The 57,671-nt window shown below is 59.8% G+C and carries 44 protein-coding genes; 22 read left to right on the top strand and 22 right to left on the bottom strand.

Annotated features, from left to right (window positions below; genetic code table 11):
* Positions 1-193: 193 nt before the first annotated feature.
* A complete protein-coding gene (locus RWL87_RS05510) occupies positions 194-793 on the bottom strand; it encodes a hypothetical protein (protein ID WP_313969183.1) in 600 nt (199 codons plus the stop codon).
* A 1,034-nt stretch (positions 794-1,827) separates the two neighbouring features.
* Positions 1,828-2,478 carry a peptidoglycan amidohydrolase family protein gene (locus RWL87_RS05505; RefSeq protein ID WP_294640038.1) on the bottom strand — a complete coding sequence of 217 codons (651 nt, stop codon included), beginning with the start codon at positions 2,476-2,478 and terminating at the stop codon, positions 1,828-1,830.
* A 425-nt stretch (positions 2,479-2,903) separates the two neighbouring features.
* Between RWL87_RS05505 and RWL87_RS05500 the strand changes: the two genes are divergently transcribed.
* Positions 2,904-4,196: an MFS transporter gene (locus RWL87_RS05500; protein WP_313969182.1), complete on the top strand. Its 1,293-nt coding sequence runs from the start codon at positions 2,904-2,906 to the stop codon at positions 4,194-4,196.
* A gap of 84 nt (positions 4,197-4,280) precedes the next feature.
* Here RWL87_RS05500 and RWL87_RS05495 read toward each other — a convergent pair whose 3' ends face one another.
* On the bottom strand, positions 4,281-5,195 hold the full coding sequence (locus tag RWL87_RS05495) for a shikimate dehydrogenase (RefSeq protein WP_313969181.1): 915 nt from the start codon (positions 5,193-5,195) through the stop codon (positions 4,281-4,283).
* 240 nt (positions 5,196-5,435) lie between these two features.
* On the opposite strand from RWL87_RS05495, the gene RWL87_RS05490 reads away from it, so the two are divergent.
* From RWL87_RS05490 to RWL87_RS05475, 4 genes are all read left to right on the top strand, one after another.
* A complete protein-coding gene (locus RWL87_RS05490) occupies positions 5,436-10,325 on the top strand; it encodes an NAD-glutamate dehydrogenase (RefSeq protein ID WP_313969180.1) in 4,890 nt (1,629 codons plus the stop codon).
* A 476-nt stretch (positions 10,326-10,801) separates the two neighbouring features.
* On the top strand, positions 10,802-12,157 hold the full coding sequence (locus RWL87_RS05485; protein ID WP_313969179.1) for a hypothetical protein: 1,356 nt from the start codon (positions 10,802-10,804) through the stop codon (positions 12,155-12,157).
* A gap of 33 nt (positions 12,158-12,190) precedes the next feature.
* Positions 12,191-13,906 (top strand): GT4 family glycosyltransferase PelF, encoded by a 1,716-nt coding sequence (gene pelF, locus RWL87_RS05480; protein ID WP_049357506.1) that lies wholly within the window; start codon positions 12,191-12,193, stop codon positions 13,904-13,906.
* Entirely contained in the window at positions 13,896-15,092 is a 1,197-nt protein-coding gene (locus RWL87_RS05475) for a putative glycoside hydrolase family 15 protein (protein WP_313969178.1), read from the top strand. Before pelF ends, RWL87_RS05475 begins: the two co-directional genes overlap by 11 nt.
* A 137-nt stretch (positions 15,093-15,229) precedes the next feature.
* Here the strand turns inward: RWL87_RS05475 and RWL87_RS05470 are convergent, their stop codons facing one another.
* Complete coding sequence (locus RWL87_RS05470) at positions 15,230-16,666, bottom strand: glyceraldehyde-3-phosphate dehydrogenase (RefSeq protein ID WP_313969177.1); 1,437 nt, start codon at positions 16,664-16,666, stop codon at positions 15,230-15,232.
* Positions 16,667-16,953: 287 nt separating this feature from the next.
* Here RWL87_RS05470 and RWL87_RS05465 point away from each other — a divergent pair, with 287 nt between their 5' ends.
* The 4 genes from RWL87_RS05465 to RWL87_RS05450 all read left to right on the top strand — a co-directional run bounded on the left by RWL87_RS05465 (position 16,954) and on the right by RWL87_RS05450 (position 21,106).
* Complete coding sequence (locus RWL87_RS05465; RefSeq protein WP_313969176.1) at positions 16,954-17,889, top strand: carbohydrate kinase; 936 nt, start codon at positions 16,954-16,956, stop codon at positions 17,887-17,889.
* A gap of 82 nt (positions 17,890-17,971) precedes the next feature.
* On the top strand, positions 17,972-18,517 hold the full coding sequence (locus RWL87_RS05460; RefSeq protein ID WP_294642412.1) for a YbhB/YbcL family Raf kinase inhibitor-like protein: 546 nt from the start codon (positions 17,972-17,974) through the stop codon (positions 18,515-18,517).
* Between the two features lie 69 nt (positions 18,518-18,586).
* A complete protein-coding gene (locus tag RWL87_RS05455) occupies positions 18,587-19,399 on the top strand; it encodes an HAD family hydrolase (RefSeq protein WP_313969175.1) in 813 nt (270 codons plus the stop codon).
* Positions 19,400-19,588: 189 nt separating this feature from the next.
* The gene (locus tag RWL87_RS05450; RefSeq protein ID WP_313969174.1) at positions 19,589-21,106 is read left to right on the top strand and encodes an ATP-binding protein; all 1,518 of its coding nucleotides are present in this window, start codon (positions 19,589-19,591) and stop codon (positions 21,104-21,106) included.
* 110 nt (positions 21,107-21,216) lie between these two features.
* Here the strand turns inward: RWL87_RS05450 and RWL87_RS05445 are convergent, their stop codons facing one another.
* From RWL87_RS05445 to RWL87_RS05425, 5 genes are all read right to left on the bottom strand, one after another.
* Positions 21,217-22,551 (bottom strand): solute carrier family 23 protein, encoded by a 1,335-nt coding sequence (locus tag RWL87_RS05445; protein ID WP_313969173.1) that lies wholly within the window; start codon positions 22,549-22,551, stop codon positions 21,217-21,219.
* A 255-nt stretch (positions 22,552-22,806) separates the two neighbouring features.
* On the bottom strand, positions 22,807-23,892 hold the full coding sequence (locus RWL87_RS05440; protein ID WP_313969172.1) for an acyl-CoA dehydrogenase family protein: 1,086 nt from the start codon (positions 23,890-23,892) through the stop codon (positions 22,807-22,809).
* 30 nt (positions 23,893-23,922) lie between these two features.
* On the bottom strand, positions 23,923-24,447 hold the full coding sequence (locus tag RWL87_RS05435) for a DUF4242 domain-containing protein (protein WP_005507939.1): 525 nt from the start codon (positions 24,445-24,447) through the stop codon (positions 23,923-23,925).
* A 261-nt stretch (positions 24,448-24,708) separates the two neighbouring features.
* Complete coding sequence (locus tag RWL87_RS05430) at positions 24,709-25,899, bottom strand: Fic family protein (RefSeq protein WP_313969171.1); 1,191 nt, start codon at positions 25,897-25,899, stop codon at positions 24,709-24,711.
* 316 nt (positions 25,900-26,215) lie between these two features.
* Positions 26,216-27,676, bottom strand: a complete 1,461-nt coding sequence (locus RWL87_RS05425; RefSeq protein ID WP_313969170.1) for an oligopeptide:H+ symporter — start codon at positions 27,674-27,676, stop codon at positions 26,216-26,218.
* Positions 27,677-27,985: 309 nt separating this feature from the next.
* Between RWL87_RS05425 and RWL87_RS05420 the strand changes: the two genes are divergently transcribed.
* The 5 genes from RWL87_RS05420 (at position 27,986) to RWL87_RS05400 (ending at position 32,944) form a co-directional block, all read left to right on the top strand.
* On the top strand, positions 27,986-28,318 hold the full coding sequence (locus tag RWL87_RS05420; protein WP_294632409.1) for a rhodanese-like domain-containing protein: 333 nt from the start codon (positions 27,986-27,988) through the stop codon (positions 28,316-28,318).
* A 27-nt stretch (positions 28,319-28,345) separates the two neighbouring features.
* Positions 28,346-29,902, top strand: coding sequence for an aminodeoxychorismate synthase component I (pabB, locus tag RWL87_RS05415; RefSeq protein ID WP_313969169.1), 1,557 nt, complete (start codon positions 28,346-28,348; stop codon positions 29,900-29,902).
* Between the two features lie 79 nt (positions 29,903-29,981).
* Positions 29,982-30,563: an orotate phosphoribosyltransferase gene (gene pyrE, locus RWL87_RS05410; protein WP_005504234.1), complete on the top strand. Its 582-nt coding sequence runs from the start codon at positions 29,982-29,984 to the stop codon at positions 30,561-30,563.
* 171 nt (positions 30,564-30,734) lie between these two features.
* Positions 30,735-31,442, top strand: a complete 708-nt coding sequence (locus RWL87_RS05405; RefSeq protein WP_313969168.1) for an RNA methyltransferase — start codon at positions 30,735-30,737, stop codon at positions 31,440-31,442.
* A gap of 686 nt (positions 31,443-32,128) precedes the next feature.
* Positions 32,129-32,944, top strand: a complete 816-nt coding sequence (locus tag RWL87_RS05400) for a hypothetical protein (protein ID WP_313969167.1) — start codon at positions 32,129-32,131, stop codon at positions 32,942-32,944.
* A 230-nt stretch (positions 32,945-33,174) separates the two neighbouring features.
* On the opposite strand, the gene RWL87_RS05395 is transcribed toward RWL87_RS05400, so the two are convergent.
* From RWL87_RS05395 to RWL87_RS05385, 3 genes are all read right to left on the bottom strand, one after another.
* Positions 33,175-34,227, bottom strand: a complete 1,053-nt coding sequence (locus RWL87_RS05395; RefSeq protein WP_005504242.1) for an ornithine cyclodeaminase — start codon at positions 34,225-34,227, stop codon at positions 33,175-33,177.
* Between the two features lie 304 nt (positions 34,228-34,531).
* Positions 34,532-36,133 (bottom strand): amino acid permease, encoded by a 1,602-nt coding sequence (locus RWL87_RS05390; RefSeq protein ID WP_313969166.1) that lies wholly within the window; start codon positions 36,131-36,133, stop codon positions 34,532-34,534.
* 306 nt (positions 36,134-36,439) lie between these two features.
* Entirely contained in the window at positions 36,440-36,826 is a 387-nt protein-coding gene (locus RWL87_RS05385) for a hypothetical protein (RefSeq protein WP_049342000.1), read from the bottom strand.
* A 263-nt stretch (positions 36,827-37,089) separates the two neighbouring features.
* On the opposite strand from RWL87_RS05385, the gene fbaA reads away from it, so the two are divergent.
* Positions 37,090-38,115 (top strand): class II fructose-bisphosphate aldolase, encoded by a 1,026-nt coding sequence (gene fbaA / locus RWL87_RS05380; RefSeq protein WP_012902702.1) that lies wholly within the window; start codon positions 37,090-37,092, stop codon positions 38,113-38,115.
* Between the two features lie 179 nt (positions 38,116-38,294).
* Here the strand turns inward: fbaA and RWL87_RS05375 are convergent, their stop codons facing one another.
* Positions 38,295-38,882, bottom strand: a complete 588-nt coding sequence (locus tag RWL87_RS05375) for an arsenic metallochaperone ArsD family protein (RefSeq protein ID WP_313969165.1) — start codon at positions 38,880-38,882, stop codon at positions 38,295-38,297.
* 338 nt (positions 38,883-39,220) lie between these two features.
* Here RWL87_RS05375 and RWL87_RS05370 point away from each other — a divergent pair, with 338 nt between their 5' ends.
* From RWL87_RS05370 to RWL87_RS05360, 3 genes are all read left to right on the top strand, one after another.
* The gene (locus RWL87_RS05370; RefSeq protein ID WP_049357482.1) at positions 39,221-39,733 is read left to right on the top strand and encodes a PTS glucose transporter subunit IIA; all 513 of its coding nucleotides are present in this window, start codon (positions 39,221-39,223) and stop codon (positions 39,731-39,733) included.
* A gap of 388 nt (positions 39,734-40,121) precedes the next feature.
* The gene (locus tag RWL87_RS05365) at positions 40,122-41,726 is read left to right on the top strand and encodes a glycerophosphodiester phosphodiesterase family protein (RefSeq protein ID WP_313969164.1); all 1,605 of its coding nucleotides are present in this window, start codon (positions 40,122-40,124) and stop codon (positions 41,724-41,726) included.
* Between the two features lie 361 nt (positions 41,727-42,087).
* Complete coding sequence (locus tag RWL87_RS05360; protein WP_313969163.1) at positions 42,088-43,755, top strand: NAD-dependent succinate-semialdehyde dehydrogenase; 1,668 nt, start codon at positions 42,088-42,090, stop codon at positions 43,753-43,755.
* 184 nt (positions 43,756-43,939) lie between these two features.
* Here the strand turns inward: RWL87_RS05360 and RWL87_RS05355 are convergent, their stop codons facing one another.
* Positions 43,940-45,100, bottom strand: coding sequence for a sucrase ferredoxin (locus RWL87_RS05355; RefSeq protein WP_313969162.1), 1,161 nt, complete (start codon positions 45,098-45,100; stop codon positions 43,940-43,942).
* 113 nt (positions 45,101-45,213) lie between these two features.
* Entirely contained in the window at positions 45,214-45,837 is a 624-nt protein-coding gene (locus RWL87_RS05350; RefSeq protein ID WP_313969161.1) for a TetR/AcrR family transcriptional regulator, read from the bottom strand.
* Between the two features lie 158 nt (positions 45,838-45,995).
* Here RWL87_RS05350 and RWL87_RS05345 point away from each other — a divergent pair, with 158 nt between their 5' ends.
* Positions 45,996-47,213 carry an ABC transporter permease gene (locus tag RWL87_RS05345; RefSeq protein WP_313969160.1) on the top strand — a complete coding sequence of 406 codons (1,218 nt, stop codon included), beginning with the start codon at positions 45,996-45,998 and terminating at the stop codon, positions 47,211-47,213.
* Positions 47,214-47,366: 153 nt separating this feature from the next.
* Here RWL87_RS05345 and RWL87_RS05340 read toward each other — a convergent pair whose 3' ends face one another.
* Entirely contained in the window at positions 47,367-48,194 is an 828-nt protein-coding gene (locus RWL87_RS05340) for a UDP pyrophosphate synthase (RefSeq protein WP_313969159.1), read from the bottom strand.
* A gap of 290 nt (positions 48,195-48,484) precedes the next feature.
* On the opposite strand from RWL87_RS05340, the gene RWL87_RS05335 reads away from it, so the two are divergent.
* The 3 genes from RWL87_RS05335 (at position 48,485) to RWL87_RS05325 (ending at position 51,220) form a co-directional block, all read left to right on the top strand.
* Positions 48,485-48,877, top strand: a complete 393-nt coding sequence (locus RWL87_RS05335; protein ID WP_005507918.1) for an RNA-binding S4 domain-containing protein — start codon at positions 48,485-48,487, stop codon at positions 48,875-48,877.
* Between the two features lie 88 nt (positions 48,878-48,965).
* On the top strand, positions 48,966-50,426 hold the full coding sequence (locus RWL87_RS05330; RefSeq protein WP_313969158.1) for an MATE family efflux transporter: 1,461 nt from the start codon (positions 48,966-48,968) through the stop codon (positions 50,424-50,426).
* Positions 50,427-50,563: 137 nt separating this feature from the next.
* Positions 50,564-51,220, top strand: a complete 657-nt coding sequence (locus RWL87_RS05325) for an NAD(P)H-dependent oxidoreductase (RefSeq protein ID WP_313969157.1) — start codon at positions 50,564-50,566, stop codon at positions 51,218-51,220.
* 258 nt (positions 51,221-51,478) lie between these two features.
* Here the strand turns inward: RWL87_RS05325 and RWL87_RS05320 are convergent, their stop codons facing one another.
* The 6 genes from RWL87_RS05320 to RWL87_RS05295 all read right to left on the bottom strand — a co-directional run bounded on the left by RWL87_RS05320 (position 51,479) and on the right by RWL87_RS05295 (position 57,489).
* Entirely contained in the window at positions 51,479-53,983 is a 2,505-nt protein-coding gene (locus tag RWL87_RS05320) for a heavy metal translocating P-type ATPase (RefSeq protein ID WP_313969156.1), read from the bottom strand.
* 207 nt (positions 53,984-54,190) lie between these two features.
* Entirely contained in the window at positions 54,191-54,577 is a 387-nt protein-coding gene (locus RWL87_RS05315) for a hypothetical protein (protein WP_049346209.1), read from the bottom strand.
* Between the two features lie 29 nt (positions 54,578-54,606).
* Positions 54,607-54,822 carry a heavy-metal-associated domain-containing protein gene (locus tag RWL87_RS05310; protein WP_044150011.1) on the bottom strand — a complete coding sequence of 72 codons (216 nt, stop codon included), beginning with the start codon at positions 54,820-54,822 and terminating at the stop codon, positions 54,607-54,609.
* 63 nt (positions 54,823-54,885) lie between these two features.
* Complete coding sequence (locus tag RWL87_RS05305) at positions 54,886-55,311, bottom strand: metal-sensitive transcriptional regulator (protein WP_070643672.1); 426 nt, start codon at positions 55,309-55,311, stop codon at positions 54,886-54,888.
* A gap of 292 nt (positions 55,312-55,603) precedes the next feature.
* Positions 55,604-56,500: a peptide ABC transporter ATPase gene (locus RWL87_RS05300; RefSeq protein ID WP_313969155.1), complete on the bottom strand. Its 897-nt coding sequence runs from the start codon at positions 56,498-56,500 to the stop codon at positions 55,604-55,606.
* Positions 56,501-56,778: 278 nt separating this feature from the next.
* Complete coding sequence (locus RWL87_RS05295; protein WP_313969154.1) at positions 56,779-57,489, bottom strand: DUF6318 family protein; 711 nt, start codon at positions 57,487-57,489, stop codon at positions 56,779-56,781.
* Positions 57,490-57,671: the final 182 nt, after the last annotated feature.

The following is a 57,671-nucleotide window of genomic DNA, read 5'->3' as shown; positions in this document are numbered from 1 at the left end:
AATCTCCTTGGCGGTTGGGCGGCTATGATAGCCGCGGTTTAACAGAAAACCCCGCCAGGATAAACCCGACGGGGTGAACTACAGCAGTGAAATAACAGCTTCATGCGGTAGTTTTATCTGCCCGGGAAAATGGTGTAATCCTACTTGGATTGGTTACCTATGTTCACAGGCAGAAGCATAATGGTGGACGATATTAGTCCTGGCTATGAAGTAGCAGGGCTAAGGCCTTCATGCCTTCTAACCCTTCCCACACAGCAGAGCATGAACGACAAGATGCTCGTTCAGCGGTGTAATACAGTGCAGATTTGCGTATTGATGTTGAGCCGTCGCAGCTTGTCTTCGTGACTTCCTGCTCCCCGCAGTTAGGGCAAAATCCCTGCAAGTCATGGCTGGGATGGCGCAACGCAACAATGGCCCGAATCCAACTAGTCGTTATTGCCAACGCCTCATCATGAAGTTCCTGATGTAAGTGATTGCGAATCCACGCAGAAACCTGATTTTTCAGCGATGCACCTGGGAATGAACCCATAACAACCGAACGAATAGACTCCTGAACTTGTAGCGCATTAGCAGAAATGGGCATACGACATCCAAAGCGGCTGGTGCTGGATGCTCCCCCGGTACGTGAACCGCCGGCTACATAATCTGCCAACTCATCCAATAACGCCTGATGGCGTGGAATACGGAACTTTGGGCGGTGCAGACATTGACGGTCTGAGTCCTTCACAGGCGTGCCCACGGTTAGAGCAATCAGATGCTGTTGTAGCTGATCGCTAGACGAAATGGTAGCCATAATGATGTAGCCTCTCTGCTAAATGAGTGAATTATTGATATCCGCTACAGTGCGGAAGGTGTGTGGACCATAGTGTTGGTCATACATGGATTTGCCCTGCTTCTGCTTCGTGGCAGCGAAGTTGAAGCATGCGACAGACGCTTTCTCCGTGCGTGTAGGAATGATGCTAGACCGGCATCATGGACGACCAATTCATCTTGTTCGCTCTTCTTACCGATTGGAGCTACTCCAGTGTCCTGGTGCTCGTTCTGTCGCTTCAATTGCCGGTAGTGCTTGCGGCACAAAGGATACCCAGCATGTCGAGAATCCTCATCTATTGGCTTCTCACAACGCGTGCAATGAGAAAGCGGAAGAAAAAGAACCGGATTTGCTCGCGAAGGGTAAATTCGCTGCTTTGAAGTTCGTCGAGCTCTAGGATTGACAGGAAGATAGACCCGCGGTGAATCAAGAGGAACGGTGCCTCGTGGAGCGTGAATACATGCACGACAGATGGAATAGATAGGATTCCACTGATTCTCTATTACGAGCGGTTGCCCGTAGTTCTCCGGGCGTACACTACTTGCCGGTAGGGAGAGACCTGCCGTACGCCAACACCGAGGGCATATTGAATGCCCCTGCATTAGATAGGGACTATCGTGCGTCTGTATAGCACGGCGCCGCGCCTGACAGGTTCGGCAATCCTCTCTATAGGAACTGGTTGGCTCCCTGCATCCTGCGCAGGGGCGGGGTAGGTGTTTCATGGTTTCTCCTGAATACTATGCCTAGTCAAAAGAGTAAACAGATACTTTTCAATGTTCTAAATCGCCCTTTAATATTTAGGTTAGGGGGGGGGGTGTACTTGAAGGTAGATGAGGCTATTTAATCCGTAAATCAACTTATATTGGTTTATTTATCGATAAATATTCATTAGGTGAAATTTTGTGATTTATTGAATGCGTTATATTTAAAGTTTTGTAGGTGTTTGGGGTAGGGCCTAGAGACCCTACCTCAAACACCCTGATGGTTATCTCTTTTGTTCCAGTAGATAAATCTAACTAGAGTGCACGCACAGCTTTTTCTGCCTCGTCGAGACGCTGCTGAAGGTACAACATGGAGTTGTCGAACCAGTGAATCACGCCGCGCAGGCCAGTGAGGCGGTTGCCGAATGCCTTTTCTGCGAGCTCTCCCTTGCGGATGAAACCTTCATCATAGATTGCATTCATCGCATTCTTAGCTGCGCGATAGATAACCTCTTCTTCGTTCACTTCTGCAGGAGGACGATAAATCGTGATTGCAGGAGAACCGTTATACACCCAAATCGTGTCGTGCGGATTGATGGAAATGCCATTGTGGCCAGCGTTGCAATGGATAATCGTGTCGTGGTCATCATAGAAAATGCCGGTGTGACCAGCTGCGCCGCTGGTGTATCCACGGCGACCCCAAATAAACACGTCGCCACGTCGTGCCGGGTAATTACCCGATGCATCCGGTCGAACCTGAGTCCAGCCGTTACTCTCCAAATCGTGGAAGAGCGTTTCGGTATTACCAATAGCAATATTCTGCGGGAGCAGGCCAGCATCTCGCAGTGCAAAGTAAACCGCAGATGAGCAGTCATAAGAATGCGGGCCAGTTCGATAATTCATCGAATAGGTCACCTTGCCCTTACGCTGCTCCATCCATGCAATCGCCTGATCAATCTTGGACATAATAAAATCCTTTCGGAAAGGCTGTAGCCCTACACTTTGACATTCCCGGGAAGTCAAAGTGCAGGGCTACAGCAAATGAATTGGACACTAAAAATGCCGACCAGCTTTATCCTGATCGGCATGATTCCTCAGCAGGCACACTCCTGCCGAGGTGATATTCACTTTACGAGGGTTGGGGTGCGAAAGTCCTGTCGCGCATTTTTGAAATTACAAATTTCTTGATTGCTTATGAACTGGCTGGGGTTGGAGGTGTCAGCCCGCTATCCCTACTTCACACTCTGTCTTCATACTTTGGGAACTTAGGTAACCCTATGGAAAAGGGGCGGTGTGCTCCCTACACTGGAAGGGCACATTGACAGACCGCGCGGGCCGCCCACACAGCCGCCCCGCCCCTCCCAACGGGTACACCACCGAAGGAGCCACCCATGAGCCGACGCACCGACGCGCCCGCCCGATCACCACGACGAGCCGCCCTCGCCAGCTGGATAGGCTCCGCCCTCGAATACTACGACTTCGCCGTCTACGGCACCGCCGCCGCAATCGTGCTCAACCGCATCTTCTTCCCCGAAGATACCGCCGCCATCGGCATCCTCAAGTCCATGGTGGTTGTGGGCGTCGCCTACGTTGTGCGACCCTTTGGCGCCATGATTGTTGGGCCCCTCGGTGACCGTTACGGCCGCCGCTTCGTCCTGATGCTCACGCTCTTCCTGATGGGCTTTGCAACCTTCGCGATTGGCTGCCTGCCGACCTACAGTGAGGCGGGTATCCTCGCTCCCACCCTGCTGGTCATCTGCCGCATGATTCAGGGCCTCTCCGCCGCCGGTGAGCAGGCAAGCTCCATCTCCATCTCCCTGGAGCACGCCAACGAGCACCAGCGCGCCTTCACGACCAGCTGGACCCTGCAGGGCACCCAGTTCGGCTCGCTGCTGGCGACCGCCGTGTTCATTCCCTTCGCCGCCCTACCGGATGAGCACCTGCTCACCTGGGGCTGGCGCGTGCCCTTCTGGCTCTCCGCATTCGTGGTGGTCACCGCCTGGCTGATTCGCCGCACCCTCTCCGAGCCGCCCGCCTACCTGCAGCGTGAGAAGCTCACCGAGTCCCCGCTCGTGCTGGTCTTCAAGCACCACAAGCGTGCCGTGCTCACCATCGCCGTGTGCGCCATGGTCAACACCGTGAACATGGTCTTCACGACCTTCGCGCTGTCCTTCGCCACCAAGGGTTACGGCCTCGACCGAAGCACCATGCTTCTGGTGCCGGTTGCCTCGAACACTCTCGGCCTGGTTGCTATTCCGCTCGCCGCCATGCTTGCCGATAAGATTGGCCGCAAGCCCGTGTTCATTACCGGTGCGGTTGCTTCCTCCCTTGTGATGTTCCCGTATCTCGGCGCGATTACCGAAGGTAACTGGGTGGGTATCTTCGCCTACGGCGTGCTCATGCACGGTGCGCTCTACTCCATGGCAAACGGCGTGTGGCCTGCCTTCTACGCGGAGATGTTCCCGACCCGCGTTCGCGTGACCGGTCTGGCGCTCGGTACTCAGATTGGTTTCGCAATTTCTGGAGGCGTCGCCCCCGCCGTGGCGACGAGCCTCGCCGGTGCCGACCTGCATAATGCGGTGCTGCCCGCCGTGTTTACGGTTGCCATGTGCGTGCTTGTGGCGTTGGGTGCGCTGACGGCTCGTGAGGGGTACAAGAAGTCCCTGGCTGAGCTGGATGTATAACCCGAACAATATATTCTGTATATAGAATAAATACAGGTGGGGCTGGATAGCTAGCTATCCAGCCCCACCTGCGTGTTTAACCTTCTAAACCCCCTGCTGTGCTGCAATCAGCGCCTCAAAATGAGTCGCCATGCGCTCTGCATTCGGTTCCAGCCCGGTGAAGAGGCGGAACGCATCCACCGCCTGACCGACCGCCATGTAGCCGCCCGTTAGCACCTCGCACCCGGCGGCACGCGCTGCCTGTACCAGCTGTGTTTCCTGCGGCAGGTAGATGACGTCCGCAACCCACAGACCCTCGCGAAGCACCCCGGCATCCAGCGCCGACTCGCTCAACGGCATACCCGGATGCACGTGCATACCCACCGGGGTTGCGTTCACCAAACCCTGAGCTTCCAGTAGAGCTTCAATCAACGGCTCATCCTCGGTTAGCACCTCGATTCGGGTCTGCGGGAAGAGCCCGCTCAGCTGCTCCGCCAGCCCCTGCGCCTTCGCCGCGTCACGCTCGAAGAGGCTCAGTCGGCGCACCCCCAGGCGGCACAGCGCGTACGCCGTGGCGCTACCGGCACCGCCGGCACCCAGCTGCACCACGTGCTCCAGGCGCGCCGGATCCTCCGCCACCTGCGGCAGGCCGCGCTTCAGCCCCGCAATGAACCCCGAATAGTCCGTGTTATCGCCGTAGAAGCTGCCGTCCTCGCCAATCACCACGCAATTGACCGCGCCCAGGGCGCGTGCCGCATCCGAGAGTTCGTGCAGGTGCTCCATGACAGACTGCTTGCACGGGTGCGTGATGTTGAAAGCGTTAAAACCGAGCAGTGCCGCCGCATCCAGAAGCGCTGGGGCGGAGGCGCCGTCCAGGTTCAGGGCGTCCAGGTCGACGGGGCGGTACAGGTAGCGCACGCCGTGCGCGTCCGCCTCTGCCTCGTGCATGGGAGGGGTCAGTGAGGAGGTGATGCCGTCACCAATGAGGCCCACCAGGAAAGATTCAGTACGCAAACTCATAGTTTCACTGTACGTGTCCACCCCTCAAGATGCACCTACTTTCTTGAACCCGTACCAAATGCGCGCTGGATTTGGGAAGAAGATAAAAATAATTTCTATGCCCACAAGAGCGATATGTCTGACAGAAACACCTCGAAGGTATAAGCTTGGTATAAGTGCTCGCGCGCCACGGCGCGCACATGAGACCACACAGACACCGTCACAGTGAAGTGATACCGATATTCGGAGGATAGATTGTCAATGACTGACAAGGCTATGGCACACTTCGCTGGCGCCGATGCATGGGTCGAGCAGTATTTCCTGAACAGCCCCGAAGATGAGCGTGAAGAGTTCACCCCGGCAGAGTTAGAGGATTTGGCTCGCACCCACCGTGCGCTGGCTCAAATCCGCCTGCCCAAGACCCCTGTCGTTGCTGCGCGCAACGACGAGTACAACACCACCCTGTACGTCGCGACTGACGACATGCCGCACATTGTCAGCTCCCTGACCGCATGCCTCGCCGCGCACTTTGGTGGTTTCGTTACGATTCTTCACCCCACTTTCCTTGCCGAACGCAGCCCGGATGGTAACCTCCTGAGCCTGCGTGGCACCGGCATGCGCGGCAACCTTGCCAGCGGCGATACCGCCACTCTTGGCGTGCCCTCCCTCAAGCTCAGCGATAACGCCCCCGAAGGCACCACGGTCGCTATTGAGTCCTGGATTGCGGTCCGCCTGACCCGCTACCTCACTGAGGAAGATCAGCGCCGCTGCGAGAAGGAAGTTGAGCGCGTGCTCGCTGACGTTCGCGCCTGCCACACCGACCTGGACGCCATGGTCACCCGCGTTTTCGACCTGGCGCAGTCCATGTACGACCTGCGTGGCGCAACCCTGGGCCACGGTGAAGAGTCCTACGCCGCTAACCCGCGCGGCGTGGAGCCTGCCTCCCGTGTGGAGGTGGCACAGGACTTCCTGCGCTGGCTCACCCGGGGCAACTTTGTGTTCATGGGCGTGAAGGAGCGCGTACTGGACGGCTCCTCCGGCGCTATTTCTCTGGTGGACCGCCCCGGTTCGGCGCTCGGTATTCTGCGCACCACGGAGGGTAAGAGCCGCATTCCGCTCTCGGGTGAGACCCTGGAGCGCGCTCTGTTCCCGCGCCCGCTGTACATCACGAAGGCGAACTCCCGCTCCACCGTCGCACGCAACGACTACCTGGACTACGTTGGTGTGCGCCGCTTCGACCTGAATGGCCGCGTGATTGGCGAGTACGTCATCCTGGGTCTGTTCACCCGCCAGGCGTATGCGCTGCCCGCTATTGAGACTCCGCTGGTGCGTGAGCGTATCGCGATGGTGCGCCGCCGCCTTGGCTACCACCCCGGTTCTTACTCTGACAAGGCGCTTCTGGGTGCCTTGGAGGATTACCCCCGCCTGGAACTGTTGCACGCTTCCGCCAATGATTTGACCGATACTTTCGGCGGCATTATGGGTCTGGAGGAGCGTCGCAAGACCCGCCTGTTCCTGCGCGCTGACCGGTTCAACCGGTTTATTTCCGCCGTGGTGTACCTGCCTCGGGATCGCTACAACACGAACGTGTGCTCCCGCATTCAGCAGGTGTTCCGACAGGAATTTGATTTGAGTGCCATCGACCATGAGGTGTACCTGTCCTCCTCATCGTTGGCGCGTCTATTTTTCCGCATTCGGCTCACGAACCCCAACGATGTGCCGAAGACGGATCATCAAGCTCTCGAAAAGCGACTGCAAGAAGCCGCCCGCTCCTGGGTGGAAGCAACCGCAGCTGCTATTGAGGCATGGAAACCCGGAGCGGAAGGCCGCCGACTCGCATCAGCCTGGGCAGATGCGACTAGTGCAGCCTACCGAGCCGATTACACAGTAGAACAAGCAATCGAGGATATCGTGATTCTTGAATCTCTCTCGGGCCAGAAGCCCGCCGCAATCAAGGTTGAAGCCGGCGAAGCCAACACCACCCGACTGAAGACCTACCTGTCCGCACCTCACACCCTCACCGAGCTTCTGCCGGTTATGCAGAATATGGGCCTGGTCGTTGTTGATCAGAAGCCCTACGAGTTCAAGCCTGAGGATGGCGAAGACTACGGTTACCTCTACGACTTCGGAGTTGAATTCCCCGAGGGCGTGGACGCAAACGCTGTGGCTTCCCTTTACGAGGACGCCCTGAACGCCTACCTGCTCGGTGAGCGCGAGTCCGATACCCTGGACCGCCTGATCCTGGCTGAGGGCCTGACCTGGCAGGAAGTACGTCTGTTCCGTGCCCTGAACCACTACCTGATTCAGCTGGGCCTGGGCTACACCCCGTCCTTCATGTCGAACACCCTGCTCGCAAACCCGGCCATCACCAAGCACCTGGTCGAGTTCTTCGAGGTCAGCTTCGACCCGAACAACGGTCTCAACGATGAGCAGCGCAACGCACGCCGTGACGAAATCGAAGCAGCCCTGGTTGAGGAACTGAACCAGATCCCCACCCTGGACGCTGACCGCTACCTGCGCTCCCTCGGCAAGGTTATCCGCGCTATCCTGCGCACCAACGCATACCTTGCTGACCGCCCCGCACTCGCGTTCAAGGTGGCACCGCAGGAGATCGACTTCGCACCCCTGCCCCGCCCCAAGTTCGAGATTTTCGTCTACTCCCCGCGCGTTGAGGGTGTTCACCTGCGCTTCGGTAGCGTTGCACGTGGTGGCCTGCGCTGGTCGGATCGCCGTGACGACTTCCGCACCGAGGTGCTCGGCCTGGTCAAGGCCCAGATGGTGAAGAACGCCGTCATTATCCCCACCGGCGCGAAGGGTGGCTTCTACCCCAAGCAGCTGCCCGACCCCGCAGTGGATCGTGACGCATGGATCACCGAGGGCCGCGAGTCCTACAAGGTCTTCATCGGCTCCCTGCTGGATGTCACCGACAACCTCGCAGTGGGCACCGACGGCTCCGAGACCGTTGTCCGCCCCGAAGGTGTTGTAGCACGCGACGCTGACGACTACTACCTGGTGGTTGCAGCGGATAAGGGCACCGCAGCATTCTCCGACACCGCAAACGCAATCAGCCTGGAGCGCGGCTTCTGGCTGGGCGACGCCTTCGCATCCGGCGGCTCCGTCGGTTACGACCACAAGGCTATGGGCATCACCGCACGCGGTGCATGGGAGTCCGTCAAGCGTCACTTCGCTGAGCTCGGCCACGACGCTCAGACCGAAGAGTTCACCGCAGTCGGCATTGGCGACATGTCCGGTGACGTGTTCGGTAACGGTCTGCTCCGCTCCAAGGCAACCCGCCTGGTCGCAGCATTCGACCACCGCGACATCTTCCTGGACCCGAACCCGAACGCGGCAGTGTCCTTCGACGAGCGTCAGCGCCTGTACAACCTGCCCCGTTCCTCCTGGCAGGACTACAACCGCGACCTGATTTCCGCCGGTGGTGGCGTGTACTCTCGCGGTCTGAAGTCCATCGAGATCACCCCCGAGGTGCGCGAGGTTCTGGGCCTGGATGAGTCCGTCACCGAGCTGGCACCGACCGAGCTGATTTCCGCAATCCTCAAGGCACCGGTCGACCTGATTTACAACGGCGGTATCGGTACCTACGTGAAGGCTTCCACCGAGACCAACGCACAGGTTGGCGACAAGGCTAACGACGCACTGCGCGTCAACGGCAAGGACCTGCGCGCCAAGATTGTTGGCGAGGGCGGTAACCTCGGCTTCACCCAGCTGGGTCGTATTGAGGCTGCGCTCAACGGCGTTATCCTCAACACCGACGCAATCGACAACTCCGCAGGTGTGGAAACCAGTGACCGTGAGGTCAACATCAAGATTCTGGTGGACCGCCTCGTGGCACGCGGCGAACTGCCCGTTGAAGAGCGTGCTTCCTTCATCGAGTCCCTGCAGGACGAGGTCGGCGGCAAGGTCCTCGAGACCAACGTTGAGCAGAACGTCCTGCTGCAGGGTGAGTTCCACGGCTCCTTCCTGGGTACCAACCTGTACAAGCGCCTCATGCACGACCTGGAAGAGCACGCCGGCCTGAACCGCGCCGTCGAGTTCCTGCCCACCGACGAGGAGCTGGACGAGCGTCTGGAGACCACCGGCGACCGCCTGACCCGCCCCGAGCTGTCCGTTCTGGCTGCGTACGTGAAGATTTACCTCACCCACGCACTGGAGCAGACCGACTTCGCGGACGACCCCTACCTGGAAGGCGTTCTGCGTAGCTACTTCCCGGCAGCACTGGTTGAGCGCTTCGGTCAGCACCTGGACTCGCACCCGCTGCGCAAGGAAATCATCTGCACCCGCGTCGCTAACGAGCTGGTCAACATCGGCGGTATCACCTTCGCATACCGCGTGATGGAGGAGTTCAACGTCGGTATCGATTCCGTCGCACGTGCCTTCATCGTCGCTCGTGAGCTCTTCGAGCTGGGCACCGCAGCTAAGCTGCACCGCGAACTGCCCCCGAAGACCCCGCTGGATGCATGGTTCACCGTTCTGCGCGACAACCAGCGCGTTCTGGATCGTGCTGTCCGCTGGTTCATCACCGAGCGTGGCGTGGTTGCTGGTACCACCATCTCTGAGCTGCTGGAAACCTTCGGTTCCGTCGTCGAGATGCGCCACAACCTGCCCGAGTACCTCTCCGGCACCTCCCGTGAGCGTGTTCGTGCAAAGCGCGATGCAGGCGAGGCATGGGGCCTGCCCGAGGAGCTCATCGTCATCTGGATTCGCGGCTTCGAGGGCTACGCCCTGATGGACGTTATCCGTTCGGCACGCGACCACGATTTCGAAGCAACCTCGCTGGCACCGGTCTACTTCGCAACCTACGACCGCTTCAAGGTGGACGAACTGCTCGGCCTCATCTCCGACCTGCCCCGCAGCGACCGCTGGGAGATCCTGGCACGTCAGGCACTGCGCGGCAGCCTCTACGAGACCGCTGCAGGTCTGGCACTGTCCGTGGCAGAGGGCGCGAAGGGTGACTTCTCCACCGTGGACGGTGCACAGAAGGCACTGGCTACCTGGATTGAAGAGCACCCGACCCGCGTGGGTAACATTGACCGCATCCTGAAGGAGATTGGTGAGGCCGCTCTGGACGTCACCGGTCACCCGCGTCTGGCTGTAGTGTCCGTGGCACTGCGTACTCTCTCGAGTGCATCCTAAATAGCTAAGGCCCGTTAGGGTCGCTTAGAGCATCCCGGTTCCCTCCCGGTTGGAGGGGCCGGGATGCTTTTGCGTAGGGACACATGGTGCGTGCACAGGTGGTGCGGGGGATCCTTGGTCGGGTGAATCTTTTGCCGGTGTACCAGCGCGTCAGCACCTAGCGTGGAGCACCCAAATCAAGATTGTTGCACCCTGCGCATATTGCACAGAATATTGCTCTCACTAGGTGTTTTACATTCTTGTGTGACGCACATTATGTGGATGTGTCCTAAATCCCCTCAAATATCAAGTAGAGGGTTAAAGAAACCAAAGGTTTTAGTTGATATATGCCGTATATTGATTCACGGCGGCATCAGCGCAAGCCACGGGGACCCGGCACTTCTCGGTACGACGACTCTTTCCCCTGGCACGTCACACGGTGCTGTTAAAACACACTGCCCCTAATCTTTACGATTATCGACTGAAAGTCTGCAAGATTGTCTACCAACCACGGTACTGAGGAAAAAAGCAACAGCGCATGGCGCCTCCTCATTAACTTTCTGCTTTACGTCTCTCCGGTCGCCCTGCTGACCACCATCTTCCCCATGGTCACCCCGACGATTAACCGGTACAACCTCGATGGTGTACCCCTGATCCAGGTGATTCTGGCAGCGTCCATTACCGTTCCTTGGCTCAGCCAGGCAGCCTGCCTGCCCCTTTACCGTGCTATCCAGATGGAGCACAAGAAGATTGCGGACGCCCGCGAAGGCCTGCGTATTCACGCTGAAACCCTTGAGCACCAGCTCAAGCGTGCCGAAGCACGAGCCGTACGCGCACGCATGTCCGAGCCGCAGTTCCAGGACATTACCGACCTGACCGCGTTCACCCGCAACTGGCTCTATCTCTTCTTCATGACCATGCCGCTGGTGCTGCTCTTCGCAATTCCGGTCGCCCTCGTTCTGCACTGGAGCCCGACTGCATTCGGTGCGTTCTTCGTCCTGGGCGTTCTCAACATTGCGTTCGCGCAGCTGCTGGTCATCCCGAACCTCGCGAAGAACCGCATCATCTGGTTCATCGCGTGGCTTGGCTACACTCTTGCCCTGTACTGCTATCCCATCATCTGGTTCCTGCCGCCGCTGGTTGGTTCGCTCATCCTGTTGGTGAGCCTCGGTAAGGACCTGGTGCACCTGCTGCACTTCGCGCGCATCCCGCTCAAGGACATTGCGCTCGACGCCCTGCGCGGCTTCTTCACCGGCTCCATCATCTGGGCTGATAAGTACATGCTCTTCCTGGTCACCGGCGGTGAAATCAACGTCGTGGCAATCTACCTGAGCCTGATCCCCTGCGTTATCGCCTACAACTACTTCTTCGTGGTGGAAGCAGACCGCGTCAACGCAAGCATCCAGCACCTGTGGACCATCTTCGACCGCCTGCCCTACAAGGGTGTTCAGGCGGAGTCTTCGAAGGCTCTGCGCACCTCCAACCACGCTATCCGTAACTCCCTGCTGATTTACATCGCCAGCGCTATCGTCACCGGCATCCTGATGTTCATCTTCCTGCCGCAGTCCTACCCGCTGGCGCTCTCCGGCCTGGTCGTGGCGTTCCTCTTCGTTGCAGTGGCACTGCTGGTTTACCAGATCGAGTACATGACCATGTACGTCACCGTGCAGCTGCTCTCCGCAGCGCACCTGGTGCTGCTCTTCATCTCCTTCATGATTCTGCCCAACGAGACCGGCTACCTGCCCATCATCGTGGGCGAGACAGTGCTCGCCTTCGCATGCTACCGCGTCTACCGTCAGGCGTGGGCTGCACCCGAGTACTCCCTCTTCTGGCGTCGAGCCCTCGCCTGGTAAGAACCGCACGGTCCGCGAAAGACACATACGACAATGACTGAACAGATGTACCGAAACCACTACGCGCCGCTGCAGCTTCCGGCTCCCGGCCCCCACTACAGCGACCCCGAATACCCGGACGTTGACGTCGCCATCATCATGGAATCCACCTACCCCTACCTCAAGGGTGGTGTGTCTGCGGTGGTGCACGATATCGTCTGCGAAAACCCGGATCTGACCTACGGCATTATTCACATCGCCTGGGATAAGAACTCCCCCCACGAAGACCTCTACGGCATGCCCGAGAACGTCAAGTGGGTCAAGGTGCTGTACCTGAGCCTGGAAGTTAACCGCGACGCCTTCGCGGAAGCCTGCGACCCCTCCGCACTGCGCATGAACTTTGCGGAGCGTCAGGCACTCACCCAGCGCCTCATGGACGGATTCAGCGCCCTCATCGCCGGCGACGTGAACCCCCTCTGGAAGCTCTACGACGAGGGCATCAACCCCGCAACCCGCAGCTACAACCTCTTCGGCCTCTTCGGAACCCGCGAGTTCATGCAGGCGATTGCGGGTCTGGGCTTCTTCTCCGAGGTGCCCTTCGGCGAGCTCTTCTGGAAGGTGCGCGACTTCGTCTCCATCCTCTTTGCAATCCTGCACGAGCGGATGCCGCACGCCCGCGTCTACCACGCCCACACCACCGGCTACGCGGCACTCATCGCCGCCGCAGCCGCACGTGACCACGGCACCAGCTTCCTGCTGACCGAGCACAACCTGTACATTCGCGACACCGTGAACACCAAGCTCGAACGCAACATGGCGAAGCCCGTCACCACCGACTACGCCTTCCTCAACGAGGAGCGTGAGCACCCCGGCCTGGGCCCGGTCACCCTCGATGAGCGTGCCTGGTCCGTCTGGTTCGTCGAAATGGGACGCTTCTGCTACCCCAGCGCCGACATGGCAACCTACCTGTACCCCAAGGCTCTGGAAGAGGCACGCGGTATTGGCGCGCCCATCGACCAGATGAACGAGGGTGAGAAGGACCGCGCAATCATTCTGCCCAACGGTATGCTCATCGAGTCCGTGGCGGAAGCCTACTACGCCCGCCAGTCGGCGCGTGCCCGCATCCTCGCTGAGGGCCGCGGCCACGTGTGGCGCTTCGTGTTCATCGCCCGCGTGGTGCCCATTAAGGGCCTGACCGACCTGATTCGCTCCCTCGCGGTGCTACGTGATCAGGGTCTGGTGAACTTCCACCTGGACGTGCTCGGCCCCAAGGACCACCTGCCCGAGTACTACGAACTGTGCCTGCGTACCATCGAAGAGCTCAACATGGGCGAGTACATCACCTTCCACGGCACCGTGAACGTGCGTGCGATGCTCGACCGCTTCGACCTGCTGCTCATGCCCAGCTACAATGAGGGTCAGCCGATTGTGGCGCTCGAGGCGATGGCTGCATCCATCCCGCTGGTCAGCACCGACGTGGGCGGTATGTCCCAGCTCATCGACGATGTGCTGGTCGCCCCCGATGGCCACGAAATCGGTAACTGCGGTATCTTGACCATCCCCGGCGATATTCACGGCTTCGCGGCGGCGCTGCGCACCCTCATGGAGGAGCCCAGCATCTACGAACGCTACTGTGTGAACGCCTACGACCGTATCGTCAGCTTCTTCCAGCTGCGACTGGTCATGGACCGCTACAACACGATCTACCGCGAGCTGGGCAAGCTGCCCCCTCGCGCCCCCGAATTCGACCCGGAGTACGATGGCGAATAAACTCACCCGCTTGGGCGGACCCGGCAAATTTGGTGCCTGGGTCCGCTACGGCGGTAAGCCCATTACCCAGCAGCAGCTTGATTTTGCGGTCAAGAACTACTCTGTCGCAATCCTGCAGCCCTGGGAACTGGACGCGGCACGCTATCTGAAGAAGCGTGCACCTCAAATGGTGGTGCTGGCGTACAAGTGCCTGTCCTCCACCCGCTCTTATGAGCCCGGCCCGATCTATTCTTCGGGTGTCTCTTACCCGCTGGCGCAGTCGATGGCGAACTCCGGTAAGGATTTCTTCGCCCACCGCCTCAACGGCGACCGTATCGAGTGGAAGGGCTACCCCAAGCACTTCCAGATGCAGGTGTGGAACGCCGACTATCGTTGGCACTGGGTGGACGCTGTGGTGCGCGAAATGCGCGACTCACCCTTCGACGGGGTCATGGCGGATAACGACATCGAGAACGACTACTACGGTCTGGACCTGCCCATCCAGGGTGTGGAGTCCATGACGAAGATCCGTGAGCACCTGGATTTTCTGGTTGCGTATGCTGGTATTGAGCTCAATAAGATCGGCAAGATTCTGGTGCCCAATATTGCTGAGTCTCGTCTGCGTTACGGCAAGTGGGAGCGTCACAGCGCCTACGGTGGCGGCTTTGAGGAGGTGTGGCTCGGCTGGGGTCCGAACGACTACCTGTCTTCGCCGTATGCCGTGATGCAGGGTCGTGAGATTGCGAACGGCTCGGCGGGCGACGTGAACCTGGGTGCTACTTTTGCGGGTCTGGGTGGCCGTAGCGCAGCCTCGCAGAAGAAGGTGACGATTCTGCGTACCCCGCTTAGCGACCGCAAGGCTGCTATTACCGGTACGGATGAGAATTTCCTGTACGGTTTGGCGGGCTTCTGGGTGTTTGGTGGAGGCGCCTTCACCGGCATCAGCGCAACCCACCACGACGCCTACGACGAGATTCCGCACGCCCCGGAGCTTTCCTACGATCTGGGGGATCCGGTCGGTGGCATTATTGCTCAGAAGACCGCTCAGACTCGTGCCTTTACGCGCGGTTGGGCTGCCCTGAACACCGGCTCGAAGGATGTGACCGTGAAGGTTCCCTCCGGTCTGGTGGATGCGGCAAATCGCCCGGTGCCCTCGAGCTTCACGCTGCGGGCGCATCAGGGTGTGTTGTACCGCCGTAAGGCGTAAATCGCCGCTCGCGCAGTACCGCCTGTGAGTGTACTGCCAGTCTGTATAACCTCATAAACAAACCCACCGGCAATATAGCCAAATGGCTATATGTACCGGTGGGTTCGTTATATGTGTGCTAGATGAGCTGGGGTAGCTTACTTAGCGGGGTAGGAGGGCACGTCGTAACCGCCCATACGCTCCAGAACGCGAATCACCTGGCAGGAGTAACCGAACTCGTTGTCGTACCAGACGTAGACAATCGCGGAGTCATCGGTCACCACGGTAGCCAGCGAGTCCACAACACCCGCGGTGCGGGAGCCCACGAAGTCGGTGGAAACAGCCTCGGGGGAATCCGAGTAGCCCACCTGGCGGCGCAGAGCACCGTCAATGGACTCGCGGCGGAACAGCTCGTTCAGCTCCTCAGCGGAACCTGCGGGTTTGGTCAGCTTCACGTTCAGGATTGCCATGGAGACATCCGGGGTGGGAACGCGGATAGCGTTACCGGTCAGCTTGCCCTCCAGCTGTGGCAGAGCCTTCGAAACAGCCTTCGCCGCACCGGTCTCGGTGATGACCATGTTCAGCACAGCGGAGCGGCCGCGGCGGTCACCCTTGTGGAAGTTGTCGATCAGGTTCTGATCGTTGGTGAACGCGTGAACGGTCTCAACGTGGCCGCGCTCAACACCGTATGCGTCATCCAGAACCTTCAGTGCCGGAGTAATTGCGTTGGTGGTGCAGGATGCTGCGGAGAGGATCTTGTCCTCATCGGTGATGACGTCATCGTTCACGCCGAACACGATGTTCTTCATGTCGCCCTTACCGGGAGCGGTCAGCAGAACACGAGAAATACCGGGGCGGTTCAGGTGCTGCTCAAGGCCCGGAACGTCGCGCCAGCGGCCGGTGTTGTCCACCAGCAGGGCGTCGTTGATGCCGTACTCGGTGTAGTCGACAGTGGTCGGGTCGGAGGAGTAGATGAAGCGAACCGGAACACCGTTAGCGATGATGGTGCTGTTCTCCTCGTCCACCTCAATAACGCCCTTGAAGGGGCCGTGAACCGAGTCGCGCTCCAGCAGGGACGCACGCTTGACCAGGTCCTTATCACCGTTCTTACGCACCACAACAGCGCGCAGGTTCAGGCCAGAACCCAGCGGCGAGGAGGAACGCTCCAGCAGGATGCGGGCCAGCAGGCGGCCAATACGACCGAAGCCGTACAGCACAACGTCCTGCTCCTTCGGCTGGTCACCCTGGTGGTTCACGGAGGAACCCAGCTGCTCGGGCAGCCACATGGACAGCTCGGGGGAGCCAGCCTCACGGTGTGCCTTGTGCAGAGCAGCAATGTTAATCGAGCAAGCGCCCAGGTTCAGCTCAGTCAGAGCACGAACCAGCTCGAGAGAGTGCGCGGGGTTCAGGGGCGCACCATCAATGTGGGATACGAAATCGTGCAGCTTCAGCAGCTCAATGACAGACTTGTTGACCAGGCTGCGGCCGTGAATGCTCAGCACCACGCCGTTCTCGCGGTGCAGCTTACCAATGAGGGGGATCAGCTCCTCTGCGGTAGCCTCACGGTTAACCCAGGTAGCGGTTGCAGTCGTCACGTATGACCTTCTTCCTAACTTCGTCGTTGGAGGGTAGGCGCGACGATGCTGTCGCGTCAATACCGTGCCGGGCGTTAAGACCCGGCGTCGGTTTAAGTCTAACCCGTGTGAACCCCTCCAGACCCTCAAAATTAGCGATATTGAGGCTAAAAGTCAGAAGAGACAGAAGGCAGTTTGTGAACCCACACGGCAAGCCAACACAAGCCCTCAGAAGGGAAAGCAAAACCACTTTAAATACCCACAAAAACACACGCCACGAGGGCACAAACATGAGTAGAATTGAAACCATGTTGACTGTAATCGGTGAAGCACTCGTAGACGTCGTCCACCAGCACGACGGAGAAACCCGCGCCTACCCCGGCGGATCGCCCATGAACGTAGCCGTCGGCGCACGCCGCCTCGGCCACCCCACCAACTTCGTCGGCCACTACGGCCCCGACGCCTACGGCAAGAGCATTGACGCGCACCTGGAAGCATCCCAGGTGACCCTGCCCTTCGAGCACAGTGCCGAGCGCACCTCCGTCGCCCAGGCAACCATCGGTGCCGACGGCGCAGCAGAGTACGAATTCGACATCACCTGGTCCCTCGACTCCGTCGCAGAAAAGCTCACCGAACTGGCACGCACCTCCGATGCAGTACACACCGGATCCATCGCCGCCATGCTCGAACCCGGCGCACACGTGGTCGCAGCAGCCTTCGAAGCCGCCCGCGACAGCGCCCTGCTCAGCTACGACCCGAACTGCCGCCCCACCCTCATCCACAACGTTGACGAGGGCCGCGCATGGGCTGAAAAGTTCGTGTCCCTCTCCACCGTCGTGAAGGCATCCGACGAGGACCTGCAGTGGCTCTACCCCGACCGCTCCCTTGACGACACCGCCCGCGCGTGGCTCGACCTCGGCGCAGAGCTGATGGTCATCACCCGCGGCGAAGACGGCCCCATCGCCTTCACCAAGAAGTACCCCGAGGGCATCAGCCAGCCCGCACACCGCGTTGAGGTTGCGGACACCGTCGGTGCTGGCGACTCCCTCATGGCGGCACTCATCGCGGGTCTGCTCGACCGCGGCATTGCCGGCCCCGAGGCACGTGCCAAGGTTGCCGCGCTGACCGCAGAAGAGATCGCCGACCTGCTGCGTTTCTCCGCAACCGCAGCCGGCATTACCGTCTCCCGCGCGGGCGCTAACCCGCCCACCCGCGAAGAACTCGACGCCGTACTCAACGGCTAAAAATTCATGCCTCGCCGGCGGATAGCTCACTCTGTCCGCCGGCGTCGCCATATCCACCCGCACCCCAACGCTGAGGAGCACCATGACCAACATTGGCACCGCACCCCTGCCCCGCGAACCCTACGCAGGCCTGCCCGAACTGCCCGAATTTACCCTGACCTCCACCGACATTCAGGACGGCGGTACCGCCCCCGAATGGATGCGCTCCGCACTCTTCGGCATTGCTGGTGGTCAGGACCGCTCCCCGCAGCTGTCCTGGAGCGGATTCCCCGAGGGAACCAAGTCTTTCGTGCTGACCTGCTTCGACCCGGATGCGCCGGTCCCCAGCGGCTTCTGGCACTGGACCGTCTCCAACATTCCTGCCGAGGTGACCAGCATCGACACCGGCGCGGATGCACCCGCCGGCGCCCTGACGCACCGCAACGACGCCGGCGTGGCGGGCTTCCTGGGTGCTGCGCCTCCGGCTGGTCACGGCCCGCACCGCTACATCTTCTGCGTCACCGCCGTGGACGTGGAGAAGCTCGACATTGACGAGAACGCCACCCCCGCCGTCGTGAACTTCAATCTGCTCGGTCACGGCCTGGGTCGCGCGTTCCTGACCGTCACCTACGCGGAACCGGCAGCTTAGCACGTAGCCCTAACCAGCCTCGCGCTTTAACCCGCACCGACACACCCCATCACCGAAGGCAAACACTGCATGATTAAACTCATCGCCAGCGACCTGGACGGCACCCTCATCGGGCACGACTTCCAGTTCCGCCCGCGCACCCTGCGCGCCCTCGAAGCCGCACGAGCCGCCGGAATCGAGATCGTCTTCGTCACCGGCCGCCCGAGCCGCTGGCTCACGCCCCTGCGTGAGCAGACCGACTTCGACTCCTACGCCATCTGCTCCAACGGCGCGGTGGTGTACCACCTGGGCGCGAACGAGGTGGAAGAAGTCAACGGCGCTGATCCCGCGGTGATTGCCCGTACCCACGAGCTGCTGGAGCCCATGTTCCCCGACGCCACCTACACCCTCGAAACCGTGGACACCGTCTACATTCAGGGCCCGCACGACGGCGGTGAGGTGCTTGAGGGCGCCCGCGTTATTGAGTCGAGCATTGCCGATTCCCTAGAACGAATCGGCTCAACCCCGGTCATTAAGTACCTGATTCGTGTGCCCGGCATGGACCCGGATATTCTGCAGGCGCGCGTGCATCAGGCGGTCGGTTCGCTGGTGTCGGTGACTCGCGGCGTGGTCGGTGAGCCGCTTGTGGAGATGGGCTCTAAGACCGTGAACAAGGGCAGGATTCTGGAGAAGTTCGCGGCACGCCACGGCATTGAGGCGCACGAGGTCATGGCGTTCGGTGACATGCCGAACGACGCGGAAATGCTCTGCTGGGCGGGGGAGGGCTTCGCCATGGCGTCGGGCCAGCCGGCGCTCATTGCGAAGGTGGGGCGCACCTGCCCGCCTTTCGACGAAGACGGCGTGGCGCAGACGATTGAGGCGATGCTCGCCGAACGGTCCTAGCCGTCTAGTGCTAGTTATCCAGCACAAGCGACTGGGTGCGCCTCCGCAGACATAACTCAGATATAACGCAGACATAAACTTTTATGTTTACACATAAAAAATTTGAGTCTAGACATAAAAATTTATGTCTAGACTCAAATTTTTGTGTCTGATTTACATCTGATTTGTGTCTAGACTAAAATTTTTTGTATGAACAACGTGGAATGGACCCCCGAATGGCTTGCTGAAACCATCAAACTACTGCGCACCCACGGCAGCGATACGCAGTTTATTGAGGTCAAAAAAGCCCACGGCGGCTACCCCGGAAGCCTAGACGCAACCCTCAGTAGCTTCTCCAATAGTTCCACGGGCGGAATCATCATCTGCGGCCTAGACGAGAATAATGACTTTGCACCTGTCGGCGTATACGACCCGGCAGACCTAGAAAAAACCCTCGGCAACAAGCTCCGCAGGGGCCTTAAGCCGCCGAACACCATGGAATCCGGCACCATCCTCTACGAAGGCGCCAAAATCTTTGTTGCCGCCATCCCTCCGCTGCCTCCCTACGAACGCCCTGCCTACATTGGCGGTAAAGCGTACGTGCGTTCCGGCGACGGTGACCACGAAATGAGCCGCCACGAAACCGACCTGATGGTAGCCCAGCGGACACGCACCGGGTTTGATGAAGAGCCGGTGGAATACACCTCCATGGCTGACCTAGACGAAGGGCTCAAGGCTGCATATCTGCGAGACGTGCGTGCTAAATCGCGCCGCCTCGCCGGAAGCTCCGATGAAGAGGTGCTCCGACGCAAGGGAATTATCGCCCTCGGAACCGACAACCTTTCCCTTGCGGGCTTGTACGCCTTGGGTTCTTACCCTCAGGAGTTCAGGCCCTCGCTCAAAGTTACCGGAGTCGTCATTGACCCAAGCGGTAAAGCCCGCAACCTCGACAAGTTTGAGGCGGACGGCCCCATCCCCGCCATGCTCGAAGAGACTCTGGCATGGGTCAAACGGAACCTGGCACACCCGGTTGTCGAACTGTCCAACGGGCACCTCATCAACGGGCAGGAAGTACCCGATATCGCCCTTCGTGAGATTCTGTCGAATGCCCTCGTACACCGCAGCCTCAACCCCAAAGCAGATACCGAAGAGGTGCGCGTCAGGATTTTCCCTGACCGAATCTCTGTAGAGAACCCCGGCGGTCTGTACGGAATCACTCTCCAGCGTCTGCAAGAGTATGGCGAACGCTCCCGCGTGAATGACCGCCTGTATGACGTCTGCACGCATGTAACAACCCCTGACGACGGATACCGAGTCATCGAAGGTGAGGGTAGTGGCATCTACACGGCACAGGAGGCGGTGCGTCAGGCAGGGCTGAAACCCATCCAATTCATTGATGGGGTCATTCGTTTTACCGCGATTATTAGCAGGGAGCCTCTGGATGGTGCTCGTATCGCCGATGTTAGTTCACCGCAGCAGAAGTCGGAGATAGACCCGCGCCAATCGTCACCCACGGTTCCTAGTAACCGTCAGGAGGCGGTGCTCCTGGCTCTGCGCTCGCTACGCCACCCCGCCGGTATCGAGGACATCATGGGTGCTCTTCCTGGGCCTTTTGCTGAGCTGCAGAAGCCGCAGGTCCGGTACGTCCTCACGAAGCTCCTTCAAGAAGGAGTCATTACCCGTGAAGGTGGTCGAGGTAACCGCAATACGACATACCGCCTGGCCTAACCGAATATCGGGCTAACGCGCAAAAGCGGCCCGGATGGAAACCAATCCATCCGGGCCGCTTTTCTGCAGCCTACGCCTCAGGAGTATCACTCCCATGGGCGGTGAGGAGTCTAGTGTCCCTCAGCGCTCTTCTCAGGGTCGAAGGGCTCCAGCGGGTCGCCGGCAGCCTTCGTGTACTTCGCAATGAAGGTCATCAGGTGGAAGATAATCAGGGTTGCCGCGGTACCCAGAGCAATACCGGCGAAGGACAGTTCACCGAAGGTCCAGGTGTAGTCCGCAATACCCACGATCAGGGCCACAGCGGCGGTGGTCAGGTTGATCTGGTTCGAGAAGTTCACGCGGTTCTCGCTCCAAATACGTGCGCCGAGCATACCGATCATGCCGTACAGAACGGTTGCGGCACCGCCCAGAACACCCGCCGGGACGGTCGCAATTGCCGCACCGAATGCGGGGAACATGGACAGCGCAATCGCGAAGATAGCAGCCACCCAGTACGCCGCGGTGGAGTACACCTTGGTTGCAGCCATAACGCCGATGTTCTCAGCGTAGGTGGTGGTACCGGAACCGCCGCCGAAACCGGCGATGGTGGTTGCCAGGCCGTCCGCCATGAGGGCGCGACCCGAGTAGTCGTCCAGGTTCTTGCCGCTCATCAGAGCAACAGACTTCACGTGGCCGATGTTCTCAGCCACGAGCACCAGAATCACGGGGATGAACAGGCCGGCGAGCTCCCAGTGGAACTCGGGGGTCTGGAACTGCGGCAGGCCAATGATGCCCTGGGTCTGCACAGCCTTGTCAATCTTGGAGAAGTCCACCTCACCGCGAATCACGGCGGTGATGTAGCCGATACCCACACCCAGCAGGATGGACAGGCGACCAATAATGCCCTTGAAGAGCACCGAAATCAGGATGATGGAGCACAGGGTCACCAGCGCGGTCACCGGTGCCACCATGAAGTTGTCCTTAGCGCTCTTCGCCAGGTTGAAGCCAATCAGCGCCACAATCGAACCGGTCACGACCGGGGGCATGAGCTTGGTGAGCCAGCCGGTGCCAGCGAACTGAACGATTAGGCCGACCAGGAACAGCGCCGCACCCGCCATGACGATACCGCCGAGGGCACCAGCCGGGCCGTGCGAGTTCATAGCAGCCGCCAGGGGTGCAATGAATGCGAACGAGGAACCCAGGTAGGAGGGGACGCGTCCGCGGGTAATCAGCAGGAACAGGACCGTACCGATACCCGAGAAGAACAGGGTGGTTGCCGGCGGGAAGCCGGTAATAATCGGCACGAGGAAGGTCGCGCCGAACATTGCGACCACGTGCTGCGCGCCGATACCGATGGTGATCGGCCATGCGAGGCGCTCGTTCGGGGCAACGAAGGAACCAGGCTTGATGCTGCGGCCGTCGCCGTGGATCGACCAGTCAAAGCCGAGAAGCTTAGAGATGCTCAAAGGGAGCTCCTGAGGTGAATGTGGTGGTGTATAAAATTCCACATCATTCTACGCGTATACAAGCGTGGGTCACAGCTAAACGGCTGTAAATATGAGCAGGGATACGTTGAGTGGTGCATATATTCTCTTATCGTGGGCTCTATATCGCGTATATAGCCCAGAAAGCATCAATACCCCGTATATGCAGTTCAAGGCATATACAGGGTATTGATGCAAAGAGCGAATAAAAACACTCGCTACACGTAGCTCAGTGGCTTAGAGAGCGTCACGCAGGTTCTCCAAGTGATCGTAACGCGCCAGTTCGTAACGCAGGTGACCCTCGGTCGGGGACTGAACCGGCAAGAACGTCGCCTCACGCAGGCGGCGAGCCGTCGGGGAATCAGCCACGTAACCGGCGCCTCCAACAACCTGCAGCTCAAAGTGAGTAGCAATGGTTGCAAAGTGCGAAACACCCAGGCGCAGGCTCAGCATGTCACGACGCTCAGCACGCTCCGGCTCAGACGCCAGACGAATCAGTTCCTCACGCAGGCTCTGGTACTCGGTCAGAATCAGCGGGAACTCAGGACGGAATACGCCCTGAGAGACGTCCAGGTGCTTAGCAGCCTCCTGCAGGGCGCCAGCGGCAAGACCCAGGCAGAACGACGACTGAACCAGCAGGAACGGCGCGGTCACATCGTGCAGGAACGCCTCAATGTTGTCGCTCAGAATGTCCTCGCTCGGAACGAAAACGTCCTCGAACTTCAGGGTGCCGGACTCGGTGCCGTTCAGCGCCAGCAGGTTGCGGTGATACTGAATGCTCAGACCTTCAACGTCCTGGCGAACCGTCACAATGTAGCGGTTCGGGTGGCTCTCCGGGGCGTTCTGCACAGCCACCGGAAGAACAATCACGCCGCCCGGGTACAGATTCGACGCCCACGACACGGAACCGTTCAGCTTCAGGCCGTCCTCAACGAGGGTGCCCTCAACCTTGATCGGTGCCAGGCCCGAAGCCTCTTTGTACGCTGCCGCCATTGCGGTGGTGCCGCTAACGGTCGCATCCGACAGGCCCTCGGGCAGTTCGCGACCCACAGCGTCAAAGAACGCGATGGTGGAGCGGTGAGCCCACAGGGAGAACGCCGTGGAGGCATCCTCGGTGGCAAGGTCGAACGCTACCGAAACCTGGGGGACCAGGGAGCCGCCGTCACGGCCCAGGGTAATCAGGCCGTCCTTAGCGATTTCGCGCAGGTTCTCGAAGGGGGAACGCTCACCGCGGTCAACCGCGCTAGCGTGGGTTCGGGCGAGTGCGAGCACCTGCTCGCGCTGGGGGTAGTCGTAGAGGGGTTCGAGAGTGAACTCGGACATGGGGTTTCTCCTAAGAGGGGAGCATCGCGTCTATGCGTGCAGCTTGAACAGTCGGTCAATGGGGGTGCTGACGGCCTTACGGGCGCGAACAACAGCTTCTTCGTCGGGTGCGTCGTAGAAGCAGAGGCACTTGGCGGTGTCTTCGCGAACGTAGGTGCGCAGGAAGGAAACCTCGGGTACTTCAGCGTACTTGGGGGCGTTTGCCTTCTTGCGGGTCAGGTACTGTTCCATGGTGATTTCTGCGGGGATGTCCCACTCAACCAGGTAGTCTGCGTCCTTCTTGAGCTTCTTGATGTCTTCGAGCTCTGCGCCGACCAGGCGGACTGCGTCGGGGCCTGCGACGGCTGCGCGCTCACCGATTGCTGCGGCGAGGTCGGGGCCGAATGCGGTGTTCTCGGATTCGACGATGACGAAGACGATCTTGTGGTCTGCGGAGACCTGGGTTTCGATGAGCTCGGCGCCGTTGGTCAGGGACGAGTTGACGGTCTCGATGAGTGCGGTTGCTTCGTCCTTGGACGGCTGTGCGGGGGTCAGTTCTACCAGGTAAAGTGCCATGATTTTCTCCTCGGCTAAGGGTTGAAGGGTCGTGCCGGAAGGGGTTTTCCGACTCGTTCTGGAATCACCTTAGACCTGTGGTTGAGGGCTGTCTAGTAGATTTCTGTTCGTGGCTTAATGCGTCCCTTTTTGACCCTGTATGTCGTCATGTGCGTTCATGTGAAGAAATAAATCGTCACAGTCCCGCGCAGTAGTTCCGCGCGTGGGAACCCGCCTACGGCCGCAGAGTTTTCGTGCGGATTCTAGGCCTCGGTGGCGTGCCTATCCGCGCCGTCCTGCTCGTGCCGCGAAGTTGTCGAGGGCACGGTTGAGTGCGGGGACAGTCCACACTTTTTGCCCCTGAATTTTGACGCGCTCTTCACGTAGAATCTGCAGCTCCACCATGCGGTTGAGGAGGCGGTACACGCTAGCTCGAGACCCCTGCGTGTGCTCCTCCACCATGCGCGCGGTGAAGGCAGGCTCGGTGCAGCACAGGTCGGCGAGGGAACGCAGGAGAGGGGTTTTACGCTGGGCAATGGACAGCACCTCATCGCGCAGGGTTTCAATGTCTTTCGCCAGAATTTCTGCGTTGGTGATTGCCTTCTGAGTGGCGTCAATGAAGAGCTCGATAATGGGTTCGGCGTCGCCTGCACGGTAGTCGGTGAGCGCCTGAACGTACCCTTCGGTATCGTGCAACAGGCCGGAGGAGACGGGCAGAATCACGTGGCGGGTGACGCCGCGGGCGAGCAGGAGCGCGGAGATGAGGGCTCGCCCGGTTCGACCGTTGCCGTCGGTGAAGGGGTGGATGGTCTCAAATTGGGCGTGCGCGATAGCCGCCTGTGCGAGGGGGTCAATATCGCGGCGGTTCATGAAGGCTACGAGGTCTTCGAGGGCGGCAGGAACCCGCTCGTGATGCGGTGCCACGTAGTCGGCGGTCACGGGTGAATCACCCTTAATCCACACCCACTGGGTGCGAAGCACGCCGGAGTCCTGCTGCAGGCCGCGAGTCAGTTCGCGGTGCATCGCCAGGATGTTATCAACGCTAATGTTTTCTGCCGTGTTTAGGGCTGCACGCATGGCGTGAACATTGCGCGCCACCAGCTCGGCGTTAACACCGACCTTCGACCCGCTTGCACCCAGGACGGCAAGCGAGAGCCTGCGTGCGCTAACGGTGAGGTTTTCAATCTGCGAGCTGGACGCGGATTCGCCGCGCAGAAGAACCGCGGAGAAGGGGATACCGCCAATATGGTGGAGCCGCTCATCGAAGCGGGTCATGGCGGTGGTGTTCTCTTGGAGGCGCGCTCGCAGTGCGGAGCTGAGTTCGACGTTGAGTTCGGCAATGGAGGCGGGTACGGCGCTGGAGAAGGTGCCGGAGTTGCGGCGCGTTGCGCGTCGGGAGGCGAGGGCGTCCCGGTGAACCCAGGGGGCTTGCGGCTCCCATTCGAGGGCGGGCCAGGTGATGGCTGTGGGCATGGTTCCTCCTCCTGGGGGTCGTCTTGCGGCTTGTGCCTTGTGCTTGTGTTTGGGTGGGGTCTTAATAAGACAATACACCCCGATTTTCTTATTAAGGCGCTTAATAAGAAAATCCGCGCGGATTGTCTCATTAAGGAAAACCCTCTGGAGCCCCGGTTGTCGGCGCATACAACAGGGCATGTGCCAGCGCATACAGCAAGGGCCCCGAACCCTTGATAACTCAAGGATTTGGGGCCCCTAGCCTATATGCACTAGCCTCATACGCTCACGCCGCCTGAAAACAGCGAGTCAGCAGTCTAGACAAGCAATTTTGCGGTTACTTCACGCCGCGCATCATCTTCTGAACCGGCTTGTGCACCAGGAACAGCAGAATACCGGTCGCGATGGTGATAATACCCATCCAGGTGAAGTAGGGAACCTCGGTCTCCATGCTGTAGAACGGAGCCAGCCAACCCGACAGCACGGTACCCATTGCCACGGAGGTGAAGTACAACGCCATCATGTTCACGCGGTGCGCCTTCGGTGCGAGCTTGGTCGCCAGCGAAATACCGACCGGCGAAATGATCAGCTCGGCGATGGTGCAGACGAACAGAATCAGCACAATCCAGCCGACGTTCACGCTCTGAACGCCCGCCTGGGCAAGGAAAATCCAGAACGCCAGACCAATAATAATCAGCGCTGCGGAGAACTTCAGGGTGGTGACCGGCTGGCGGTCGCCCCACTTGGTCCACAGGGCGGAGAACATCATGCCGAAGATGATGATGAAGACAGGGTTGATGGAGTTGACCAGGTTCGGGCTCAGCTGCATACCCAGGATGTGCCAGTCGAGGCGCTCATCCGAGTACACCGCCATGACGGTGAACTGCTGCTGGTACAGTGCCCAGAACACGGCGTTTGCAATCCACAGGGGGATGAATGCGGTGACGCGGGAACGCTCATCGGAGGTAACGTCCTTAGCGGTCAGCATCTGTGCGAACAGGGCGATTGCACCGATGAAGATGAAGCCCATGACCCAGTTCTTGAGGTTGTCTGCGGTCATCAGGCCGGTTGCCAGCAGAATGCCGAGAACCACGACGATACCGACCAGTGCCAGGAAAAAGTTACGCTTCTGTGCGCCGGTGAAGGGGGTGCCCACGTGGTGTACGGATTCAGGCAGGTTCTTGCGGGTCAGCGAGTACTGAATCAGGCCGGCAGCCATACCGATTGCGGCAAGGCCGAAGCCGAGGTGGAAGCCGCCGGTCTGCCAGCCCCAACCGGTCAGGAGCGGACCGAGGAGTGCACCGGTGTTCACGCCGATGTAGAAGATGGTGAAGCCTGCATCGCGGCGGGAGTCGTGGTCGCCGTAGAGCGAGCCGACCAGCACGGATGCGTTACTCTTCAGACCGCCGGAGCCGATAGCGACCAGCAACAGGCCGATGATGACGCCCGGTACGCCGGGGATGAGGGAGAGGGAGATGTGACCCGCCATAATGCCGATGGCGGAGTAGAAGAGGGTACGCTCGGGGCCGAGGATTCGGTCACCGAGGATACCGCCGAGGATTGCCATGAGGTACACGACTGCACCGTACGCGCCGATAACGCCGGTGGCGAGGTCCTTGTCGAGGCCCAGGCCGCCCTTGTCGGCGGTGTAGTACAGGTAGTAGATCATGATGCCCTGCATGCCGTAGAAGGAGAAGCGCTCCCACATTTCTACGGTGAACAGGTTTGCGAGCATGCTCGGGTGGCCGAAGAAGGTCTTGGTGTCCTTGGGTTCGGCACCTGTGATGGTGTTGGACATGGTGAAAATTCTTTTCTGTTGCGCCCGGTTTTCTGTGTGACCCGGACAATATGTGTATAAGTGTATACCCTTACCCATGCATATGTATACATGGAACGCACCTATATTTCACAGAATGAATTCTCATGCAGTGCATGAAAAACCATTTCGATTTTTTCGTATGCACCATTTCGGGAACCCACAAACCCCCAAATACCGGGCTAGATGCGCCTCGTGCCCTCAACGCGATAGAGTGGAACCACAACTATGCCCACCCGGCACCCCGCCGTGCCGACCGGCTCATTTTTAATCATTTCAAAGGAGAACCCCATGACCGCTGTACCCCAGGTTGACCCCCGCGACGTTCCCGAAGGCGCAACCATCATCGACGTGCGTGAAGACTACGAGTGGGAGGGTGGCCACGCGACCGGCGCCAAGCACATCACCCTCGGCACCATCGCTGAGCGTCTGGAAGAACTGCCCGCGCCGGGCGAGGACTTCTACGTCATCTGCCACGGTGGCGGCCGTTCGAACCGCGCGGCAACCTTCCTGCGCGAGCATGGCTACGCCGCACACAACATTGCGGGCGGCACCAGCGCGTGGTTTGCTGCCGGTCTGCCGATGACCAGCGAGAACGGCGAAGCCCCCGCGGTTGTTCACTAAACCGCCGGTTCGCCTGCACGCCATACAATGGAGTCCGTGACTGAAACTTCCGCGGACCGTATTTTGTCTACCCCGAACGCTCCCGCTTCTGCCTCCCCGCATGCCCTGCCGAGTAGCCTGCAGAGCATCCCGTGGGATGCGCAGACGCGGGAGCTTGCCGTGCGCCCGCTTCCTTTCGCGGTGAACTGCGAGGAGGCGTACCCGCTGTTAACTGCTGGCGCTGAGTATTCGTTCTGGCTGGATTCGGCGCGCGAGGAGTCGCCCATGTCGGTCGCCTCGTACGTGGGCGTGGTTCCGGCGCAGCTGTCGCCCCTGCGCGTGGATTCTGCGCGTGCGGCGGCTGAATCTGGCGGGGAAGACCCCTTCGCCCAGCTGGAGGCGGCACTCGCCTCCGCACCGCGCGTGCACCCGGATGCCGCGGTGGCAACCGGCCTGCCCGCGGGTTTGCGCGGCGGTTACGTGGGCTATTTTGGCTATGAGGCGCGTGCCGCCATGGGCTTGGAGCACGGCCACCCGGTGCCGGGCTACCTACCGGCACATGAGGCGCCGACCCCGGATTCTCTGTGGTTGCCGGCGGTCCGCTACCTGGTGCACGAGCATGCCCGCCCGGGGGTTGCGGCGCGTAGCTGGCTGGTGGGCGATGAGCCGTGGTGTGAGGCGGTGAAGCAGCTGCTGAGTGCGGCGGGGGAGTGCACCTCCGAAAATACTCCCGTCAACGCCCCTGAGCTCACCGAGCCCCTACTCTTCCCGGCACCCGCCGCGGAAGCCTATATGGATTCTGTTCGCGCTAGTCAGCACGAAATCTACGAGGGCAACAGCTACGAGGTGTGCCTGACCGCGCAGACCAGTGCGCGCATCCAGAATCCGAGCCCGGAGCTTTTCTTTGAGCTGTATCGCCGCCAGCGCGCCCACAATTCGGCGCCGTATGCGGCGTATTTGCGGTGCGGTGATTTTTCGGTGCTTTCTTCTTCGCCGGAGCGTTTTTTGAGTGTGGATACGCACCGCAACGCGCAAACCAAGCCGATTAAGGGCACGGTACCGCGCGGCGCCACCCCGGAAGAAGATGCCGCAGCAGCGGCATGGTTGCGTACCGATGAGAAGACCCGCGCTGAGAACCTCATGATCGTGGATTTGCTGCGTAATGACCTGTCTACGGTGTCTGACCCGGCGTCCGTGCGCGTGCCCGTGCTCATGGGTGTGGAGAGCTACTCGACCGTGCATCAGCTGGTATCTACGGTCAGTTCGCGTCTGCGTGAGGGAATTTCCGCGGTGGCTGCCGCGCGGGCGTGCTTCCCGGGCGGCTCGATGACGGGTGCCCCGAAGCCTTCGACCATGCAGATTATTGAGCGCCTGGAGGGTCGCGCTCGCGGCGTGTATTCGGGTGCTCTGGGTTTTGTGTCTGCGGATGGTTCGGCGAACCTGTCGATTGTGATTCGCACGCTCGTGGCGCACGATGAGGGCACGGTGACTCTTGCCGCGGGTGGCGCTATCGTGGCTGATTCCGACCCGACTGCCGAGTATGAGGAGATGCTGACGAAGTTGCGTGCTGCGTTGCCGCCGTCGGTGGGTCGCGTGGTGGAATAGCCTAGCGCCGGGATAACGCGGTAGTGGGATAGCGCAGGATAGCCTGCGCCGCCTGCACGTGAGCCGCTACACTGGAACTATGACTAAGCTTTCTGAAAACCTCCCCATTGAAGAAGCCCGTGAACGCCTGCGTCAGCTGATTATGGAGCTGGCTGTGGTGCGCGGGCACGTGGTCCTCGCCTCCGGCAAGGAAGCCGACTACTACGTTGACCTGCGCCGCATCACCCTGCACCACGAGGCTTCTCGCCTGGTTGGTCAGGTCATGCTGGACCTGCTGGATAAGAACGGCATCGAGTTTGAGGCCGCTGGCGGTCTGACTATGGGTGCTGACCCGGTGGGTACCGCGATTATGCGTGCTGCTGGTGATCAGGACCGTGCGATTGATGCGTTTGTGGTGCGTAAGGCTCAGAAGTCTTACGGCATGGGCCGTCAGGTGGAGGGCCCGAGCGTTGAGGGCCGTCGCGTGGTTGCTGTGGAGGACACCTCCACTACCGGTGGTTCGGCGCTGACTGCTGTTGAGGCGCTGCGTAAGGCTGGCGCTGAGGTTGTGGCGGTTGCTGTGATTGTTGACCGTGCGACCGGTGCGAAGGAGCATGTGGAAGAGGTTGCGGGCGTTCCGTGCCTGTACGCATACTCGAAGGATGAGCTGGGCCTGGACTAGTCTCTGTGGACTGAGTTCTGAGGACTTCGTGATTTTTTAAGGCATTCCCGTTGCGGCGGGTGAACCCGTGCCGCTGGCTGCTGTGTGTGGCTGGTGGTGCGGGTTTTTGTCTGTAAGATGGCTCTGTGGGCGCCGGTTGTGGCGCCGGTTGTTGGTGTGAAGGTGGTTGTGATGGTTGAGAATCGTGAGGCGGCTGAGGCTGTGCCTGCTGAGGCGGCTGCAGCTGAGAGCGCACCCGTTGAGGGTACTGAGCAGGGTACTGCCCGTTTTGAGGTGGGTGTGGGCCCGTGGGAGGGTCCGTGGCCTGAGGGTGACCATTGGGATGAGGAGCTGCTGCGTGAGGGCGACCGCCGTAACGTGGTGGATAAGTACCGTTACTGGTCGATGGACGCGATTATTGCTGACCTGGATACGCGCCGCCATGATTTTCATGTGGCGATTGAGAATTGGCAGCATGATTTGAATATTGGCACGGTGGTGCGTACTGCGAATGCGATGTTGGCGAAGGAGGTCCATATTATTGGGCGTCGCCGCTGGAATCGTCGTGGTGCGATGGTGACGGATCGTTATCAGCATGTGCGTCATCATCCGACGATTGAGGATTTTGTGGCGTGGGCGCAGGGTGAGGGTCTGGAGATTATTGGCATTGATATTTTTCCGGATTCGGTGCCGCTGGAGACTTATGATCTGCCGAAGAAGTGCGTGCTGGTTTTTGGTCAGGAGGGCCCGGGCTTGTCGGAGGAGTTGCACGCGGCGGCTAAGGACACGTTGTCGATTGAGCAGTTTGGGTCGACGCGTTCGATGAATGCGGCGACGGCTGCGGGTATTGCGATGCATGCGTGGGTTCGCCGCCATGTGTTTGGTCAGATTCCGTCGTAGTTTGGCGGCTGTTTGTTAGGTGTTTAAAGGTTCCGATGCGTTGTGTGCGCGTCGGAACCTTTTTCGTTGTGGTTTGGGCGGCTTAAACCACGCATGAAATTATCTAGGCGTGTTAGTGTTAACGCAAATCACAGGAGATATGAGAATCGCACTCTCAATTTCAGTTTGGGACATGCGATGGATTTCCTGGCTTCGGCTCGCCAATGGTTGCGGGTTGTGGATATGAATGACCGCGGCGTCATTCTTTTGAAAGGAGATTCTGATGAGGATCTTTAATAAGTCTCTTGCTGTTGCGGCCTGTGCGGCTGCGGTGACTTTCGGTGCGGTAGCACCTCCGGCATATGCTGGGGTGACTCTCTATTCGGATGCAAATTTCCTTGGGCCCCGTATGGAAACTGAGGGGACGAAACATTTGGGTTGGATGAGTGACCGTGCATCTTCATTGCATTCTGGTGGGTGTCGGTGGCGCTATTACGAAGACGTCGACCTTGCGGGTCGCAGGTTTGAGTCTTCTTCCGACCTCAACTATCTGCGGGGTCTAAGCCATGCGGGTCTCCATTGGGGCGAGACTTGGGATGATCGTATTAGTTCTATTGAAAAGGTACACTGCCCCTGGTAATTGTGATGGAGGAGCCCAATGTTTGTGGGCTCCTCCTGACTTTCCCGTTTGAAAGGAGTCGGTAACAATGAAGAAATCTGTTGCCCTACTCGCCTGCTTTGCTTTAGCTTTAAGTTCCTGTGCCGCTGCGCCTAAAGATACTAGCCTCAAAGCCCAGCTGGATTTTGAAAATAACTATATTACTCTTCCGCTCGATGAATATGACATGAGTGACCAGGCCGAAGATATAACATATAGAGCGTATTTGTTGATTCTTAAAGAGTGCTACGCGAAAAAGGGATACGATTTTGAAATTCTAGAAAACGGCTTGGTTTCTGGCAACGCTTCCGAGTATGGCCTCTGGAATGTGAAGCATGTGGCGAATCATTTTACGTCCAGCGAAGTCAGAGATGAGCAGGAAAGGATTTATGAGAGCATCCCTGAAGACGTCAGGGCCAGCTGCCGCGAAGAGCATCGGGAAGAACTGGATATGCTCTATTTTGATGAGGATGATGAGAAAAAGTACCGCCCCATCGGTCGTATCCGTAGTGAAGCGTACATGCGTGCGCAGGGTGACCCTGAATGGAAGAAAGCCCGCTCGGATTGGTGGGACTGCCAGCGTGAGAAAGGGTTGACGCCTCGCACCGGGGACGGTGAATGGACGAGTAAAGAATTGGCCAGTCTGAATGCTGATGATCCTAAAGTGTTGGAGGAGGTTATTCGCCTGGCCACCATTGAAGCTCAATGTAGTGAGAAGGTGAGGTTGGCTCAGCGTTTGGGTGATCTTGAGGCGTCCTATCAGGGGCCTTTGATTGAGAAGAATCAGGCGTTGCTGAATGATTTGAAGGCCGATCGTGATGCGAAGATAGCGAAGGCGCGTGAAATTATCGCCACCCACCAGTAGCCGCACCCGACTAAGGGCAGAACGGGCGAACCAGCCGCAGAATGCTCACAAGTTGCCCATAAGAAAATCCGCGCACAAGAATCTGTGCATAAGAAAATCGCACAAGAAGGAGCCGGGGAGTGTCACCACTCCCCGGCCCTCACTTTATTCACTCTCAACCTCGCAGCCCATGCTGGCGCACCTACAGGCTCGTCAGCTCAAGGCCACTCAGCGTCAGGCTGCTTAGCCCTTTAGCCCACCGGAACGTTAACGTTCACCAGCGAGTACAGATCCTTCGGATCATCCGGGCTAGCAACCAGGTCAATGAACTGCTGCAGGTCGGTGTCCTGCGTAGCCGCACGGGCATAACGCAGACCCGAGAAGTCAGCAATCGCGAAGCCCACCGAATCAAACAGGGTAATCTGCTCATCCGAGACACGGCCCGGCTCCTCACCGGTCAGCACCTTCCAGAACTCCACCACCGGGAAGTCCGGGTCCTTCTGCTGAATCTCGCCCTCAATGCGGGTCTGCGGCGGGAACTCAACAAACACGGTGGAGCGGTCCAGAATTTCGCTTTCCAGCTCAGTCTTGCCGGGGCAGTCGCCACCAATAGCGTTCAGGTGCACGCCGGGCTTCACCTGGCGGTCCAGCAGAACCTTCGCCTGCTGCTTATCGGCGGTGCAGGTGGTAATAATGTCGGCACCCTCAACAGCCTCGTCCACGTCCTTAGCCAGGTGGATGCGGAAGCCCAGCGGCTCCAGGTTACGGCGGAACTTCTCCATCGCGTGCGGATCGACGTCGTAGACGGACAGGTCCTCAATACCGAGCACAGCGCGCATACCCAGCGCCTGGAACTCAGACTGCGAGCCGGTACCAATCATTGCCATCTTCTTCGAATCCTTGCGTGCCAGGTGCTTAGCAACCATGGCGGACACACCAGCGGTACGCAGCGCGGTCAGCAGGGTCATCTCAGCCAGGAACACGGGGTAGCCGTTGTCTACGTCAGCGAGCAGACCGAATGCGGTCACGGTCTGGAAGCCGCGTGCCGGGTTGGAGGGGTGGCCGTTCACGTACTTGAAGGAGTAGGTGATGTTGTCGGAGGTGGGCATCAGCTCAATCACACCGAAGGGGGTGTGGGAGGCGACGCGCGGGATCTTGTCGAAGCTCTGCCACTTCTTGAAGTCTTCTTCGAGGAAGTCGACCATGCCGGCAATGATGTTGCCTACGCCGTCCTTCTGAATCCACTTCGCCATCGAGGCGACGTCAACAAATTCCACCGCGTGTGCGCTAGGACGTTCAGTCATGATTTTCTCCTTTGAATATCTGCACAAAACTTCTTTGTGCATCTGGTGGTCACTGCGGATATCTATTATCTCAAAATATATTGCAGGACACACCGTATTAGAAATGCTGTAAATATGTACTTTGCTTTATGTATTACACGGATGTAATACGGAAGCGAACACGGAAGACGTGCAGGGAGGGGGTTCTAGAGTCTAGAGCTCCTGGAACCTACGGGCTAGGGTTTAGGGCTAGGGTCTAGAACTCCCTCATCGCCTTCACCGGGATTTCACTGGGATATCACGGGATCGGAAGCTGCCGGTCGGGTTAGTTGCCCTTCGGCTTGTCCTCGTCCTCAAGGTCCAGCTCACCCAGGTCAATGTGGGTACGAGGCTCCGAAACAAGCTTCTTCACCACGGGGCGGGCAGCAATCACAGGCACGGAACCGGTGTAGCCTTCACGGACGCGAGCAATCTCGTTGACGCGGTCACGAACCGTGTACCAGCCGATAATCAGCAGCGGAATAACCACCAGCAGCGATGCCAGGGTGTAGGTACCCACCGGGTAATCCAGAGCCATCAGCACCAGCACAACAGCGAGGAACACCATCACAGCCCAGTCGCTGAAACGACCGCCGGGTGCGCGATAGTTGGGGCGCTTGTACTTGCCCTCACCGACCAGCTTCAGGTACTTCTGGTGCGACATTGCGATAGCCGCCCAGCTAGCCATGGTGCCCACAGATGCGATGTTCAGCACGACCTCGAACGCCTGCTCAGGAACGAAGAAGTTCAGCACAACGCCGAAGAGGCCAATCACACCGGTCAGCAGAATACCTGCCACCGGAACACCGGAGCGGGACACCTTGGTGGTGAACTTCGGTGCCGAACCTGCAACACCCATCGAGTGAAGGATACGGCCGGTGGAGTACAGTCCAGCGTTCAGCGAGGAAGCAGCCGCGGTAATAACGACCAGCTGCATAATCGGTGCGGTACCGTCAATACCGATCGAGTCGAAGAAGGTCACGAACGGCGACTCTGCATCCTTGTACGCGGTGTAGGGCATGAGCAGGCAGAGCAGAACCACGGAACCAACGTAGAAGATCGCGATACGCCAAATCACGGTGTTGATAGCGCGGGGGATAACCTTCTCAACGTTCTTGGTTTCACCACTGGTGGTGCCGACCAGCTCGATACCGGCGTAGGCGAACACAACGCCCTGAACCACGATAAGAGCGGGAAGAATACCGTTGGGGAAGAAGCCGTCATTGGCTGCGATGAGTTCAAGGCCGGGGCGGACGCCGTTGATGGGTTCACCGAAGACCAGGTACCAGATACCTACCGCCATGAAGGACAGCAGGGCAAGAATCTTAATGAGTGCGAACCAGAATTCCAGCTCACCGAAGAGCTTCACGGAGATGAGGTTCAAAGCAACGGTGACAACAACGACGATGAATGCGCTGAGCCACTGGGGAATATCTGCGAAGAACTGGTTGTATCGACCGAACCAGCTGATGTAGATGGCGATTGCGGTGGCGTCTGCAACGGCGGTCATTGCCCAGTTCAGCCAGTACAGCCATCCGGATACGAATGCGGCCTTTTCGCCGTAGAATTCGCGGGTGTAGGAGACGAAGGAGCCCGAGGAGGGGCGGTGAAGAATCAGCTCGCCGAGGGCTCGCAGAATCAGGTAGCCGAAGAAGCCGATGACGGCGTAGATGACGGCGAGCATGGGGCCTGCGTCCTGCAGGCGGCTACCGGTGCCCAGGAACAGACCGGTACCAATAGCGGAACCGATGGCGATCATCTGGAGCTGACGTGCGCCAAGCCCCTTGTGGAAGCCTTCCTGTTCGTGTGCGAACGGGTCGTCTGTGGGGGGCTTAGTGTACTGATCCGCTGCAGAAGTCTGCGGGTTCTTGTTCGGTGAGGTGCTCACGCTATACCTCCTTGGATAGTTACATCTGAAGCACGTGTTACATGAAATGTGGTTGGGAACACGTCTGTGGGTTGTAACGACTATAGCACGGCAATTTAGGTAAATATAACCCGCGTCACGTAACAATTTATATACATATAATGCATATCTTATGAATATGTTTGGTTCATGTTGTATTGTGTGGTTTTCATTGTTTTGTGAAATAGATTAATTGAACCCTGGGTCCAAAAAATCAATTACCCCACCACCGCACAGCACAAGAGCACCCACAACGGGGTGCTCCAGCAACCTAATCAGAACGGGACTCTAGCCCTCCATCAGGCGGTCAATCTTCGCCCGCAACGCACGCTCACGACGATTCAACCACCACCAACTCGGCCAACGCATCAACGACTTACGACCCACCTGCACGACCGAGGGGAGCTTCGCCTCCGCAAGCGCCACATCAATCTCATGGTCGCTCGCGCCCTCATCACGCATTTTCTCCATCAACTCAAGGGATTTCGCCATATCGCCATGCCCCAAAACATGCCGACTCTTACGTTCCAGAACCTCATCCAACTGGGCGCGCACCGGCGCAATAGCCGCCGCATTCGGATGCTCACGCTCAGCACGACGCTGCGCCTGGCGGGCACGCTTCTCACGTTTCGCGTCGAGCTGTTTCGGATTATTTTTAGCGCTCGCCTTGCTCATGGGAGGTTCCTTTCGCCGCGTCCGGGTCGTGTGCACGCTGACCTGCACGCACAGAAGACATCAAGTCATTAACACCTCTACTTTACCGCGGTAATTCGCGGAAATTTCGCTGCAGTAAACCCAAAAAAACCCACAAAAAATTAACGATAAATAAGTCGTATCTTGGTAAAATAGTGCGAGTAGGAGGCGTCTCGCGCGCCAACAAAAAATGGTGAACCGGCCCAACATCGGTAACCGGTCGCATCTATCCAAGGAGTCAGCATATGGCTATTGCAACCCCCGAAGTTTACGCAGAAATGCTGCAGACCGCGAAGGAAAAGGGCTTCGCGTACCCCGCAGTGAACGTGACCTCCTCCCAGACCCTGAACGCTGCTATCCGCGGCTTCGCAGAGGCTGGCTCGGACGGCATCATCCAGGCATCCACCGGTGGTGCAGCATACTGGTCCGGCGCTTCCAAGAAGGACATGGTCGTTGGCTCCCTGGCCTTCGCAGCATACGCACGCGAGGTTGCTAAGCAGTACGACGTGAACATTGCACTGCACACCGACCACTGCCCCAAGGACAAGCTGGAAGGCTTCGTTCTGCCCCTGCTGGCAGAGTCCGAGAAGGCTGTTGCTCGCGGTGAAGACCCCATCTTCAACTCCCACATGTGGGACGGCTCCGCAATCGACCTGGACGAGAACCTGAAGATTGCTGCTGAGCTGATCGAGCGTACCTCCAAGGCAAAGCTCGTTCTCGAGGTTGAGATTGGTGCCGTTGGTGGCGAGGAAGACGGCGTTGAAGGCGCTATCGACGACTCCCTGTACACCACCGTTGCAGACGCAATCAAGACCGTTGAGGCAATCGGCCTGGGCGAGAAGGGCACCTACATGGCTGCTCTGACCTTCGGTAACGTTCACGGCGTGTACAAGCCCGGTAACGTTCACCTGCGCCCCGAGCTGCTCAAGGAAATCCAGACCGAGGTCGGCGCTAAGTACGGCAAGGGCGACAAGCCCTTCTACCTGGTCTTCCACGGTGGCTCCGGCTCCACCGAGCAGGAGATTGCAGACGCAGTGTCCTACGGTGTTATCAAGATGAACATCGACACCGACACCCAGTACGCATTCACCCGCCCCGTTGCTGGCCACATGTTCAGCAACTACGACGGCGTGCTGAAGGTTGACGGCGAGGTCGGCAACAAGAAGACCTACGACCCCCGCGTTTGGGGTGCAGCTGCAGAGGCAGGCATGGCCGCACGCGTGGTCGAGGCTTGCCAGCAGCTCGGTTCCGTCGGTACCTCCATCAAGTAAGGTACTGTTCGCCCGTTGCGGCTCCCCTTAGCCGCTGCCGGGTGTGAACCTAGGCTTCGTTAAGCGAAAGCGGTGCCCGCTTCCTCAGTACGAGGAGGCGGGCACCGCTCTTTGTGTATGTAGCTAGAACCGGGTAGCTATACCCGGGTGAGCCAGGCGCTCATTGCTGGCAGGGTGGTTTACTTGCCGCCGCAGCCGCAACCACCGCATCCGCAACCGCCGGACTTCACAGCCACCGAACCGGAGGTGGGAATACCGTCGCCGGTGTCGCCACCCATGAGGTTCACGCGGTTACCAATCTCGGGGCCGCCGACCGGCTGAGGTGCCTTACCCGCCAGGGTCGCCGCGAAACCGGCGGGCTCCGCCAGAGGGCTCAGGTTCGGGATCATCGACGCCGCCGGGGAGCCGGAGGGGCCGCACGCAGCCGCTGCCGCGTTCGCCTTCGGCTGCGACACCATGTGCGCGCGGGAGAAGCGCTTAATCTGCTCGGCGGTCGGGTACGCGAAGGATACCTTCACCTCACCGTTGACGAGCATGAGCGGCAGAACCTCGCGGCCGTTCATCTCAATCTGCTCGGCAACCGGTGCGCACTCTTCAAATGCGGAAGGGTAGGAGTCGGTGGAGTACACCTCAATATCCACGCCTGAATCCAGCGCCTCCTGCGCGGCACCCAGGAATTCGGAGCGCTCCATATCCTGCGGATCCTCCGGGTTCTCGCCGGGGCCCGGAATAAATACTTCAAGAACGGTTTCAGCCGCTTCAGTCATCAGTTTTTAGCCTTTTCTCTCTTATCGGCACCGGCTCGGGGGAGGGGCGCCAGTCCTTCACTAAGTGTACTCGGGACCTCAAGAGTGCAGAAGTGTGATGTGAAGTTCCAGATTTGCGGAATATTTGCAGAATTCGAGTCGAATGACCCTCAGCTCGTGAGCTGCGGGTTCAGGTGTTGTATTCTGAGTGCATATGCACCGGAGTGTGTGAACCCTGCGTTTAGGCAGGCGCCGCCCGGTGTGAAACCAAGAAGGCAACGACGCCCGCATCCGACGCGGACGCATCAGCGCTACAAATACACGCTATTCATAGCGCCACACGACCAGAAGGAGCATACATGTTCGGTTTCGGCAAGAAGAAGAAGGAAGCTGCCGCACAGGAAGCATCGTCCGCAGACGTCTACGTCGCACCTGTTACCGGCGAGTACCTGCCGCTGAGCGAAGTCTCCGACCCCGTTTTCTCTCAGGGCGTTATGGGTGACGGCTACGCAGTGAACCCCACCGCAGGCACCATCGTCGCACCCGTTGCAGGCACCATCGCACTGATTCAGGACACCCTGCACGCATTCATGCTCCGCACCGAAAACGGCGGCGAGGTACTGGTTCACATCGGTATCGACACCGTTGAGCTCGGTGGCGAAGGCTTCACCAAGATTGCTAACGTAGGTGACAAGGTTGAGGCAGGCGCACCCATCATCGAGGTCGACTGGGCAGCTATCGAGGGCCGCATCCCCTCCAAGGAAACCATGGTGATGATCACCAACACCGCAAAGTTCAACATCTCCAAGGACTCTGAGGCACGCCGCCCCGTCGCAGCCGGTGACCGCGTTGCCCAGGCATCCAAGAAGTAAGCTGAACCAGCGAAAAGCTCAGCTTCAACAGCGGTGAAAAACCCGCGAAAAATGTTTCAACGCAAAAGGTCGCGTCCTGTAGGCTCAATCGGGCTACAGCCGCGGCCTTTTTCGTTACGCGAGAAATTTTTTAACGTCGCATGAATAGCCGCCACTAAAAGCGGCGGAAAAGGAGGAATACCCGGCGCAGCTTGCACCGCGGGTAAGAATGAGGCGCAAATAATACCCTATTTTCCTGTGAACGCTATGAAGAACCGATAAAAAATCGTTATTCTACTTAGAGTTGCAGTTTGAGTTGAGAGAATCCGGACCCTCAGCTATAAACCAAAACTTCAATGACCAACCACACACATTACGCTCAACTCATAAACGAAAAAGGACCACTACGGTGACTGCATTCCCGAAAATCTCCAAGAATCTGAGCCGCCGCGGCTTCATCGGTGCCTCCGCACTGGCACCCGCCGCGCTCATGCTCCAGGCAGGCGAAGCCCACGCCGCAGCCAACACCCGCGCACAGCTCGCGGCAGTACACAGCGGCTCCCCCGCACATCAGCTGCTCTACAAGACCGATGAATTCTTCATCGCCCACCGCGGTGCCGGCAACATTAACCCCGAGCACACCGCCTACGCCTACGCAGAGTCCGTACGCCGAGGCGCCCTCGCCGTCGAAATTTCCGTACGCACCACCAGCGACGGCCACTTCGTCTGCATGCACGACACCAACATCAAGCGCACCACCGGTGCGGCCCTGGACGTGCGCGGCCACACCCTCGCCGAACTGCGCCAGCACAAGGTCGACATGCGCCAAAACTTGGGTGAGAAGATTGGCCTGTACGACATCCCCACCCTCGAAGAAGCCATCGCCGCAGTTGACGCTGTACCCGCAGGCGGCGAATACGCCTCCGTCGGCGGCAAGAAGGTCGTACTGTTCCTCGAAGCGAAGGACGGCCCCGCACAGGCAGGCCTCGTCAAGTTCATCACCGACCGCGGCCTGCAGCGCCGCACCGTCATCAAGATGTACCGTGACGGCAGCGGCGGCTTCAAACCCACCTCCCGCTACCTGAAGCTTGCCAACTCCGCAGGCTGCGCCACCTGGTGCTACTTCGACGGTGGCGACCCCATCGACAAGATTTCCGCAATGGCACGCCACGAAAACGTGGACGCCATCGGCGTACCCTACTACGAGAAGCCGACCGGCGCTTCCCAGGGCTCCATGAGCGAGGAGAACGTACGCGCCCTCACCGGCCTCGGCAAGGCAGTCATCGTCTGGGAAATCCACCGCCGCTCCGCCTACGAAAAGTACAAGGCACTGGGCGTGAAGGGCTTCATGTGCCCCGACCCCTACTGGGTGATCGGTGACCCCTTCGACGCCAGCGTCAAGATTAAGACCGGCCAGCGCCCCCACGGTATGCTGCCCGCCGACCCCTCCGTCGCAGCAGACATGCCCGACCTGACCGGCGCAGCCATCGTGCACAACCAGCGCTACGACGAATCCGTACTGCTCGGCCCCCTGGCGAACTACACCACCCGCGAAAAGTACACCCTCGACTTCTCCATGAAGTGGACCGGTGCACTGCCGCAGCAGGACGGCCACTACGGCTACATCGCCTTCGGTCGCGAACACGACGGCGCCTTCGGCATCGGTAAGAAGTTCGCCGCAAAGCAGGAAGACGGCACCTACGTGCTCGCCATCCGCCCCAACTACCGCGGCAGCTCCGTGGCGCAGATTCTCTGCTTTGAACCGAACCAGGCAAGCCCGCGCGTGCTGCACACCATGAAGCTGCGCCAGAAGGTCACCACCGGCCAGGCACTGAACTGCAAGATCGTGGTGAACAAGAACAGCTTCTACTACACCGTCAACGGTCAGTACTCCAGCCCCATCAACCACAGCGCCTACCGCGGCCCGTACGTACACTTCGGCCGCTTCCACGGCACCAACGATGGCGGCCCCCTGGAGCTGACCCGAATCGAGGCACGTCAGTCCTGGATTTGAGAGAACCGGTGGGCCTAACCCACCAGGGTGCCCGCCCCACCGCCGCTCAGCGGTGAGAGCACGGGTACCGGGCAGAGCGGATGTAACACCGAGCATCCCTTCCGGGCAACGCCTTCCATAATCCCCAGCTAGGATGCTCGCGCGCTGAGCAACGCACCGAGCGAGAATCCGCACCGAAGGGGGTCGCATCTGTAATGGATGCGGCCCCCTTTGGCGTGCCTGCGGTCTTTCCAGGGCGGGGGGGGAGGAGCGGCGAGGGTGTGCGGTGACGGGTGGGCGCGCGGGGTAGGGGAGTGTGCGGGACTAGAATTAAAAGCGTCAGAGTCGACCGCACCGGCCGCCCCAACCCGAAAGGCACGCCATGACCACCTCACCCGAAAAGCCCGCTACCGAGAGCTCCGCTTCCGAAAAGCCCGCCGCGAAGTCCGCCCAGCTACGCGGCCGCACCGAACCGCACATGCAAAGCATCAACATGCCGCAGCGCGAACCCATCGACCCTTACGAGCGGCCCTCCTACCCCTTCTTCTACGTGCCCACCGACCTGCTCCTCGGTGGTAGCTGGGTCACCGGCGACAACGGCTCCTTCCCCGTACACAACCCCTCCTGCGGCCAAATCCTCGCGCACGTCGCCGACGCCAGCGTCGAACAGGGCATCGAAGCACTCGACGCCGCCTGCGGGGCCCGCGCCTCCTGGGCGGCAACCAGCCCCCGCGAACGCGCCGACATCCTCAACCGCGCCTACACGCTCATGACCCAGCGCACCGAAGTCATCGCCCGACTCATGACCCTCGAAATGGGCAAGCCCCTCGACCAGTCCCGCGGCGAAGTCGCCTACGCCGCGAACTACCTGCGCTGGTACGCCGAAGAAGCCGCCCGTAGCTTCGGCCGCACCGCCGTCGCCCCCGAATCCGGACTGCAAATCACCACCGTACGCCGCCCCGTGGGCCCCTGCCTGCTCATCACCCCCTGGAACTTCCCGCTCGCCATGGCGGCACGCAAGGTCGCCCCGGCGCTCGCGGCGGGCTGCACCGCGGTGCTCAAGCCTGCCTCCCTGACCCCGCTCAGCTCCCTGTACTTCGCGGACCTGATGCGCGAGGCGGGTCTGCCGGACGGCGTGCTGAACGTGGTCACCACCTCCCGCACCGGCGAGGTTGTCTCCGCGCTGATGGCTGATGAGCGCCTGCGGAAGGTATCGTTCACCGGCTCCACCGCCGTGGGCCGCACCCTGCTCTCGCAGGCTTCGCAGAACGTTCTGCGCACCTCCATGGAGCTGGGTGGCAACGCCCCGTTCATCGTCTTTGAGGATGCGGATATTCCCGCCGCCGTGGAGGGCGCCTACGCGGCGAAGATGAGGAACATGGGCGAGGCATGCACCGCCGCCAACCGCTTTATCGTGCACGAGGACGTTGCCGAAGAGTTCACCCGCGCCTTCGTGGAACGTATGGAGGCGACCGTCGTGGGTGACGGAACCGTCGAGGGAACCGATTGCGGACCGCTAATTCAACCTTCAGCGGTTGAATCCATGCTTTTTATGGTGGAAGACGCCCTGGGCAAGGGTGCGCTCCTCGCCTGCGGCGGTTACATTCCTGAGCTTGAGGAAAACGTTCCGAGCGATACCGGCGGCATGCCCAAGAACCTCAACAAGGGCAACTTCATTCGCCCCACCGTGGTGACCGGCGTGACCGATTCGATGCGCGTGTGGCGTGAAGAAATCTTCGGACCCGTCGCCCCGATTGCCACGTTCAGCGGCTACGGCGAGGAGGGTGAACGCACCGCCCTGAAGCTCGCCAACGACACCGAGTACGGCCTGGCGGCGTACGTGTACACGAGCAACCACCCGCGCTTTACGCGCATGGCGGCGGGCCTGGAGTTCGGACTGATCGGCTACAACTCCGGCGTTATCTCGAACGCGGCAGCCCCCTTCGGTGGCGTGAAGCAGTCCGGCATGGGTCGCGAGGGCGGCCCCGAGGGTCTGGAGGAGTACACCGAGCTGCAGTACATCGGCGCACCGAACCCGTTCGCCGGATAGGCCTGTTTGCCGGGTACGGCGAGATGCCGGTTACGGTGAACCCTGGATACGGCGAAGCCTGAATACAGCGAAGCCTAAATACAGCGAACCCTGGATGCAGCGAACCCTGGATGCAGCGAAGCCCCGGCGGGTACCCGAGAAGGTACCCGCCGGGGCTTTACGCTGTCTACATCATGCGCGGGTGCTAGAGCTGGCGCAGCGCGAGTAGCTCGCGGCTGAAAGCATCTGCGGGACCCTTGCCGCACGAGTTGGGGCGCGGCTCAAGGGTGACCCGCTCGAAGAAGGTGACCCAGGTGCGTCCATCGGTGTGGGAAGTGAGTGCCGCCTCCATGGTGGGGTGCTCGGAGAAATCTTTAGGCGAGAACGCCGCAAAAAATTCAGGGGAGAACTCAGTGCTTGTCTCGACGTTCACATCGATGCCCGCCTCGCGGAGCGCAACGAATGCCTCCCGCCCCGATGTTTCACGTGAAACCAAACCCCCAGAGGTTACTTCTTCGCCCTTTTTCTCTAATTCGAGGCGTACGGCAACCTCTGCTGCCTGCTCCACCGGGGTGTCCGTGCTGCGACCACGCAGACCGTGCAGGGACGGAATGGAACGACCCGCCAGCGACAGGTACGCCGCCAGCGCCGAAGGCTCCGAGAGGCGACCGTAGGTGTAGCCGGTGGGCAGCATAATGCCGACCGGGGCAAAACGGTGACCACCCGTGTGCGAGCACTCCCAGACCACGTTCGCGGGCAGGATATCCGCCAGGTGCGCCGCAATGGGGCGACCACGCAGGGCACAGCAACGGTCACGCTTGGAGTGGGTGCACACGAGAATAGCGGGGGAGTCCATGAGCTCCGCGCCGGTTGCCTGAATCAACGCCTCTGGGTTGTCCAGGGGCAGGTCGAGTAGCTGCTCAGGGGTACTCACGCTGAACGAGTAGAGCTTCTCCTCGCCGGGGGTTGAAATCGCGTAGAGCACCCGGTGAGTCGGGGTGCCGGAGTCGTCCTGTGCGCCGTGCAGTACGCGCCCCTCCCTACCCGCCTGGCGGATCAGCAGGAACTTCAGACCCGCCCGCGAGGTTGCCTCACCCAGCGCCGCCGACAGCTCCTCGCCCAGGGCGGAGCCGTCCAGCACGTCACGGCCCCACTGCCCCACGTGCTCGAGCGCCAGCCAGGCGGTGGCGCGTCCGGCGGTGCCGCCGAGCGCCTCGTCGTCGTAGAGGGAGCAGGAGTCCTCGGGAATCTTGGTGGCGCGGGTACGCGAGGAGAGCTCATCGGCGTGCGCGGCACGCAGGTTCTTCAGCTCGGCGGGGTTGGCGGCGCGCGGTTCGGGGGTTGCGGGGGTGCAGGAATCAGTCATAGTTCCTCGATTCTACGCCTGCAGACTGCGAGGGCACTAAAGTGCCCAAAATCGTCTATAAACCTAAAAGACAACCTTATAAGGGTGATTTTTAGGGGTTATCGGGTGGTCAACTACTCAGGAAGGAGCGCCAAAGCGACGCGGTAGAGGTTTTCCTTTTCCTCGGGGGTGCCAAAGAAAGAGCGGAGCATAAACCCCTGGAAGACCATCATGAAGGCGTCCGCGGTATCGCGGGCGTAGTCGGCGATGAGCGCCTCCTGCTCGGGGGTGCGCTGCGCCGGGTCGGGGTTGATTTCGTGCAGGACGCTCAGCTGGTCGACCGCCCAGGGGGTGAGGGTCTGGGTAATGATGCCCTGCAGTAGGGGAATGATGTCCGTGGTTGCCCTGGCGACTTCAGGTGCGTGGAGCGATTCAAGGCGGATGCGCAGCATAGCGGAGAAGTTCTCGTTGACCATCTGGTTGGTGTAGATGGTTTCGAGAATGTCCTGAGGTCCGGCGCCTTCGGGGAGTGCGGCGTAGAGCTCCTTGACGTTGTTGAGGCGCTCGTTGATAGCGCTGATGAGGATGTCTTCTTTGCCGGAGAAGTGCGAGTAGATGGACCCGGAGGACAGTCCGGAGGCTTTGATGATGTCGCTCATGGAGGTGTTGGTGTAGCCCTTTTCGAGGAAGCAGCTAATGGCGGCTTCGATGATTTGGGCTCGGCGTGCGGCTTTGGTGGCGTCTGTTAGTCGGGGCATGGTTCCAGTCTAGGGGGTGGGGCTAAAGAACGCGTAAACACAACACTGATTCTTTTTGTGACTTTACAAACAAAATATCTATTTTGTTTGCACTCGGTAAAAATCGAGAGTAGAGTTCTGACTCGTAAACGAAATAAGCATTTTGTTTGGAGATTGTCATGAACAACGAAACCGCCACCGCAGTCACCGCAGAAGCAGTGACCGCCGCAGCCACCCAAGCTGCCGCATCCCAGAAGATCGCGGCAAAGAGCATTGCAGAAACAAGCACGCAAGAAACCACCGACCGTTCCTCCTGGCTCAAGGTCATCACCACCTCCGTACTATCATCCTTGGTGGTAGCACTCATCGTCCTAGCTTTCACCTGGCCCACCAAGACCATGGAAGCAAAGAACCTGCCCGTCTCTATCGCAGGCCCCGAGGTGACCGTCAGTCAGTTTGAACAGTCCCTCAAAGACCAAGGTATTGAAACCTTCGACTTGAAGCAGGCATCCTCCCGCAAAGAGGCTGAACAGCAAATCAAGCAGCGCGAAACCTACGGCGCAATCATCTTCACCGAAGGCGCCGCCCCCGAAGTGCTGACCGCACCAGCCGCAAACGCCGCAGCAACCCAGATGCTCAACGGTGTTGCCACCCAGCTGAACGCGCAGATTCAGCAGAAGGCACTCGCCGCTAAGACGGAAGCCCTCACCCAGGCGGTGCAGACGGGCGGTGAACAGGGTGCGCAGGCCGCCGCCCAGCTGGAGCAGATGAAGGTGCAGGCCGAGCAGGCATCCGCAATGGCGGTGAAGACCACCGTCGTGGTACCCCTGAGTGAGAATGACTCCTCCGGTTCCGGTATCGCTATCTCCGCATTTCCGCTGGTCATTGGCGGTATTTTGGGCGGTTCGTTCTCAGCCCTGCGCGTGAACGGCACGTGGCGCCGTTTCGTCACCGCAATCCTGTACGCCGTCATCGGTGGTGCGCTGACCGCCCTGATTCTGAACGTGTGGTTCGGCCTCATCCCCGGTGACTTCGCAACCCTGTGGGCCGCATTCGGCGCAACCTACCTGGCTACCGCGTCCTTCATCGTGGGCGTGAGCGCTCTGTCGTCGCCGTTGGCAGGCCTGGGCCTGGGCGCCGTGGTGACCATGTTCATCGGTAACCCGATTTCGGGTGCGTCCATGCCGAGCGCGTTCCTGCCCGGTGCGTGGGGTCAGATTGGTCAGATGATGGTTCCGGGTGCCTCCTCGACGCTGCTGCGTTCGATTGCGTACTTCCCGGAGGCTGCAACGAGCGGCCAGTGGCTGGTGCTCGGTTCCTGGATTGCGTTCGGTCTGCTGACCGGCGTGATTGGCTGGGCCGTCAAGGAGCGCCGCACCGCAACGGTGGAGGCATAAGCCTCCTGCCTCGCGTGAGGCCGCCGGCGCGAACGTATCGGCGCGAACTTAGCCGGTAAAACATAGTCGGCAAAACTTAAGAAGGGTGTGTACCGTGTTTACTGAACACGGCACACACCCTTTTCTGTCGGCCAACCGACTGTTATTCGCTTGTTACTGGTTGTCGAGGACGTACTGCTTGAACTGCTCGTCCCGGCGCTTGAATTCTTTGAGCTCATTCTCCAGGGCAGCCTGGTTTTTGTCGACGAGCGGCTTCTGGTACTGCGCCTCCAGGTCGTAGAGCTTCTGCGAACGGCCTACGTCCTGATTGCACTGCGCCTGGATAACGGCGATTCGAATTTCCTCTTCTGAGGGGGTGGTGCTCTGAGGAATATTCTTTTCTTCCTTAACGGTCACCTCACTATCGGGGGTGAGGCCCTTGTCTTTGACGCATCGCTTCCACTCGTCGTCGAGAGATTTTTTGAGCTGCCTATCCCCAGCGGCGTTTCGAACGTCATTCTCCACACGCCTATACGTGGCGGAGCCGAATGGTATCTCTCCAATTTGCTTCATCTCTTCGCTGGCGCGCTGATAGCATTCGGTGCTGACATCTTTCCCAGGGTCGGATGAGGCTGCAGGGGAGGACAGATCCAGCGTATTTGAGTCTTCGCTCTTGTGGAGGCCATATTTTTGGGCGTACTCAACGTTCCAGATTCCGTAGGTCCTGCCGGGGTTCCTGCCGGCCCCCTCGGTGCGGACAAACATCTTGTAGTGCTGCCCGTGTTCGGCAAAGCACTTTTTGCGGGCGAGCTCAAGGGCCTTGGTGAAGTATTCGTCCTTGCCGGTGGTGTCGTAAGCGTCCAGGGGTAGGATCACCTGATCATTTTCTGCGTCGAAGATCGCGCGGGCGCTTTCATCTTTCTCCAACGTGGGGCCGAAGGAGCAAGAGGACAGCATAGTGCTGATGAGGGCAGCCGCCAGGAGCTTTTTCAAAGCTGACATGGTGTATATCCAATCTGTTACGGGGAGCCCGTGGCGTCGCGGCCACACCCCGCCGTAGACCACGCGAACGATGTGGTCCTGAGAACACTTCTTGAGAAGGTGACTTAACAATACCCCTAGTGGATGCGGGTTTGCGCTCAATAGAGAGGCGCGTGCAGCAGAAAATTTTCTGCTGCACGGCGGGTTTGGTGCCGGTTGCGGATTTGCCTAGTGAGATTACGGTGAGATTGCGCAGGATAGGTGGGCGCACCTGATTTGGTGCCCCGCCCGCCTCGCGCCACAATGAACACATGACCGCAGAAGACACCAACGCACTGACCAGCGCCAGGCTCGACCTCTGGCTCTGGTCAGTGCGCATCTTTAAAACCCGCTCCCTCGCCGCCGACGAATGCAAAGGTGGCCACGTGCGCGTCAACGACGCCCCCGCCAAACCCTCCCAAAAACTCAAAAAAGGCGACGTGGTGCGCGTGCGCTACCCCGGCTGGGAACGCGTCTTCAAAGTCGAAAAACTCCTCGTCAAGCGCGTAGGCGCGCCCATCGCCGTCACCTGCTACGAAGACCTCTCCGGCCCGCGCCCCGCCTACCTCTCCATGCCTCCGGTCGCCAAACGCGAACGAGGCAGCGGCCGCCCCACCAAGAAGGAACGCCGCGCCCTCGATGAGCTCCGCGGTCGAGGCGCCTAGCCGCGCCCATCTCGCGTGCCTATCTCGCAGAGTGCACCCCGCCCCGCGCCCGGGCACCCACCGCGGCGGCGGGGAGTAGCCTAGAAGGATGAGCACACAGAAGCACCCGAATACTGAACCCGGTAGCACTGCGTCCGGTGCGCCCGCAAAGAACGCTGCGAATACCGCCGCGAGCCTCAGCGCCAATACCGGAGCCAATACCGCCGAGCCTTCGCTGAACCGGCGCATCCTCGCGCTCGCGGTACCCGCCTTCGGCGCGCTCATCGCCGAACCCATCTTCGTGCTCACCGACTCCGCCCTCATCGGCCAGCTCGGCAAGGCGGAACTCGCGGGCATGAGCATCGCCGCCACGCTCGTCACCACGGTCGTGGGCCTCATGAATTTCCTCGCCTACTCCGTCACGCCCGCCGTGGCGCGCGCCTTCGGCGAGAAGAACCTGCGCCGCGCCTGGCAGATTGGCGTGGACGGCGTGTGGGTCGCCTTCGGTCTCGGCATGCTCCTCATGATCGCCGGATACGCCTTCGCCGACCCGCTGCTGCGCGGCCTTGGGGCGACCGACGAAACCATCAGCTACGCCCTCGACTACCTGCACCATTCGCTGTGGGGTATTCCGCCGATGATGATTATCCTCGCGCAGGTCGGCACGCTCCGCGGGCTCCAAGACACCGTCACCCCGCTCAAAGTCGCCACGGTCGGCACGCTCGTGAACATTGCGCTGAACTGGCTGCTCATCTACCCGGTCGGCTGGGGTGTCGCCGGTTCGGCGACCGGCACCTCCCTCACCCAGTGGGGCATGGCCGCCGCGCTCGGCGTGGTCATGATGCGCGGCACCCGCGAACACGCCGTCCGCTGGGCACCCGATACAGCCGGCATGCGTTCGGTGCTCTCGCTCGGCTCCTGGCTCATGCTGCGCACCCTGTCGATGCGCATCGCCTCCCTGCTGACCGTGTTCGTCGTGGCGCGATTCGGCACCGAACACACCGCCGCCTACCAGCTCGGCATGGGCGTGTTTAACCTCTTCCTCTACGCCCTGGACTCCCTCGCCATCGCCGCGCAGGCGCTACTCGGCAAGGAGCTCGGCGAACGCGACCTGAACGTAGAATCCGAACGCGTGAAGGTGCGCCAGCTGAAAAACCGGCTGCTCCGCATGAGCCTCATCTACGGCGTTATCACCGGCCTGATCTGCCCGCTCATCGGCTTCTTCGGCTCCTGGATGTTCACGCAGGACGCGCAGGTGGCGTTCCTCTTCACCATCGCCACCGTCATCATTGCCCTCGGCCAGCCCATCGCCGCGTACGTGTTCACCCTGGACGGCATCCTCATGGGCGCGCAGGACGTGAAGTACCTGGCGATTGGCTGCTTCATCATGCTCGTCATGTACGTGCCGGTCATGCTCGGCCTGCACTGGGCTGTCGGCGCCGGCACCATGGATGCGCTCGCCGGGTATTGCGGCTTGTGGGCGGCGTATATTCTGTACTTCCAAGGAATTCGCGCAGTCATTTTCGGTCGCCGCGCCTCCTCGGATGTGTGGATGAAAGCCGGCGCCTAAACCCCTCCCTAAACCCCTCGAGCCTGATTGCTTCGAACATACGTGCTCTGGGCGTAATGGCTCACAATTAGACCGACCGCACCCTCCGCGGGTGTAGCATGACAGGGTAATGAAACCCTCATGCAAAGGATGAAACCGTGACCGTAACCCGCGAAGAAGCCCTCGAAATTTTCGCCCGCCGCCGCGCAACCCGTGCCTACGACCCCGACCGCCGCGTCAGCGACGAAGACTTCGCCGCAATCCTCGAATTTGCGCGCCTGTCGCCCAGCTCCGTCGGCACCGAGCCGTGGAAGTTCCTGGTCATCCAGGACCCCGAACTGCGCGAAAAGCTCAAGCCGATTGCCTGGGGCATGGCGGGCGCCCTCGACGACGCGAGCCACGTGGTCGTACTGCTGGCGAAGAAGGGCCTGCGCTACGACACCCCGTGGATGCGCCGCACCCTCGAAGGCCGCAACCTCACCGAAGAGCAGATGCAGGCTGCACTCGAACGCTACGGCAACTTCCAGAAGAACGACATGAAGGTCCTGGAAAGCGACCGCGCGCTCTTCGACTGGGCATCCAAGCAGACCTACATCGCCCTGGGCAACATGATGACCGGCGCCGCAATGCTCGGCATCGACTCCTGCCCCATTGAGGGTATGAACTACGAGGCAGTGAACGAGCTGCTCGCCTCCGCAGGCCTGTTCGATCCGGAGGAATACGGCGTATCCGTGGCTGTGACCTTCGGTTACCGTGCCCACGAGATTGCGCCGAAGAGCCGCCGCTCCATCGAGGACCTGGTCACCTGGGCGTAAGCTTTTTGCCGGGCTCTCGGTGAGGTTTTCTTGCCGGGGTTTAGGCTCGGACTGTTGAGCTCGGGCTTTTGAGCGGGGTGTTTGAGCTAGGTGTTCAAGCCGCCGCCCGTGAAAAGTGAATATAAAGAAATGCACCGCCTTTACACGGGCGGTGCATTTCTTTATATCTTTTACCGTGCAAAAAGCACGGTGAGATGCGCTTTTGAAATTTTCGTTTGAAATCGCGCGTGGCGATTCATTCTGTATAACGGCAGAGCGCTACTTTCTAAACGCCGTCAGACGCATAGAATTCAGCACCACAAACACCGAACTAAACGCCATTGCCGCAGCCGCAATCATTGGGTTCAGCAGGCCCGCCACGGCAACCGGAATAGCCGCCGAATTGTAGGCGAACGCCCAGAACAGGTTCGACTTAATGGTGCGCAGCGTAGCGCGGGAGAGGCGCAGTGCCGTCACCACCGAAGCAACATCCGAACGGGTCAGCACGATATCGGCAGCCTCCGCGGCAACGTCCGTGCCCGAACCCATCGCAATGCCCAGCTCAGCAAGAGCCAGCGCCGGGGCGTCATTCACGCCGTCGCCGACCATCGCCACGCGGTGACCGGCAGCCTGCAACTTCTCAATCACCTGCGACTTACCCTCCGGGGTCACGCCGGCGTACACGTTCTCAGCCGAAATACCGACCTGCGAGGCGATCGCCTGCGCAACCTGCGGGGCGTCACCGGTGAGCAGGATCGGCTCCATGCCGAGCTCACGCAGCTGCGCCATGGTTTCTGCCGCCTCCGGCTTGGGGGTGTCGGCAACCGAAATCATGCCGACCGGCTGCAGAGCGGAGGTGCTACTCGGGGCATTATTCGGGGCCTCGCCGCGGGCGACAACCACCGTCGTCAGACCCGCCCGGCGAGCCTGATCCAGTAGAGCCAACTGAGCCTCGCTCAGCTGCGCACCCGCCGCCTGCAGGTACTCGGGAGTACCCACCACAACCAGCTGGGAGGCGCCACTCTCAGCGCCTTCACCCGCGCTGCTCAGCACGCCGCGCACGCCTCCGGGGACACCCTCGAAGTCGCTCACACTCGGCGCCGAAGCACCCTCGGCCAGCACGCCCTGTTCGCGGGCAAAACCGGCAATCGCGCGGGCAATCGGGTGCTCACTCAGCGCCTCCACGGCGGCGGCATCACGCAGAACAGACAGAGAACGCTCGTTCTTGGAATCTGCGGATTCCGGCGAAATACCGGACAAGTCGCCCGCCGACTCATAATCGCCAAACGTGCCGTAGAACGCCACGGACATCTCACCAGTCGTCACCGTACCGGTCTTATCCAGCACCACGCGATCAACCGTGCTCGTCGCCTCCAACACCTGCGCATTACGAATCAAAATGCCCAACTGCCAGCCGCGACCCGTACCCGCCAGCAGTGCCGTCGGAGTAGCCAAACCCAGGGCGCACGGGCACGCCACCACCAGTACCGTCACCGCCGCATTAAACGCCGCCGCACCGTCACCAGAAACCAGCCACCAACCGACCAGGGTCAGCGCCGAAATCACCAAAACCACCGGCACAAACACCGCAGAAACACGATCCGCCAAGCGAGCAATCGGAGCCTTCGTCTCCTGCGCGCTCGCCACCAGCTCACCCATCTTCGCCAGGGTTGTCTCAGCGCCCACACGGGTCGCACGCACCGTCAACGAACCAGACGTATTCACCGTCGCACCCGTGACCGCATCACCCGGATGCACCTCCACCGGCACAGACTCACCCGTCAACAGGGACGCATCCACCGCCGATGAACCCTCAACCACCACACCATCCGTGGCAATCTTCTCGCCCGGGCGCACCAGGAACAGATCATCCGGCATGAGGTCCTCCACCGGAACCTGCACCTGCTTCGTCACGCCCTGCTTATCGGTGCGCAGCAGAGTCGCCTCCTTCGCACCCATACTCAGCAGGGTGCGCAGCGCCTCCGAAGAACGATCGCGAGTACGGTGCTCAATCGCGCGACCAATCAGCAGAAACAGCGTCACCATGGATGCCGAATCAAAATACAGCGGCGCATGGTTGCCGGTAAACATCGACCAGAAACTACCGCCCGCATGATGCACATGCGCCGTCAACGCCGGGTTCATGAGCAGCTGCGCCAGCGAATAGAAATACGCCAACACCACGCCGAGAGACACCAGCGTATCCATCGTGGACGAGCCATGACGCGCATTAATAAGCGCCGCCCGGTGGAACGGCGCAGCACACCAAAACGCAACCGGCGCCGTCAGAACCGCCACAACCCAACCCCAATTCGGGAACTGGAACGACGGGAACATCGAAATCAAGAAAATCGGCACACCCAAAATCGCCGCATAAATAATGCGGTCAGTGAAGCCGCCATTCATGCTCGGAGTGCTGTGATGGTTGCCGCCGCCGGATGCGTTCGTGTTCGTTCCAGCGCCCGCACGCGGCCCGTTCTTAAGGTGCGCCGTGTAGCCGGCATTGTTGATGGTCTCAACAATCTGCTCGTCGCTCACACCCGCGGGTACGATGACGCGTGCCGACTCCAGTGGCAGGTTCACCGCCGGGTCAACGCCGGGGATTTTGCGGAGCTTACGCTCCACACGACCCACGCAGGATGCGCAGGTCATACCCTGAATATCCACGTGGATGATTCGGGTGGATTCCGTTGATTTTACGGTCGTTCCGGCAGGATTAAAAAGAGAACGCTCACTCTGTGATGAGGTCTCGCGGGTGCTTGTTGAAGGCTGTGTAGAAGACACAATACTTCCTCAAAACTCAAAAACGGGAGGGTAGAAAAAGGTACACCAAGCCGGGGGAGGGGCCCCGAAGGACCCCGCCCCGGACGGTGTATGGTGCAGTGTTTAGGGTGCAGTACTGAGGGTGTCGCGGGAGTGAAAGCCGCGGGTAAAACCGCGAGGCTGTAAACGCGGCGGCGGGAGTAATGCTGCGGCTGTGAAAGCGGCGGCTTAGTGGTCGCCGGGCAGCCCATCCGGCCTGCTCGTGCGCGGGCGAATACCTGTCACCTTCGCGCCACGATCGGACACACCGTAGGCACGCTTCACGGCAGCCCGCGGGAACGGCGAAGCGTTCGCCTTCTCACGCGCCTTCACGCCCTGCTCGTGCTCGGCGGAACGCTTATTCGCGCTCGTGCCGCTACGTCGCGCCGCACCGGGCGCATCCTCACGCGCCGTGTATTCGGGGCTCTGCTTCACCCACGAATCGACCAGCGCCGCATCCAGATTCATCTGCCTGGCCACGCGGGTGATCGCGTCGCGCAGGTGCATGTTTTCGGCGCCGACAAGGGTGCGGACCGCGCCAACAACCATCGCAATGTACTGCGGAGGGTAAGCCATGATGACTCCTAATCGAGCCGGCTGCCGCGCTAGACGGCGGGGGTGAAGCCAGCCTCTACGATAGCGTCTGCAACAGCCTGGGTGTTGAGGGTGCCCTCGTGCTCAATGGTCACGGTGGAGACGCCGTCCTTGACGACGTCCACGGTCACGCCGGTCACGCCGGGAACTTCGCTGACCTCTTCGCTGACGCTCATAGCGCAGTGGTTGCAGGTCAGGCCGGTTGCCTTAACGGTGGTGGTGCTCATGATGATTTCCTTTCGGTAATGGGTTGAAAACTTGGGGCCGCCCGGTGTTTAGGGGCAGCGTGTTTAGCTGCGCATGAGGCGGGAGATTGCGGCGGTTGCCTCTTTGACCTTGGCCTCTGCGATGGTCGGGTCGCCGGTGCGTTCGGATTCGATGGCGGCGCCGGTCACGCAGTGGCCGATGTGCTCTTCAAGCAGGTTCAGGGAGACGGCGTGGAGCGCCTTGGAGACCGCGGCAACCTGGGTGAGGATGTCGATGCAGTATTTATCTTCGTCGACCATGCGGGCGATGCCGCGGACCTGCCCTTCGATGCGGCGCAGGCGCTTGAGGTGCGCCTCTTTGTTGGAGGCGTAACCGTGCTGGGTTTCGGGCGCCTCGCCGCCGCAGCATGCGCCGGTGTGTGCCTTGGTGGGTTCCTCAGTGGGGGCGCCGGATGCGGTGCTGACCTGGTCGGATGTGCTGTGGCAGCACTGGTTGCTAGTGGTTTCCATGGCTTAAGTGTATACCCTATGGGGGTATACCGCAAGGGGGTGTTACGAGTTGTTACGCGGTATGGGGGCGGGGGCTTGTCGATAGAAGGATTCTTCGATAGGTTACGGCCCTGTCGATAGGTTAGTGTTTTCACTGCGGGTTAAAGACCCACGGCGAAGACACTAACCTATCGAAAGTTCCCCCGACCCTCCCTTATGAACGGCGAAAAGCCACATGTGTTTCGAGAAGCCACCAAAGAAGTGGCTTTTCGAAACACATGTGGCTTCTCAGCGTAAGACCCACGGGAGGGGCTTACATGTCGGGCCAGTCACGATGCAACGAATACTCCGTGTCCCCGTCACCGTTATCGTTCAGGTGCCAACGCTGACCGGTACGGATATCGGCCTTGCGTAGGCGTGGGTTCGGGTTATCCTTCTTACCCATGGTCGGATCGTTCTTGCAGCCCCAACGAGTGTCGTCATAGCTGCAGTCACCGGCTACGCGGCCCACATCAACCCACCAGACACGCACCAGCAAAGGATCACTGGTCGCCTGCGGAGTCACCTCCATCATCTGCCACGGACCACCATCCACACGGAAACGAGCCGTGTAATGCACGGTCGCGTACGCGTGGAAGTTACCCGAACGCTGGTAGGCGTAGCTGGTATCCGTTTGACGCGGACGCTCACGAGGGTAGGTGGTGACCGGTTTGCCCGCGGTGTAGTTGGTGTCTGTATCACCATTGCCGTACTCGATGAAGTACGAGGAGGGCATGAGTTCAATTTCGACGTGTCCGGCGAGCATGTCTGCTTCGAGGCGGTAGGGGCCTCCGTCATCGACGTAGAAGTTGATCTGGTCGCCCTTGTAGACGTTGGGGTCCCCTTCTGCTCGGCCGGTTCCTGCGGGGTTGTTGTAGGACTGGTGCAGGGTGGGCTTGCCCGGCTCTAGCGACTCTGCAGCGTGGCGGATTTCCGTCATAACTTCTTCGTAGGTCGGGCCGGCGGGACCCGGGCTGTCGGCACTGGTGAGGGTGCGGGTATCGTTGGGGACACAGGTTTCTGAGGTGCGGCTATATTTGCCAAAGCCGCCATCGATGTAGGTTCCATCGTCACGAACGATAAGATTGTTGAGTTTTACGTTTCCAATCTTTCCGCCCTTACCTACGCAACCAAGGATGTTAGAGTCACTCTTGGAACGAATTAGGGTCATGCCGTTAGCGCCTTTGGAGGCGTAGGTGCTAGGTTCTGAATTTGATGACTGAGATGGGTAATTTCCGTCATTTATATTTTCTGAGGTATGACCTGTGTTTCTATTGCCTCCGCTTTTGTCTTTATATTTTGTATTCTTAGTGGTTTGACATACTTTGGCGCTATTTTCAGATGAACATTCTTTTGTCGAGTCGCTACCTAATGCCGGAGCGATTGATGAGCATACAATATTTATTCCAATAATTATCAATGAAATATTTTTAATATTCTGTCTCATGTTTAGTCCTCAACACTTACATAATCAATGATTTCCCATTTTTGACCGTTGTGCTTCAGTTCAAATTTGAAGGTATCATCAGTTTTGTCATCATTGGTCCAGCTAACCCAGCTCCCATCAGACTCAACAAAGATCTCACGATCCCATTCGCGATAGGCTTTCCAGAAGTAGGTTTCACCGTCTTCGGACCAAGGGTTTCCATCGGCTAGAAAATGGTCGATTCCACCAATGATCCATCCGCCGCTTTGATAAAGCTCTTCTGCATTTTTATACTCTTCCAATTCACGTTTGAAATTTGGCGAGATGAACTTGCGAGCCATCGAGTAATCGCCAGTTTGAGTGCCGTAATTTGCCCACAAAATCCAGGCATCCATCGTCTTGCGCATGCCCTCCAAAGACTTTTCGTTGTAGCCGTCCTCCGGAACGTTAGGCTTCGGTACATTCTGTGCCGGACCGTACTTATCAGCAGGGCGGTATTCCCCATCCGGCGCCTTCGAGCCGCCCGAGTAGCCTCGGACAGTAGAGGGGGTTGCTGAAGCTGATGCAGATTCAGATGCCGCAGCAGAAGTAGATGCCGATTCGCTCGGCGCGGCGGAGGCGGTGGCTGCCGCCTCGTTATTTGCCTGCTGGCCACATGCCGCAAGCAGGGCCCCCAGGCCCACAAGTGCGCCGCTGCCCAACAGGGTACGGCGATTAAAGATGGTCGAATCCATAGAAGGTACGCTCCTATCGTCGGTGATGGTGTGATATATGTGCATGTCGGGCCGTTATTCACGGGCCTCATTGACTGCCGGAAGAAAACAGCCCCGTAGCGCGCCCATCAAGCGCATCAATGCGCTGTGGAACACTACAGTTACCACCCTACCGCATGTTTGCCGTCGTTTGCATTCTTTTG

This window comes from uncultured Rothia sp. (assembly GCF_963555405.1).
Taxonomy (GTDB): domain Bacteria; phylum Actinomycetota; class Actinomycetes; order Actinomycetales; family Micrococcaceae; genus Rothia.
The sequence above is the reverse complement of the archived record's forward strand: the minus strand, read 5'-3'. Positions and strand labels throughout refer to the sequence as shown.

Coding starts and splice junctions, on each gene's coding strand:
- RWL87_RS05510 (WP_313969183.1), bottom strand. CDS start 793: ATGGCTACCATTTCGTCTAGCGATCAGCTACAACAGCATCTGATTGCT.
- RWL87_RS05505 (WP_294640038.1), bottom strand. CDS start 2,478: ATGTCCAAGATTGATCAGGCGATTGCATGGATGGAGCAGCGTAAGGGC.
- RWL87_RS05500 (WP_313969182.1), top strand. CDS start 2,904: ATGAGCCGACGCACCGACGCGCCCGCCCGATCACCACGACGAGCCGCC.
- RWL87_RS05495 (WP_313969181.1), bottom strand. CDS start 5,195: ATGAGTTTGCGTACTGAATCTTTCCTGGTGGGCCTCATTGGTGACGGC.
- RWL87_RS05490 (WP_313969180.1), top strand. CDS start 5,436: ATGACTGACAAGGCTATGGCACACTTCGCTGGCGCCGATGCATGGGTC.
- pelF (WP_049357506.1), top strand. CDS start 12,191: ATGACTGAACAGATGTACCGAAACCACTACGCGCCGCTGCAGCTTCCG.
- RWL87_RS05475 (WP_313969178.1), top strand. CDS start 13,896: ATGGCGAATAAACTCACCCGCTTGGGCGGACCCGGCAAATTTGGTGCC.
- RWL87_RS05465 (WP_313969176.1), top strand. CDS start 16,954: ATGTTGACTGTAATCGGTGAAGCACTCGTAGACGTCGTCCACCAGCAC.
- RWL87_RS05460 (WP_294642412.1), top strand. CDS start 17,972: ATGACCAACATTGGCACCGCACCCCTGCCCCGCGAACCCTACGCAGGC.
- RWL87_RS05455 (WP_313969175.1), top strand. CDS start 18,587: ATGATTAAACTCATCGCCAGCGACCTGGACGGCACCCTCATCGGGCAC.
- RWL87_RS05450 (WP_313969174.1), top strand. CDS start 19,589: ATGAACAACGTGGAATGGACCCCCGAATGGCTTGCTGAAACCATCAAA.
- RWL87_RS05440 (WP_313969172.1), bottom strand. CDS start 23,892: ATGTCCGAGTTCACTCTCGAACCCCTCTACGACTACCCCCAGCGCGAG.
- RWL87_RS05435 (WP_005507939.1), bottom strand. CDS start 24,447: ATGGCACTTTACCTGGTAGAACTGACCCCCGCACAGCCGTCCAAGGAC.
- RWL87_RS05430 (WP_313969171.1), bottom strand. CDS start 25,899: ATGCCCACAGCCATCACCTGGCCCGCCCTCGAATGGGAGCCGCAAGCC.
- RWL87_RS05425 (WP_313969170.1), bottom strand. CDS start 27,676: ATGTCCAACACCATCACAGGTGCCGAACCCAAGGACACCAAGACCTTC.
- RWL87_RS05420 (WP_294632409.1), top strand. CDS start 27,986: ATGACCGCTGTACCCCAGGTTGACCCCCGCGACGTTCCCGAAGGCGCA.
- pabB (WP_313969169.1), top strand. CDS start 28,346: ATGGAGTCCGTGACTGAAACTTCCGCGGACCGTATTTTGTCTACCCCG.
- pyrE (WP_005504234.1), top strand. CDS start 29,982: ATGACTAAGCTTTCTGAAAACCTCCCCATTGAAGAAGCCCGTGAACGC.
- RWL87_RS05405 (WP_313969168.1), top strand. CDS start 30,735: ATGGTTGAGAATCGTGAGGCGGCTGAGGCTGTGCCTGCTGAGGCGGCT.
- RWL87_RS05400 (WP_313969167.1), top strand. CDS start 32,129: ATGAAGAAATCTGTTGCCCTACTCGCCTGCTTTGCTTTAGCTTTAAGT.
- RWL87_RS05395 (WP_005504242.1), bottom strand. CDS start 34,227: ATGACTGAACGTCCTAGCGCACACGCGGTGGAATTTGTTGACGTCGCC.
- RWL87_RS05385 (WP_049342000.1), bottom strand. CDS start 36,826: ATGAGCAAGGCGAGCGCTAAAAATAATCCGAAACAGCTCGACGCGAAA.
- fbaA (WP_012902702.1), top strand. CDS start 37,090: ATGGCTATTGCAACCCCCGAAGTTTACGCAGAAATGCTGCAGACCGCG.
- RWL87_RS05375 (WP_313969165.1), bottom strand. CDS start 38,882: ATGACTGAAGCGGCTGAAACCGTTCTTGAAGTATTTATTCCGGGCCCC.
- RWL87_RS05370 (WP_049357482.1), top strand. CDS start 39,221: ATGTTCGGTTTCGGCAAGAAGAAGAAGGAAGCTGCCGCACAGGAAGCA.
- RWL87_RS05360 (WP_313969163.1), top strand. CDS start 42,088: ATGACCACCTCACCCGAAAAGCCCGCTACCGAGAGCTCCGCTTCCGAA.
- RWL87_RS05355 (WP_313969162.1), bottom strand. CDS start 45,100: ATGACTGATTCCTGCACCCCCGCAACCCCCGAACCGCGCGCCGCCAAC.
- RWL87_RS05350 (WP_313969161.1), bottom strand. CDS start 45,837: ATGCCCCGACTAACAGACGCCACCAAAGCCGCACGCCGAGCCCAAATC.
- RWL87_RS05345 (WP_313969160.1), top strand. CDS start 45,996: ATGAACAACGAAACCGCCACCGCAGTCACCGCAGAAGCAGTGACCGCC.
- RWL87_RS05340 (WP_313969159.1), bottom strand. CDS start 48,194: ATGTCAGCTTTGAAAAAGCTCCTGGCGGCTGCCCTCATCAGCACTATG.
- RWL87_RS05335 (WP_005507918.1), top strand. CDS start 48,485: ATGACCGCAGAAGACACCAACGCACTGACCAGCGCCAGGCTCGACCTC.
- RWL87_RS05330 (WP_313969158.1), top strand. CDS start 48,966: ATGAGCACACAGAAGCACCCGAATACTGAACCCGGTAGCACTGCGTCC.
- RWL87_RS05315 (WP_049346209.1), bottom strand. CDS start 54,577: ATGGCTTACCCTCCGCAGTACATTGCGATGGTTGTTGGCGCGGTCCGC.
- RWL87_RS05310 (WP_044150011.1), bottom strand. CDS start 54,822: ATGAGCACCACCACCGTTAAGGCAACCGGCCTGACCTGCAACCACTGC.
- RWL87_RS05305 (WP_070643672.1), bottom strand. CDS start 55,311: ATGGAAACCACTAGCAACCAGTGCTGCCACAGCACATCCGACCAGGTC.
- RWL87_RS05300 (WP_313969155.1), bottom strand. CDS start 56,500: ATGACCCTAATTCGTTCCAAGAGTGACTCTAACATCCTTGGTTGCGTA.
- RWL87_RS05295 (WP_313969154.1), bottom strand. CDS start 57,489: ATGGATTCGACCATCTTTAATCGCCGTACCCTGTTGGGCAGCGGCGCA.